Here is a 57,671-nt window from a genome sequence, read left to right on the forward strand (position 1 = left end):
TTAGTGATTGGACTGTTTACTTTCACAATAGGTGCTGTATTTCCACTCTGGTTGTGTGCAAGGACGTATTATCGAATCGATGAGCACCAAAACAAACTGCTGATCCAAAATGGCCCTTTTCACTGGCGTATTCCTTTAAGCAAAATCTCTTCTGTTAAAGAAACCAGCAACCCATTAGCAGGCCCTGCATTATCGTTAGATAGAGTGGAAATTCAATATGGAGATGGCCAGTATGTATTAGTTTCACCACGTGAAAAGTCAAAATTTATCGAAGCCGTAAAAGGCTATATCAAACCTCAACAACAAGCGTAAGTTACGAGTGAACATAATTTAACTTGAGCAAAAAACACACTATTGTAAGGTAAAAGCCATAATTTCTTTATCTTGATGATTATGGCTGTATCTCCCATTTCAACTGTTCAACAATTATTAGACGCAAATAAAGCCTTAGATTCTACGATAGATAATGAATTGGGGTTCTTCTTAGCTAGAGATCGTCTATATTCTCTTGAAGAACTATCAAGACTATCAAAACTGGTCCAACGTAGGATTGAATACTTTTTTCACGTCAATATTTCAGAAAATCCGCCACATAAATCGTTTCCCGACAACATCTTCGAGCAAGAAAACGTCATTTCAATTATTTCAAATGCATTAGAAATGGCAGAAAAAGGGGATGAACATCAAGTTGTCGAAGGTCGCTTTCTTCACACAGCTGAAATGCTACAAAGCTACCTTATTTGCTCAGCGATAAATGGGAACATTGACGCTATTTCTGAATTTTTTGCAAAGGTTTCTGAAGATAGTTACACCAGCATTATTCAAACTGTCAGGTTATTTACGGAAGAAGACGATGATGACTTTGTATACAATTATCACTATTTTCAGCAAATGACCTATATTGCCACCGAGTTTATGAAAGAATATCGGCAAAAAAATGAAGAAGTATTATCACTTATTGAGTGGATAAATTCACAAACTGTCCCTGAAAGTGTACCTGAAAACAGCTTAGGTGATTGCCCGATTACATACAGACCATTAAAGCCTACAGATATCGTTGAGTTGCAGTGTTGGGATAGTTGGGAGCCAGTTTCAAAAACAGGTCTTATTGAGTGGCTCACAAGTAAATCCGCACCACTCAACCCTAAGAACAACAGTAAACTACTCAAAGATCAAATACGGGCTTTTCCCCCTAGAGGGCTAACATGACTTTTTTATATTACCGCTTTTCTGGTAAACACTCGAACCAGCATCCCCATAACCATTAAGCACATTACAATGGCGGCACCACTGGGTAAATCCCATGTTGCTGAAAAGAGTAAACCTGCAAGATAGCCACCGATACCCACGCCGTAGGCGATCAGCAAAGCATGGCGGGTTTTGAGTTTATTCACAGCCAGCGCGGGTAAAATCAAGCTACTGAATACCAAGTAAACCCCAACTAACTCAACCGATAAGGTGATCACAACAGCAAACAATAGATAAAAGCTACTACCTGTAAGCAACTGAGGTTTCAACCAGAGCAACAACAAAATAGCTGCATAGACTAATGAGGGTAATAGCAACTGTGGCCAATCCACCCAAAGGATTTGTCCATCCATCAGCTGTTTGAGTAATTCCGCTCCATGAGGATTATTGGTCAATAAGAGAATGGCGAGTACTGCTGCCATCACATACAAACAGCCGATCATGGCTTCAAGTTCATCAGCAAAACGCTTCGCCAGCCAAGCAATAATCGCAGCACCCAACAGGGCAAATAGCAAAGGCAGCAACAAATTGGCATAAGGTAAGTGCTCAAATTCATGCACGGTTTTTGCCATTATTGCACCCAGTGCCGCTACCTGCGCAATCGCGAGATCAATAAAGATGATCCCTCGTTTAAGCACTTGCCGACCAAGCAAAACATGAGTAGATAATACCAAGATGCCAGCGGCAAGCGCTGGCAACAGAATGAGCAATAATGTGCTGTCCATTAGCGGATAGCTCCGATTAGATCAGCAATCACAGCATCGTAAAGCTGGAATAAATCTTTGGTTTCATTAGCGCCAACAGAAGCGGGCAGCTGTAAGAGTGGAATCTGGGTTTTATTGGACAACCACTTTCCCCCTTTGGTGTCTTGATAAGACGTTACCACAATCGCACTGATCGCTTCTTTCTTACTCATAGACAACAAGCTCGCTAAGTGAGACGAACTTGGCGGTAAACCCGGCTTTGGCTCTAAATCCCCCACTTGCTTTATACCCAACCAATTAAACAAATAACGGAACGTCGAGTGATAAGCGATGACTTGCTTGCCCTTCAAAGGTGCTGCTTTTTGTTCCCAGTTTTTAATTGCTTGAGTCCAACGTTGTTTAAACGCCTCAAAGTTTTGCTGATACTCTGCTTGATGTTTAGGATCAAGCTTGATCATGCGCTGATGTAAAGCGTCTGCAACTTGTAACAATCGATACGGATCAAATTGGATATGCGGATTACCCTGAGCATGGACATCTCCCATACTTCTATCAACACGTTGCAGTTTATCTAAGGTGTCGATGTGATCGGCTGCAAAAAATAGCCCTGTGTTGCTGTTGCGCACAGCGGAATTCGCTGCTTTCATTTGCAGCATCGGTAACCAACCCACTTCCAGTTCAGCACCAGCACACACCAACAAATCAGCACGTCTTAGCTTAGCAATCAAGCTAGGGCGTGCTTGGATCATATGCGGATCTTGCATCGCCGTGGTCGCAGAATATACCTTAACTTCAGGCGCTAATTCATGAATTAACGCCTTATACTCAGGCTCACAGGCAAAGACATTTAGCTTTGCCACTGCCGATTGAACGCTGCCAAAGCACAGCAGCGTCATCAATATAAGTTTAGAACTGGTGCGCACCATGAGCTCCTAATGCAACCACAAATTGCAATGTAATGCTGTTTTCATCAACAGGCTTTAATTCACCTGTACCGTCTTGATGAGAGTACTGTAAGCGAATCGTTGAGAAGTGACTAGTATGGTAAGACACTTGGAACTCAGATTCTTTCAGTTTCATTTCATCAGCATGATCTTCATGGGCTTCTTGGACTGTTACTTCACCATAACGTAAACCTGCTGACCAGTTTGGTGAGAATTGATATACACTGCTGACATACCAACCGTTATGAGACAAATCGTCGAGTTCGTCTTGGTGCTCTTCTGCATCAAACAAATCCGTCGCTTTAAAGTACTCACCCGTTACCGTTAGATGTTGATATTTGTAATTCCCTTTTGGTGCCCACTTATAAACGGCATCGACACCGTAAATGTGTTTACCAGTATACTTAGCGGCATGTGAATGACCGTGTGCATCTTCATGGCCGTGCTCACCTTCAGCCTCATGAGCATGCTCTTTTTCATCTTCATGATCGTGATCATGTTCTTCTTCATGATGCTCAAGTGCGGTAAGACCATTTTGGTTATTGATGTAGCTAAAGCCTAACTGCCAAGAGCTGCTGTCTCCGATATCATCACCAATTTTGGTATAAGCGGTATACACACCGGTTGATTTTGGTTTTACTTCGTCATTTTCTGCACGGAATTTCTTACCTTTGAAGGCTTCAACACCCATTGTCCAGTAGAGTTCCGTTGGCGCTAGGTAGTCCAAACGTAAACCATCATCAAAATAGTGATCACCCAATAGCGCACGATAAACCGCAGGGCGATCGGCAAAGGCATCAGTATGAGTATGTTGATTGTTTAAGTAACCGATATTTGAAAGGAAACGACCACCACGTAAACTGAAACCTGCTGGCAATGACATCGTCTGAATAAAGGCTTCTTCTACCTCAACTTCCATCTTGCCTTCATGGTCGTGTAAAACCGTAGTAAATTTTCCATAAAGTGAATCATCGATAAAGCCACTGATCGCCAGCTCAGAACCACCTAAGCTAAAGCCTTTTTCACGTTCAGATAACGCTTTATCAGCCGACTGATAGTTACCTGTCAGCACCGAACTGATATTGATATTTTTACCCAAACTATTTTGATTGGTTTGTGCAGCACTTGCCATTGAAACTGATGCTAACGCGATAAACAGTGCCGATTTTGAGAATTTCATACATAACTCCATGCTCAGCCAAAACTATAACAGGCTGATTTTTATAACTTTAATTTTTAAACAATGGACGACAACGCAACGAAATAAGGCTCGTAATGCATAGCGTGGGGTTGACAACATCATGCATAACGAAAGCAAGAAAACACATGGTCTCGTCTAGCGTTCGGGAAATCGTCGCCCATAACAAACACAATTGGTTAGAAAATCAGGAGTTATAAAGGCGGAGCACGTGCACTGAAAAATGAAACAAACTCAGTTGAATGAGGGTTAAAGGTTTGCTCAGTTTCAATGAACGTTTGAACTGAGATACCAATAGATGGAATCGAACTACTGATGGAATGTTGCAGCTGGTGATGGTGAAAACACAAAGTACAGTGTTCGGCAAATCCATCATTATCAGGATAGTTTTGAGCGTGAACGTGCGCTGAGCCGATCGCAGACAACAGCAGAAGTACGGCACTGAGCCATATTATCCACTTATGTTGATGCCTTTGATGGTTTGTCACGGTTCAATGCTTGAGTTAACTAAGATCTGCTGCCGAGTTTAAATGATACGTTGTAACAATTTCAATATTATTTTAATGAAAATTGTGTGACCAAGCGGTATTTGGAGCCAGTGTTATTCGGCATAGACTCATAAAGACCAAAGGTGTCTACCGCAAAATAAAACGTTAAATCATTTACTTGACTCAAAAAAACCTGACAAGCATTTGAATCTAGATTCGCAGCTCTTACCAGTGAAATATGCGGGACAAATTTCGTTTCAAATTGTAAATTTAGTGGCTTTAGGGCTGTTACGATTTGCTCTCTAAGCAGAGATAAATGAGAATTAGGGCTCGCTTTCGCCCATAAAATGGTTTGTCGTTTAAGCGAGAAATAGCCTCCACCAGTCACATTCAGGATAAATTTTGGCACTTGGATATCACCAAGTTTTTTACTGACCTCAGCTAATTCTGTGTCGGTTAGCTCACCTAAAAAAGCCAAAGTAATGTGGGCTTGTCTCAGTAGTGACCTATAACCCAAAGGTGCGAGCCGTTGCTGCCAAGGCTGCCAAATATTATCAGGACACATGATCCCAATGAATATTCGGCGATGCTTAACAGCATTCGTCATCAACGATACTTTTTCAGTTGATCAGACACGTCTTCAGGCTCAGGCGCTTCAATGGTTTGCAGTTGATCCATAAAATGACTAATCATCAATACCATTGCCATCATTCCAGCGAACATAAAACTCAGCGTCTCAAACCGTTCGACAAAATAACCAATGACAAGCAAGCCTGCGAACAGATAAAAACTCAGCATTTTTAGCCTAGCAATACGCACGCTTTTCCCTAACCACGCTTGGCAGTGATAACAACGAATGTGCGAGGCTAAGCCTTCACCACGCGTTTCCGCGATTTTGGCAATCGACATATTCTTATGACAATGTGAACACACTAATCCCATGCTATCGTCCTACTGTAACGGGTTTGGATTTGTTATGGCTTTTTGCTTTAAAGGGCTTTGACCCAGTTTGCTTGGTTTTCTTACCTTTACTCGACTTCGAATTAAACTGATCTTTGCTAAACCGCGTTAACGCCCGTTGCCCGCCTTTATTGTGATCCGATTGTCTTCTTCGCCCTTGCTGTGATTCGGACGGCACCAGATGAGTGACGCCATTACCAATTAAATCTTCACGCCCCATGTTGATCAATGCTTCGCGGATCAGCGGCCAACCTGCAGGATCGTGGTAGCGCAATAAGGCTTTGTGTAAACGGCGCTGGCGTCCTTTTTTCGGCACCATCACCTGTTCACTATCATGCTTCACATTTCTCAGTGAATTTAGCTCAGTATGATAAATGGTGGTGGCATTCGCCATCGGTGACGGATAAAAGTTTTGTACTTGATCTAACTTAAATTTTTGTGATTTTAGCCATAAAGCCAAGTTCAACATATCTTCATCGCGAGTACCCGGATGCGCTGAAATAAAGTAAGGGATCAAATACTGTTTTTTACCCGCTTCTTGCGAGTATTTATAAAACAGCTCTTTGAATTTATCGTAAGTGCCCATGCCCGGTTTCATCATCTTCGACAACGGGCCTTCTTCGGTATGTTCAGGGGCAATTTTTAGGTAACCGCCCACATGGTGTTGCACTAATTCTTTCACATAACGAGGATCTTCTGTCGCTAAGTCATAGCGAACCCCAGACGCAATCAACACCTTTTTGATACCCGGAACATTACGTGCTGCACGATATAAATCAATGGTGTGTTTATGATCGGTACCTAAGTGACCACAAATGGACGGATACACACACGACAATCGTCGGCAGGTGGTTTCGGCTTTTTCACTGGTACAACCCAAGCGATACATATTCGCCGTTGGTCCACCAAGATCGGAAATCACGCCAGTAAAACCCGGCACCTTGTCTTGAATGTCTTTAATTTCACGAATGATCGAGTCTTGAGAGCGACTTTGAATAATGCGCCCTTCATGCTCGGTGATAGAGCAGAATGAACAGCCGCCAAAACACCCTCTCATGATATTGATGGACGTTTTGATCATGTCATAAGCTGGGATTTTGGCCTTGCCATACACAGGATGCGGTACGCGCTGATACGGTAAATCAAACACCGCATCCATTTCATCAGTATTCAGTGGCCACGCTGGCGGATTAACCCATACTCCACGCTCACCATGCACTTGAAACAAGGCACGAGCACAGCCCGGGTTTTGCTCTTGATGCAAAATACGAGAAGCATGCGCATAGCGATATTTATCTTCAGACACGCTTTCAAAAGACGGCAGTAACACATAGGTTTTTTCCCACGGCTTAGGCCGTGGTGGCTGCACACTAATGGCTTTAGGTTTAGATGGATCAAACACCTTGGCATCAGACGGACCCGATAAATTTTGACAACCAACATCATCAGCGCCATACGGATTCGGGATAGGCTCAATTTTATGCAGCTGATCGATTTTGCGTGAATCCATGCCTTTCCATTCTGGTAAAGGCTGATTACGCATTACTGCTGTACCACGAATGTTTTGCATATCGGCTATGGTTTCGCCTTTGGCAAAACGATGTGCGACTTCAGCTAAGGGGCGTTCAGCATTTCCGTATATGAGAATGTCAGCCTTTGAGTCCATCAACACGCTGCGGCGCACTTTATCTTGCCAGTAATCATAGTGAGCAATCCGGCGCAAACTGGCTTCGATACCACCAATCACCACTGGGACACCTTTAAACGCTTCTTTACAGCGTTGGGTATATACGGTTACCGCACGATCAGGACGTTTTCCGCCTTCATCATTGGGAGTATAGGCATCATCAGTACGGATTTTTCTGTCGGCGGTGTAGCGATTGATCATCGAATCCATGTTGCCAGCCGTTACCCCAAAAAACAGGTTGGGTTTACCCAGCTTCATAAAATCGTTTTTGTTTGACCAATCCGGTTGAGAGATGATCCCCACTCTAAAGCCTTGCGCTTCGAGCATACGCCCGATCACCGCCATACCAAAGCTTGGGTGATCGACATAGGCATCGCCCGTCACAATAATGATGTCGCAGCTATCCCAGCCTAACTTATCCATTTCCTTTTTAGACATAGGCAAAAACGGCGCTGTACCATAGCATTCCGCCCAGTATTTTGGATAAGTAAATAATGTGGATTCGACTTGCATAACACCCCTAACGACAGAAAAGCCACAAACAAAAAAAGCCGCTTATTTTAGCAGCTTTTTAAAAGGTGTCCTAAAGATAGTTTGAAGTTCGATTAGCTTAGCGACTTTCTCTCAAACTCATTCACTACAAAATCAATAAAAGTGCGTAACCGTTGAGGTTGATAGTGACTTTTATGATAGATCAAATGCAATGGTACCGATGCAATATGCCAACCATCAAAGACAGGCACGAGTTCGCCATTTTCTAGTGCTTGCTGACAATACAAGGTAGGTAAACGCACAATACCTTGATGTTGAATTGCCGCTTGAAGTAAAGCGCGACCACTTTTACATCGAAGACGCCCTTCTACATTCACTTCTGCCGAAGATTGAGTAAGATCTGCCGATTCAAATCGCCACTGAGAGATTGAACCCGACAAGCAGGTGTGTTGTTGCAGCTCTTGAGGATGAAGAGGTTTCCCATGTTGTTTAAGATATTCAGGGCTGGCAAAGATATTGACTTCAATGTCACCAATTTTACGCCCTACAAATCCAGCATCATTAAGCTCGCCCATTCGAAATGCAACATCAAATTGGTCTTTTATTAAATCAATGCGATGACTGCTGAAATCTAACTCCACATCAATATCTTTAAACTTATTGAGAAAGCGAGTGACTAAATCCGCCACCAATTCTTCACCAATCAAGCCGCCGACACTATTCACATAGATACTGCCTCTTAGATCATTTGTACCATCCACAGCTTGCTGAACCGCTTGCTCCATAGTACTAAACGCTTGTTTGCAACTAGCATAAAATTGCTGACCTATAGCTGTTAAACGCTGACGACGTGTCGTTCGTTCAATTAACGCCACGCCCATTTGTGCCTCAAGTGAAGCAAGCTGGCGAGAAACATGAGAGCGTGACACCTGCATGCGTTCTGCAGCTTGAGTGAAGCTCCCCTCTTCTGCAATCAGTAGAAACGCTTTTATGTCTAGTACATTAATGTTTTCAAGCATCAATCACCCACTTGTTTGTTGCCATATAGCAACAGTCTTTTGATCTAAACGCTGTATATCAACAATGATTATCACTCTATCATGTGCTCAATACAAAAAATAACCAATTGAGGAAACAAGATGAAAAAACTTGCTGTGATCACAGGTGCGAGCTCAGGTATCGGCGAAGCCATCGCCAAACGTTTTAGCGAAGCCGGTCACCCTTTGTTATTAATTGCACGCCGTATTGAGCGTTTAGAAGCATTAAATCTGCCAAATACCATTTGTGCCAAAGTCGATGTGACAGATGCAGAGTCATTTAAAAAAGCAATCACCGAGGCCGAAGCCGTTTATGGTCCAACCGATTGCATCGTCAACAATGCTGGTATCATGCTGCTTGGACAAGTTGATGTTCAAGATCCTGCTGAATTTAAAGCCATGTACGATGTAAACGTCCTAGCTTTATTAACAGGTATGCAAGCCGTATTAGCGCCAATGAAAGCGCGAGGAGAAGGCACCATCATCAACATCAGCTCTACGGCTGGACGAAAAGGCTACGATGATCATGCCGCCTATTGTGGCACCAAATTCGCGGTGCATGCGATTTCTGAAAATGTGCGTAAAGAAGTGGCAAGCTCTAATGTGCGAGTGATCACCATTGCTCCAGGCGCCGTTGAAACTGAGCTACTGAACCACACCACATCAAAAGAAATTGTTGACGGTTATCAAGAGTGGAAACAAAGCATTGGTGGTGCCATTGCCTCTGACGATGTAGCTCGCGCTGTAACTTACGCTTACCAGCAGCCGCAAAATGTCTGTATTCGTGAAATTGTGATTGCAGCGACTCGTCAAGAGCCTTAAAAAGCGCTAAGACTTTACACTGCATACAATCAATGTATTTCGTCATACCGACTAAGGTACTGCTAGATTTCAGCTCATTGAATTTTGCTAAGAGAGGGTAAGCAATAAGCTGAATGTCCTAGACATGAATGCCGAGGCCAAGCGCCCATGGATGGGCTTGCAGCGTTTCAGTGTTTGCTTATTCTCTCTTTCTTACAAAGTGGAGATTACTTAGCCTTAGGTCGGAATGGCTTGATCACTTGCTCATCACATTCTAAAAATGGGCCTTCCATCAAGTCGATACAATAAGGAATAGCTGGGAATACCGCATCCAAACATTCACGAATGGACTTAGGCTTACCCGGTAAGTTCACAATAAGTGAGCTACCACGTAACCCTGCGGTTTGTCTTGATAGAATGGCTGTCGGCACAAATTTTAACGATTCAGCTCGCATTAGCTCACCAAATCCCGGCATCATACGATCGCACACGGCTTCTGTCGCTTCTGGTGTCACATCACGTTTAGCAGGCCCTGTTCCTCCTGTGGTTACCACTAAACAACAACCGTGTTCATCCACCATTTTTTTCAGTGTGGCTTCGATTTGATCTTGCTCATCTGGGATCACTTGATATACAGGCTGCCAGCTTGAAGTCAGATATTCTTTTAACGTATTAATAATGGCGTGGCCTGAGATATCTTCATATTCGCCTCGGCTGGCGCGATCACTTACAGTCACAATCCCAATTTTTGCAGCAGTCATGGTTTAATCCTAGTTATACATTAATGGCTCAAGCCTACCATAATATTGTCGACGATCCTTTGATGTTGATTACTCTCCTCGCACTTTGTATTCAGCAGACATATTGCGGTTTTTTTTGATTTCCGTATGCTAATTACATGAATATTTATATATTGTTTGGCTGTTGGTACGCCGTGATTAACATGCTTACTTTAGCGTTATACGGTTATGACAAGCACGCGGCCATTCATGGTAAATGGAGAATAGCAGAAAAATATTTGCATCTAGTGAGTGTCTTGGGTGGATGGCTAACTGCTCGATTTTGCCAACATGGATTTCGGCATAAATTCAATAAATTCAGTTTCATGTGGCGCTATTGGATGACAGTGCTACTGCACTTTGCCCTATTGTTTGGCTTGTATTACTGGAACACTTAATAAGACCATTATAATGATTGAACAAACTGAGCTACCGTTGGTGATCGCTGGCCCGATCTTACGAAAATGTGATTCTGATAACTTCACTTTATGGCTAGTTACTCGTGAGCCACTGATTAATCCTCAATTACAGTTAATCGTTAACGAGCAGGTTCAGTTATTTTCAGAGCCAGAGTTACAGCTCAACCATATTCCACTGGGCACTCATGCTCACCAATATTTGCTGCAGATACATCAGCCCAATATTTTACTCGCTGACACTCAGGTTCAATATCAGTTATTGGAAAAGCAAGGAGAGTCTGTTTTTGCTTCAATAGATAAGCTTGTATACCCAGAACATTCTTCCCCACATTTTGTACATAAGCCCAACATTAAGCAATTACTGCATGGTTCTTGCCGAAATCCTCATCACCCTAGTGGCGATGGATTGGTAAGGGCTGAACAACAATTAGCGGATTCTCTCAATACTGACAATCAACCATCATTGCTCATGCTCAGTGGCGATCAAGTTTACATCGACGATATTGCAGGCCCAATGTTATGGGCGATTGCTCAGGTGGTGGAAAAATTAGGATTAATAGAAGAAACCTTTCCGCAAGCGCCAATCGCTTCGAGCCGTGAGCTAAATTATGATGCCAATAATTTATATCAACGCCATAGCCAACTGCTGCCAGAGACTGAATATTTGACCGAACTTCACTTGTTTAAGTGGCGAAGTAAGCACGAAATTTTTACTTCACGCTTATCTCACAATCACTTAGTGAGCCTTGGTGAAATGATTGCTTATTACTTACTGATCTGGTCACCTGAATTATGGAAGTGTATCGAGGTACCGCAACAACTAGAGGGCTTATCACCAAAGCATCAAGCGCAATGGCAGAAAGAGTGGCAAGCACTACAAGCCTTTCAACAAGGATTAACGTCTGTTAGGCGTCTGCTTGCTCATATTCCAACTTATATGATTTTTGATGATCATGATGTCACCGATGATTGGAATCTCAGTGCTCGATGGGAGCAAGCGGCTTATGAACATCCCTTTTCCAAGCAAATTCTTGGCAATGCACTGGTCGCTTATGCGCTATTTCAAGGGTTAGGTAACGCTCCAGAAAAGCTGGCATCGATACAAAAGCAATTGAGTTCATTTTTTACTGAACCAACACCAGAAACACACCAAAGTGCCATCCAAACGGTATTACGCTTCGAAGGTTGGCACTATGAATTGGCAACGTCCCCAAAAGTGATCGTGCTCGACACTCGTACTCGTCGCTGGCGCAGCGAAAACAGTTTGGCGAAACCGTCAGGTTTGATGGATTGGGAAGCCTTAATGGAATTTCAAGAGTCTCTTATTGATCAAGAAAAAGTCATTATTGTTTCAGCGGCACCTATTTTTGGCGTCAAGCTGATTGAGGCCATTCAGCGTATGGCGACATTTTGTGGGTTATCTTTGTTGGTGGATGCCGAAAACTGGATGGCACATCGAGGTGCTGCCATGTGTTTACTCAATATGTTTGCCCACCGTCGAACGCCCAAAGAATTTGTGATTTTATCTGGCGATGTTCATTATTCATTTGCTTATGATGTTAAACATCGGTGTGACCATTTTGATGCACACATATACCAGATCTGCTCCAGTGGCATTAAAAATCAATTCCCAGAAAAGTTACTACCCGTGTTTGATAAACTCAACGGTTGGCTTTACGGGCATTATTCACCACTAAACTGGTTCACTAAACGTAAACGAATGTCGCTTCGAGGTCGACGCCCGAATGGCCACCGCAGCCGACGCTTAGTCAATAATAGTGGTATTGGGTTAGTCACTCTAAATGAAAATGGCGCACCCAATAAAATTGCGGTATTGCATAGTGATGACTCAATCACTGAGTTTAAGCCACCACGGGATACATACTGGGATTAGAGGCCGTTCCCAATTAGAGATTTTTTGATTTGTTACAGCCTAAAATTTGCAAAATCAAGGTACGAAGAATGAAGTTTAGTGGGCTAAACGCAGTAACGACAGCTTTGTATGTCGGTCAATGAAAGATGAGTAACGAAGAATTTGCAAATTTTAGGTGTAACCCGAAGGGCTGCGTTTCTTTTTTGTTTAAACTGCGTTGTCAAATGCTCGTGTAGAGTACTACACGTCACATTTTCCGCCTTGTTTAACCTAAAAATTAACAGCAGCAAATCAAAAATCTAATTGGGAGCGGCCTCTAGACTTTACCTCGCTTAATAATACGTTTCGCTTTTTTTCTCAATTTACTGTCATCGCTGGCAGCGCGAGCTTGTTTTGCAAGCTGAATAGCCGCCTTTTTATCGCCTGATAATAAGGTAAGCTGAGCTTCACGAAGTTTAGGCCATTGCTCATAATATTCGGTCACATACTTAGGAGCGCTTTGAAATAATTGCACCGCTTCAATGGCTTTAGGTAAGGCTAATTTCGATTCAATGCTATTCTTTGCAAGTTCATAATGCAGGATATACCACACCGCTTGTGTTTCTTCATCTTCGGGCTTTTTGATGCCTATCGATTCCATTAATAAAGCATGATTGTCTTTAAAGCGTTCTTGCTTAAAGTAATAGCGTGAACCCAACAATCTCAGTGTTAAATCTTGAGGATATTGTGTAAGTAAAGCTTGCAGTTTAGCTTGAGCCTTCTCATCTTCATCCATGCCTTTGTAGCTCTCAAAAATGGCTCTACCACCTTCAAGAAGGTGTGTTTTTTCAAGCTCTAAAGCCAGAGCTAATGCTTTTTCATTATCTCCACCAACAAAGCTTGGCGCACTGTTATAAAAACCAATCAATGATTCTTTGGTATCAAGTAAATGTGGAGCAAGCTCATGAGCTTTTTGATAGCTTTCTAAACAGTCAGAAGCATAACTTGCGGCGGTAAAAATGCTGGCATCCATGGCTTGATTGGCATAGACATTACCTTTTAACAACCACTCTTTTGCCCGTGCTTCTTTATTATCTTTTGGCAGTTTTTGCAGACGAGCATCAATCCAATCAATAGCAGTGTCAAACTCCTTGCTCCGATTAAAGGCAATGACTTTATAATTTGCGACGTCATAAGGTGCGTCGTCCTTAATGTCGTTTATCAACATTTCAATCTTTTTTTCCGCTAAGAGCTTTTTCGCTTGCGGCTCTGTTTCCACTGCATGAAGTTGAAAGCTGAGGAGTGCTAACACAATGAGTAAACTTTTGAACATTCTAAATCCCTTTAAATGAAACATAATGATAACAATAGAGTTAAACTAAACGATTAAGTTCAGCTCGTCATTAAAAAGCTAGAAAATACAATCAGTTTTGATAGGCTAAACTTACTATCAGTTTTACTTTTTTGAGTGAGCACAATGAGACGTCAAAATTACATTGATTATTGTTTTGCACAATTATTAGAATTATTCGAGCAGGCTAAATTTAATCGTACTGATCCAGAGCTCAAAGCCCGCATTGAAGGCTTATTTCAAGCAGGTAAAGTGCTCAATATCTATACCGACAAAGAAGCCTTAGAACTGATGGAGCAAGCTCACCATCATGTGTTTGGGGAAAGCATGGCCGAACGTAGCGAAAAGAAAACAGCGCTAAAACAAGCCATTGACCGTGGCGATGATGACTTTATTGATATTCCGGCCTACGAGCGTCGTAATCAATAACTCAAGCAATGGCCGGTTCTTCTTAAACGAAACTGGGCATCCCACACTTTAAACAAACATCATTTGATCAGCTTAGACAAGCTGAAAAGCTGTTACTTCAGCCACCAAGAATACTTCCTTTGAAACACATTCAAGATTTGTCATTAATCGCTTGATTTGCACCCATTTTAAAAAATCGCCATACTGGAATAAACGGGTTTCAACAAATGAGTGACACAATGACAAATATAAAAACACCAATTGAAATGCTCGATTTTTGGGCGGACTCCCAAGGCGATAAGGTATATTTAAAACAACCCATAAATGGTGAATATCAAGAATATTCTTGGCAACAAGTTCGCCAAATGGCACAGCAAGTTGCAGGCGGTTTGCGCCATTTAGGGTTTGTCCCGGGTGATAAAATTGCCGTTTTATCAAAAAATTGCGCCGAGTGGTTCATTACCGATTTTGCCTTAATGCTCGGCGGCTATATCAGTGTTCCCATTTACCCGACCGCCAATGCCGATACTATCAGTTATGTGCTTGAGCACAGTGATGCAAAAGCGGTATTTGTTGGTAAATTAGATTACTGGCAAGACCAAGAGCCTGCTATTGCTGGAGATATTATTCGGATTGCATTTCCGTATGACACCATGCCTGCTCAATACCAATGGCAAAATTTTCTTAATATTGGCGAGCCATTAACTAATCAGCCTTACCCTCAAATTGATGAGTTAATGACCATCATTTATACCTCAGGCTCAACAGGTAACCCTAAAGGGGCTATGCAAACCTTTGCCAGCTATGGCTGGACTTGTGGTTGTGCGGCAAACCACATTCAAATTACAGAAAAAGACAGGCTGATTTCATATTTACCACTGGCCCACATCACTGAACGTGTCGCCATTCTTGGTACTTCCGTTTACAACGGTGCTCAAGTTGGCTTTGTTGAAAGTCTTGATAGCTTTATTGATGATGTCAATCGTTGCCAACCTACGTTCTTTTTATCCGTGCCACGATTATGGAGTTTGTTCCAGAAAAATATCATCGAAAAAGCCGGGGGCGCTAAAAAGCTGAACACGCTATTGCGTATTCCAATTCTCAATAGCTTGATCAAAAGAAAAATCCGCAAAGGCTTAGGACTCAATCAGTGCCGTTTATTTGGCTCCGGTTCTGCGCCGTTGCCTAAAGCCATTATTCAATGGTTTACAGGCATTGGTATTGAAATTTGTGAAGCATGGGGAATGACTGAAAACTGCGCTTATTCGATCATTAATTATCCATTCAATCCTAATAAAATCGGCACCATTGGCGTGCCTGTCAATGGCTGTGACATTCGCATAGGTGACCAAAATGAACTTCTGGTTCGCAGCCCGGGATTAATGACCGGCTATTATAAGGATGAAACAACGTCCACTCAGGTATTCGAGGCCGATGGTTTCTTCCATACAGGGGATGTCGCTGAGGTAGATGCTGATGGCTACATTAAAATTACCGGACGCATCAAAGATAATTTTAAAACCGCTAAAGGCAAATATGTTGCTCCAGTGCCAATCGAGCGTAAATTAGCGCAAGACACTCATATTGAACTCTTATGTGTCATTGGAGCAGGTTTACCTCACCCTGTAGCCTTAGTGCAATTAGCGGAAGGCGCATCACTCATGCCGCGTAATGACATTCGCCATGCTCTTAAAACGACTTTGGATCAACTTAATCCAACACTGGAATCTCACGCCACCTTAGATGCTATCGTGATTGTGAGTGAACCATGGACGACTGAAAATGACGTATTGACCCCAACTCTGAAAATTAAACGACACATATTAGAGCAGCGTTTTACCAGTAGTGTTGATGGCGTACGCGGTGGTGTTGTGAAATGGGAAGATGAGTTGTAATAAAAAACTGCGAAAAAATGAGCAACAAAGCTTGCAAAAGAAAATGAGAATGATTATCATTAATTTGCGTTCCAAAACTCATTCTTAAAAACTTAAATAGTTTGATTGTAAGTTGGTTAGTTTCTCTGGATGGGTATGCAAGCACAACATTGCTCACACACTCTTAGGCCGAACTTTTAGTTCGGCCATTTTTTTGCTTCAAAATTGAGTTCTTCAAAAAATAAATTACAAAAAACTTGCGCACTCAAATGATAATGATTATTGTTTATATGCGTTCCAAATACTCTTTCTTGAACTACATATGCGTTTTATTGTTGGTGATTGTTCTGGGACGAGTATGCAAGCAATACATTGCTCACACTCTTATACCGGACTCTCAGTCCGGCCTTTTTTTTGATAAGCTAGTACCATTATTCACTTCATAAAATAACACTATGTCAGATCGCTCTGTTGAAGCTGTGATACTCGCCGGAGGGCAAGGTCGACGTATGCAGTACCAAGATAAAGGCTTAGTCACGTTTCAACATCAACCTTTGGTACAGCACGTCATTGATGCGATTCACCCACAAGTCAATCGCCTTATGATCATGGCTAATCGCAATATCGCATCATATCAAGCGTTTGGTTATCCCGTTTTTAGTGATGAATTGTCAGGATTTCAAGGGCCGTTGTCCGGATTATCGAGTGCATTACACCATTGCCAATCAGAATGGCTTCTAATGATCCCCTGCGATACACCTCATCTCCCGAGTGATCTATTGGAAAAAATGCAGCTTGCGTTAGCTCAAGACAATACTGATATTGTCGTGGCCTGTGACAGTCATAAAGAACATGCGGTGATCATGTTACTCAAACGTCAGTTAAAGACTGATCTGGATGATTATCTTGCCTCCGGAGAGCGTCGAGTCATGGCATGGTATCGCCGTCATCAATACCAAACCGTTGAATTCGATGCCAAACACTTTATCAACTGCAACCACATTGATGAGCTGTCGTGATACACTCATCAAAGCGTTATACTCGTGATACTTGAAGATGCAACTTTCAGGGCTTACTTAGCGTTGCATTATTCGAGGCGTGAAAGTGCAGAACTAGCGGGCTAATTTAAGCTTTAACAACAACGAAGAATCAACGCTAAAAAGCCCACAAAGTGCGAGTTTATAGAATGAGAACATAATGGCGTTAACCCGAAAACAATGGAATAACATTATTATTTTTGCCAGTGCTGCGATGATTGGCACCCTTACTGTTTTGCACAACAAAACAGTAAAAGTACCAGATGATGCTATCCCACTGTTTGATCAACAAGCGGCCATAAAACAAATCAGTGTTGATGGTTACACTTTAACCAGAAACAAAAATATCTGGCAATGCCAACCTGAACTTGAGCAATGTCAACTATGGCAACAAGCTTGGCATCAACTTAAGGTAAGCCCAATCGCTGCGCCTAAGCTCACTAATGATCGCTTTCAATCACTACAGCTCACCATAGAGCAATCACCGCAACCTATGACTTGGCGTTATTATCCTGATGATGGTTTTTTGCAATCAGCCTCAGGTAACTGGTATCAAATTCCACCTAGTTTGCAGCACAATTTATTGCCATCCTTATTGAATCAAAAATAGAGCTTCCCTATGCCTGAATTACCTGAAGTTGAAGTTACCCGCCAAGGGATCAGCCCTCATATAATCAAACAGGACGTTGCTAGCCTTATTATTCGTAACCACAACTTACGCTGGCCGATCCCCGCTGTAGCTCACAATATTGTAGGCCAAACCATCAACAGTATTCATCGTCGAGCTAAGTATTTGTTACTGGAAACCAATGCAGGGATCACCATCATTCATTTGGGAATGTCTGGCAGTTTACGGGTACTGGATGAAGATACCCCTGTAGAAAAACATGATCATGTAGATTTGGTGTTAGGCAATCATAAAGTGCTGAGGTTTAACGACCCTCGCCGCTTTGGCGCTTGGCTGTGGTATGAACTGCCCATAGAAACTCACCCATTATTGAATAAATTAGGCCCAGAACCATTAAGTGATGATTTTAATATTAAGCAATTTTCACAAGCGTTATCTGGTAAGAAAAAGGCAATTAAATTATGCCTAATGGACAATCATATCGTAGTGGGAGTCGGCAATATTTACGCAAATGAGGCGCTGTTTCAAGCGGGCATTCACCCGAAAACACCAGCTAATCAAGTAGACGAAAATAAGTTACCTACACTGGTAAAATCAGTAAAAACCATTTTGGCTAATGCCATTAAACAAGGTGGCACCACCTTAAAAGATTTTACCAATGCCGATGGAAAACCCGGATATTTTGCCCAAAAGCTACATGTATACGGTCGAGGTGGACAGCCTTGTCATGAGTGTGGCACTTTGCTTTGCGAGATAAAGCTAGGGCAACGCACCACTGTATTTTGTGAGCAATGCCAGCCTTTGTAGAATATTCAAGATCAGGTGATTTTATTATCAAGGCAATCACCTGTTTTCACATAAAACCTAAAGTTTTGCCGCGACCGCTTTTACCACCTCGACATGAGTAAACGCGCTAATATCACCACCATGACGAGCTACATCTTTAACTAAGGTAGAAGAAATAAAGGCGTTTTCTGATTTTGGCATCAAAAGTACGCTTTCTAAGTCTGGGCTCAGGGCACGATTCATATTAACCAAAGACAATTCATACTCAAAATCTACCGTCGTTCTTACGCCTCTTAGTAACACATTAGCCCCATGTTCTTTTGCAAAGTCCACCAATAAGCCACTAAAACCTACGGTTTCAACATTGCCAAACTGAGCGGTCACTTGTGTAACCAAAGCGACGCGCTCTTCAAGATCAAACATGGGCTGTTTAGACGAACTGTTCGCCACACCGATGATCACTTTATCGAATAATTGGCTGCCACGTTCAATCAGATCTAAGTGACCGTTGGTAATGGGGTCAAAAGTTCCTGGGTAAATAGCAATGTTCACTATGATTCCTTGATAACTAAATGGGTCTGACGCACATCTTCACCTGATGGTGATTGGAATGCTTTCAAATCGAATTCAGGCAGAATAGCAAAAATATGATCAAAAATATCGGATTGAATATCTTCATATGTGCCCCAATTAGTGTCATTGGTAAATACATAAATTTCAATCGGTAAACCTTGAGCACCTGGATCTAATTGGCGAACCAATAGTGTCATTCCCTTATGAATTTTCTCATGGTTTTCAAGATAGGCTTTAAGGTACGCTCTGAATGTGCCGACATTAGTCAAACGACGACCATTCACGCGTTTTTCAAGATCTAGTACCTGAGCATTGATCTGTGCCAACTCAGATTCGATTCTTGGAATGTACTCTTTTAAATGATTAATCCGCAACAGTTCGTTCTTATCATCTTCACTTAAAAATCGTACGCTAGATAGGTCAATATACACAGCTCGTTTGATACGACGGCCACCAGACTCTGACATTCCTTGCCAGTTCTTAAAGGCATCAGAAACTAACGCGTAGGCAGGGATCATCGAAAAAGTTTTATCCCAATTTTGAACTTTAACCGTAGTAAGCGACACTTCGATCACTTCACCGTCAGCCCCGTACTTATCCATTTGGATCCAATCACCCACACTGACCATTCGATTCGCTGCCAGCTGCACGCCTGCCACAAATCCAAGAATGGTATCCTTAAACACAATCGCTAATAAACCAGTGGCTACACCTAAACCGCTCAGGAAGAATAACGGTGATTCATCGATGATGGCCGCTATCGCTAACACAGCCCCCACGAGGAATAAAAACAATTTGGTTAATTGTACGAAGCTTTTAGAAGGAATACGGCGACTCACTGACGAACGTTCAAATAGTGTTTCCCCTACATCCAGTGTGGCATAAATCGCTCGAATGATAAGCACAACGGCTAAAGCACTCAATATGCGTTGTGTACCTGAGGCAATCTTTTGATGTTCGGATAAAATGTAGGTCATTTGCTCCGACAGCACTAAAATAGGCAGCACTATTGCCACTTTATCAAACACTTTATGCTCAACTAACAAGTCGTCCCACTGTACTTTTGTACGATGGATAAGTGCATGAATAAAGCGCAGAACCACGCTTTTGACCACTAAATAGACTAACCATACCAATAAAATGGCAATGGTTAACATCGTTATCGCTGTGATCACCTGAGCTAACGCTTCACTAAATCCATGGTGGAGCAACCAAGCATTGACATCGATGGGAAAATCTTTTTCCATTACGCATCCCTCTAATTGGATAACACCTTATCGATTATTGACTATTCATGGTCTTAATCATCAATCAGGTTTACGGAGAAAATATTATGTTATTAGGTCAACTTACTTTGCCTGATTTATTGGAGCACCTTAAAGGCTATCCTGACTACGATGCTGATTATCAGGTTGACGTTGACAGTCTAACCTCAGTTTTACATTTCAACAAAGAAATTACTATATCAGTGATCATAGGCACTTGGTGCCCAGACTGTCACCGAGAGGTACCACGATTGGCTAAAGTCATTGATGCCATCAAAGGAAAGAATATGACTGTGGAATATATTGGCGTCGATAAACAGAAAACGGATCCAGAGAACATCAGCGCCCAATACCAATTTGAGCGTATTCCTACCATTATCCTTCATCATGATCAGCAAGAGCTGGGGCGCATTATAGAAAAGCCACAACAATCGTTAGAAAAAGATTTGGTCGCGATTCTAACTCAATAACCATTAAATCATTGAGTACAACACACCCTCACGAAGCGCACCACCTGATAGGTGAACAGCATTGAGGTCAAGTAATTTAAACAGCGCTAGCAAAATTGCCACTCCGGCAACTAAAGTTGGCGCTCTTTCTTGCGACAGACCTTCAATATTACTGAGCTTATGGCATGACTCATTGAGAATTTCAGCTTTGATCTGCTCAAGAAATTCGGCAGTGATCTTTTGATGCTGAGATCTGTGCTTTAATAACTCTATCAAGGTTTGTACTGTCCCTGAAGCGCCTACAGCTTTGTGGCAATCGTAATTTTTTAATCGCACTAAACAGTCCGCCAACTGTATGTTGACTTGCTTTTCAACGGCTTCAAAATCACTATTGCGATAAGGGAAGTGAGAAAAGTATGGATGATGTAAGCTAACACAGCCTACCGGTTTGCTTACTTTAAATAGAATATTGTGAGTATCCCCGACCACAAATTCGGTACTGGCCCCACCAATATCAATCACCAATCGGCGGTCGTCGCCTTGTGTGGTATGCCACATGCCTTGATAGATATATTCAGCTTCTTCATCACCAGAAATGACATCTATTTGGGTAGGCAACACTTTGAAAGCTTGGTCAATAAACGCTTGCTGATTAGTCACTTGCCTCAAGGTTGCTGTGGCGATAATTTTAATATCTTGGTCGCCAAGTTGGTGTTGCTGTATTTGCTCTGCAAAATATTCAAGGCAAGCAATTCCTCGTTCAAAGGCATCTTGCTCCAGATGGCCATCACCATTAATTCCATCAGCCAAACGCACTTTTTGTTTGTATTTAGCTACAACTACGGGATGACCCGATTTCACCTCAGCCACCAACATATTAAAACTGTTGGAGCCTAAGGTGATGGCGCAGATCTGTCGACTCATTTAACTGCTTCTACGATGTCTTGGATTACGACTTGGGCGAGCGTTGCGATTTTGACTTCCTGAATTTCTCTGTCCTGAACGTTCTCTTGGTGAACGTGGCGCATGACGACGATGAATCGGCGAAGGCTTAGGAATATCATCTAACAAGGCTTCTCTGTCGTAACCCGTCACAGGAATAGAATGGCCAATATAGGTTTCAATCGCAGGCAAGTTCAGTGCATATTCTTCACAAGCAAAACTGGCTGATACGCCTTTTTTACCTGCACGGCCAGTACGACCAATACGATGCACATAGTCTTCACAGTCATCCGGTAAATCATAGTTATAGACATGAGATACGTCTGAGATATGTAAACCACGAGCAGCGACATCAGTAGCGACTAAAATATCTAACTGACCGTTAGTGAACTGATCAAGAATGCGCAAACGCTTCTTCTGCGGTACATCACCCGTTAATAAACCAACACGATGACCGTCGCCCTCAAGCCACGACCAAAGTTTTTCACATACATGCTTGGTATTGGCGAACACGATGGCTTTATCTGGCCAATCTTCTTCAATAAGAGACAACAATAATGGAATTTTGTCTTCAGCTGATGGGTAAAACAGCTCTTCTTTGATGTTCTTTGAGGTTTTTTCTTCTGGCGCGATTTCCACTTTCACAGGATCGTTCATATGGTCGTAAGCCAGCTCTTGTACTTTCATCGAAAGCGTCGCTGAAAACAGCATGTTCAGTCTATCTTTGGCATCTGGCATACGGCGGAACAAAAAGCGGATGTCTTTAATAAATCCTAAATCGAACATGCGATCCGCTTCATCCAATACCACGGCTTGAATAGCACTTAAGCTCACAACGCCTTGACGAACATAATCAATGATGCGTCCTGTGGTACCAACAAGAATATCGACACCTTTATCAAGCACCTTCATTTGGGTTTCGTAGCTCTCACCACCGTACACAATGCCCACTTTTAATTTAGTGTGCTTAGATAACAACTTGGCATCATTAGCAATTTGAATAGCCAATTCACGAGTCGGAGCCATGATAATGGCTCTTGGTTGATTAAGCTGACGTGTAGTTGAAGATGGCGTCGCTAATAAGTGGTTAAACGTCGCCACCAAAAACGCCATGGTTTTACCTGTTCCCGTTTGTGCTTGCCCAGCAATATCTTTGCTTTCTAGCAATACAGGCAATGATAACGCTTGAATAGGAGTACAGTATTCGAATCCTGTTTCATTTAATGCCGACAGCACGTTTGGCTGCAGAGGTAAATCGGCAAATCTCTGATTTGATAAATGTGTTTCGCTCATAGCGTCGGCATACCAGTTTTGGGTTGCAACAAAATATTTGATGATTTGTAATATCACCATCAATTGACAGGTCATATATAGATAACTATCGATGTATAGATAACTATCGATGCCCTTTGTAACAATGATACCTTGTTAACATGATAAAAAGCATTTGGAAATATCCCTATCTTAACAAAAAGTAGGCACTTTCTCAGCTTCTGCTAAAACAAGACTTTTTACTTTGAAAATAAGTGGGCTAATATCCTTATCATTTGTCATTACTCAAGCATCGAGTATGATTAATATATAGACGACTCAGTCTTGAATCTTTCAAACTGAATCCCAATATACAGGTTAAGCCATTAACAAACCAGAAATGGCAACCTAACTGGAGAAAATCATGAGCGAAAAAATTGTATACCTAAGCGATGACGCCTTTGAAGCGGACGTATTAAATTCTGACAAACCTGTTCTAGTAGATTTTTGGGCAGAGTGGTGTGGTCCTTGTAAAATGATCGCTCCAATCCTAGATGACATCGCTGAGGAATACGACGGTCAAGTGACAGTAGCTAAATTAAACGTAGACCAAAACAACATTTCTCCAGCGAAATATGGTGTTCGTGGTATTCCTACATTACTACTGTTTAAAAACGGTGAAGTAGCGGCGACTAAAGTAGGCGCAATCTCAAAAACTCAACTTAAAGAGTTTATTGACGCTCAGCTTTAATCCCTAATACTGGTCAAACTTAGTGCCCTGTCTAAATAATTTACACTAAGTTTGACTAAATTTCTGGACGTCTGATTAAGTTAGTGCTAATTTATTAAACATAAAATATTCTAAATATCCACCTTCTATACTTAAATCATAATCCTTAACCACAACGCCTGATAACCATTCAGCCGTTTGTTGCGTAACACAAGATCCCCAACATGAATTTATCAGAACTTAAAGAAATGCCCATATCGAAGCTGGTTGAACTGGCTGAGAGCATGAACCTTGAGAACATGGCGCGAGCGCGCAAGCAAGACATCATTTTCTCTATCTTAAAAGCCCATGCCAAAAGCGGTGAAGACATTTTCGGTGGCGGCGTTCTAGAAATTTTACAAGATGGCTTTGGCTTCCTGCGTAGTGCGGGTGGTTCTTACCTTGCAGGTCCCGATGATATTTATGTATCACCGAGCCAGATCCGCCGTTTTAACATGCGTACGGGTGATACACTTTCAGGTAAAATTCGTCCTCCAAAAGAAGGCGAACGCTACTTTGCACTGTTGAAAGTCAACGAAGTTAACTTCGACAGACCTGAAAATTCTCGCAACAAAATCTTGTTTGAAAACCTAACTCCGCTGCATGCTGAAGAACGTATCCGCATGGAACGTGGTAACGGTTCAACCGAAGACATTACCGCTCGTATTTTGGACTTATGTTCACCTATCGGTAAAGGTCAACGTGGTTTGATTGTGGCACCGCCGAAAGCGGGTAAAACACTACTTCTTCAAAACATCGCTCAGTCAATCACCTACAACAACCCAGAAGTGGTGTTGATGGTTCTTCTGATTGACGAACGTCCTGAAGAAGTCACCGAGATGAAGCGCCTAGTTAAAGGCGAAGTGATTGCATCGACCTTCGATGAACCTGCAAGCCGCCACGTTCAAGTCGCGGAAATGGTCATTGAAAAAGCCAAGCGTTTGGTTGAACACAAAAAAGACGTGGTCATTCTGCTTGACTCTATTACTCGTCTAGCTCGTGCATACAACACCGTCATTCCATCATCAGGTAAAGTACTGACTGGTGGTGTGGACGCTCACGCTCTGCACCGTCCTAAGCGTTTCTTTGGTGCCGCACGTAACATCGAACAAGGTGGCAGCTTAACCATTATCGCTACCGCGCTGGTTGATACTGGTTCTAAGATGGACGAAGTGATTTACGAAGAGTTTAAAGGTACCGGTAACCAAGAACTGCACCTTTCTCGTAAAGCCGCTGAAAAACGTGTATTCCCAGCGATTGATTTCAACCGCTCAGGTACTCGTCGTGAAGAAAAACTTACCACGGCAGAAGAACTGCAAAAAATGTGGATCTTACGTAAGATCCTCCATCCAATGGATGAAGTCACCGCAATGGAATTCCTCATCGACAAATTGGCGATGAGCAAGACCAACGATGAATTCTTCACCGCTATGAAACGCGCGAAGTCTTAATCGACCATTATCGGTCAAAAAAGCCAGTCATGATCTGACTGGCTTTTTGTTTTCTATCTATTTTATTTACGGAATATCATTATGGCTTGGATACAATTACGCTTTCATTCCGACAAAGAACACGCTGAAACACTCGGTGATTGGTTAATGGAGCAAGGCTCACTATCCATCACGTTAGAAGACGGTCAAGATCAACCCATTTTCGAACCTAAGCTTGGCGAAACGCCACTGTGGAACGACACCATAGTGATTGCCTTATTTGAAGCCGATTGGGATCTCAATCCTATCGTAGCTGAAATGCAAGCAATGCCTGAGTTTAACGGCAAGCTCAATTACAAAATCGAACAAATCGAAGATAAAGACTGGGTGCGCGAATGGATGGATAACTTCCACCCTATCCAATTTGGCAAGCGCCTTTGGATCTGCCCTAGCTGGCGCGACATTCCGGATCCAGAAGCCATCAACGTTATTCTCGATCCAGGTTTGGCCTTTGGTACAGGTACTCACCCAACCACGGCACTGTGTTTGGAATGGTTAGACGGTTTAGACATAGCGCAATCAGACGTTATCGACTTTGGTTGTGGCTCTGGCATTTTAGCCGTTGCAGCGCTTAAGCTTGGTGCAAAAGCGGTAACAGGTATCGATATCGACTATCAAGCCATCGAAGCTTCGAAAGCCAACGCTGAACGTAACGATTGCGCTGAGCAGTTATCTCTTTATTTACCTGAACAAACACCAGCCGATCTAAAAGCCGATGTGTTAGTGGCCAATATTCTTGCGGGCCCTTTGCGTGAGTTAGCGCCACAAATCGCCAATCATGTAAAAGCTGGCGGTAAGTTAGCCCTATCAGGTTTACTCAAAGAGCAAGCCATCGAACTTGCTGAGCATTACAGCCAATGGTTTGAGATGGATGAACCTGCCCATAAAGACGATTGGAGCCGCTTAACAGGGGTTCGCAAATAATTTATGGTTTTTGGGCATAAGTGAAATTCAGTCTATTCTCTTATGCCAACGCCTTCCTCTCACAATAAATATGCAGTTTAGGGTGTATTTTCACTTAAAATGTAAAAATCATGTTTCAGCAACTGTGTTACAGGTATCACATCAATACAATGTCAAGTAAAAAACTTGCATCTAGGTTATTTATTGACCTTTTCAAGCCGCGCAAAAAGGGCTAATATAGCGCCCCTTTGACGCACAAGGTGATAGTACGCATGAGAATTGGACCCTATCAACTGAAAAATCAGCTGATCGTGGCACCAATGGCTGGCGTCACCGATCAAGCCTTTCGCAACCTGTGTTTACGTCATGGTGCGGCACTTGCCGTATCAGAAATGCTGTCTTCAAATCCCAAAGTTTGGGGTTCTGAAAAAAGCAAAAATCGCATGGCGCACTCAGGGGAAGAAGGCATTCGATCTGTGCAGATTGCAGGAGCCGATCCAGAGTTAATGGCACAAGCCGCTCAGTTCAATGTAGAACAAGGCGCTCACATCATTGACATCAATATGGGTTGTCCTGCAAAAAAAGTGAATAAGAAGCTCGCTGGCTCAGCATTAATGCAAGATCCAGCTTTGGTAGAAAAAATCGTATCAGCGGTCGTTGATGCGGTTGACGTACCTGTGACGCTGAAGATTCGCACTGGATGGGACCCTGATCATAAAAACGGGGTTCACATCGCGCAAATAGCTGAAGCCTGTGGTATTGCATCCCTCGCGGTTCATGGTCGAACCCGACAATGCATGTACAAAGGCGAAGCGGAGTACGACACCATTGCTCACATAAAACAATCGGTATCCATTCCGGTAGTGGCAAATGGTGACATTACAACGCCTGAAAAGGCACGCTTTGTACTGGAAAAGACCGGTGCTGATGCCATTATGATTGGTCGAGGCGCACAAGGACGACCGTGGATATTTAGAGAAATAGAGCATTACTTGCAAACTGGGGAACATTTAGATCCCGTCAGTGACACTGAAAAGCGTCAAGTCATGCTTGAACATCTCACCAAGCTCTATGAGTTATATGGCGAGTATAAAGGCATACGCTTTGCTCGTAAGCACATAGGTTGGTATTTCGACCAAGATTCACAGCGGGAATTTCGAGCTCAATTTAACAAGCTTGAAGACGCTGAGCAGCAGTATTCCATGGTGGAATGCTATTTTAAAGATTAAGGGTTCATCCCTAGTATTGATTTAGATTAAGAGCAGAATACGAATGTTTGATCAGACAACTAACACAGAAGTTCACCCACTAACCGTAGGCAAAATCGAAACAGCGAGCGGCGCTATCAAGCCACAATTATTGCGCGATGCTGTAAAGCGCGCTGTATCTAACTTCTTTCAACAGTTAGACGGTCAGGATGCAGAAGAAGTATATGAAATGGTGTTATGTGAAGTAGAAGCGCCACTACTAGACATCATCATGCAACACACTCGCGGTAACCAAACTCGCGCAGCAAACATGCTAGGTATCAACCGTGGTACTCTTCGTAAGAAGCTTAAAAAGTACGGCATGAACTAAGAATTATTCAGTAACATACTGATGTTAAAAAGGCTTAACTGTAACAGGTTAAGCCTTTTTTGATGTTATGACCCCGATATTTACCCTCACACTGTTTCTAACCTTTCCTGAGTCAATAAACTCAAACTTCTAGGAGTTGCTGCACCTTAGCCACCAACTCTGCGTGATCGGCACTGATATCGTGTGACAATAACGGCAATTCAGCGTGCTTAGCCAATGGTGCGGGCAGTGGAATATCCATATCCAAAATATCATCGACACTGTCTTTGAATTTAGCAGGATGCGCGGTACATAAAAAGAGCCCAACCTCATCCGCTTGAAGTTGCTCTGACAGCACTTGATAAGCAATCGCACCATGCGGTTCACATAGATAATCTTTTTCCCATAGTTGCGTTAGGCTTTGCTTAACCTCTTCATCCGTTAAACGCCCATGCCCAATATCCGCTAACGACCAATCATACTTGTTGATCAGTGCTTCCACTCTCGGCCAGTTGTTGGGCTGGCTGACATCCATCGCATTCGATAAGGTGGCGACGGTGGCGTTTGGTGACCACAGCCCAGACTCTAAATATCTTGGCACAGTATCGTTTTCGTTAGTGGCGGCTATAAAGCGTTTAACGGGTAGCCCCATGGCTTTGGCGAGCAGACCTGCCGTCAGGTTACCAAAGTTGCCTGATGGCACTGAGATCACTGCTTGTTCGCGTTTCGATTTAGGTAATTGAGCCACGGCTTCAAAGTAATAGCAGGTTTGCGCTAGCAATCGGCTGATGTTAATTGAGTTAGCGCTGTTAAGGCCAAACTTGGCTCTAAGCTCAGGCTCATCAAATGACTGCTTCACTAATGCTTGGCAATCATCAAACGTACCATCAACAGCCAACGTGTGAATGTTGCCGCCAAGAGTACAAAACAACTTTTCTTGCAGAACACTGATCTTGCCTTTGGGATAGAGGATCACCACATTGATGTTTTCTAGCCCATAAAACGCATGAGCCACGGCCGCGCCCGTATCACCTGAAGTCGCAGTTAAAATCGTGATTTTTTCATCACCACGAATAGACGCTAAACATTGCGCCATAAATCGGCCACCAAAATCTTTAAACGCCAGTGTTGGACCATGAAACAACTCTAAGGCAGAGATATTTTCAGTGACCTTAACCAGCGGCGCCGTAAATTGAAATGCCTGCTCAACCAAATCATTAACCTGCTGTTTAGAAAATTCATCACCAACCAAGGCAGATAAAATTTCAGTACTACGCTGATTAAAGTCCATATCCAGTAAGGCATCAATATCATCAAAATGCGATAATGACTGTGGGAAAAATAAACCTTGTTCACGGCCAAGTCCTTGGCGTACCGCTTGGGTAAAGCTCACCTGCTCTTGAGGGTCTTTTAAATTATAAAGCATCATAATTGCTGTCCCGTTTGACGTGCCCCTTGAGGATCTAAGCGGCAGATATGGCAAAAGCCGTGCTCGTTCTGTATGTAGTGTTGTTCAAGCCAATGTTGAATCCGCTGGGCATCTTGTAAGTTTGAGGCAATGGCAAATAACGTTGGCCCTGAGCCTGAAATACCAGCAGCGATCGCCCCTGCATCCATCGCACCTTGACGAGCTTGACGAAAACCATTGATGATACGAGCTCGATACGGTTCGGCCACTACATCTTCAATACAATCAGCCGCCAATTTAGATTGCTGGCTGTAACAAGCATGAATAAAACTGGCGAGGTTTCGCCCGTGCGCGATCACATCTTGTTTGCGATATTGTGCAGGTAAAATGGCGCGAGCCTTAGCCGTTGAAACTTCGATACCTGGATAGGCCATCACCCAATGCCAATCATCAAAGCAGGGAATGCTTTGACTGATGATGCCACTGCGCTCAGGCATCAGTTGCAGGCCACCCAGAAAGCAGGGAGCCACATTATCATAGTGTACAGAACCTGAAATCCTGCCTTCCATTTCGCCCATGAGCACCAATAATTCACTCTCAGATAACGGTTTTCGATGAAAATCATTCAGTGCCACCAGCGCAGCAACGATAGAGCAAGCCGATGAACCTAAACCAGAGCCTATCGGCATGTTTTTCTCAAGGGTTATCGATAATGTTTTAACCTTCTGGCCTTTACCTTCAAGCGCCTGAACAAAACGGAGATAACAGTGATAAACAATATTATCGTCAGCATTTGACGGCAACTTATCAACAAATCGTCCAACAGCGTCAAAGCGAAAAGTATCAGCAGCCGTGACTTGAACGCGATCTCCCAGCAGCGAGCCGTCAGTCGGTGTTACCGCAGCCCCTAACACATCAAAACCAACACTGACATTACCAATAGAGGCTGGCGCATAGACCACTACTGAATCCATGTTCATTTCATCCATCGTCATACTTCTCGCTTCCATGGCAAACATCTTAAAATATCAGCAAACACCCCTGCGGCTGTTACTGCACCGCCTGCACCATAACCTCTTAAAACTAAAGGAATGGGCTGGTAATAGCGGGTATAAAAAGCCAATGCATTTTCGCCATCTTTGATTTTATGCATAGGATCGTCGGCATCTACAGCAGTGACTTTCACTTCACATTGGCCCTGATTAATTTGCCCAATGTACCTAAGTACTTTGCCCTCAGCTGCTGCTTTGGATTGCAGCTGATTGAAGTAGCTATCGGCTTCTGGTAATCGAGCGATGAATTCATCTACAGAGCCTGAATCATCAAAATCAGGGGGTAACAATGGCTGGACTTTCACTTGATCAAGTTCCAGCTCTAGGCCGCATTCTCTTGCCAAAATCAGCAGCTTTCTTGCCACATCCATACCGGATAAGTCATCACGAGGATCTGGCTCCGTAAAGCCTTTATCTTTGGCATGTAAAGTTGCTTGTGACAGACTCATGCCGTCATCCAGCATGCCACAAATATAAGAAAGCGAACCTGATAATATGCCTGAAAATTGGTTGAGATTGTCACCTGCAAATAACAAGTTTTGCAAATTCTCAATGACGGGTAAGCCCGCACCCACATTGGTGTCGTATAAGAATTTACGACGGTTTTTATTCGCGCTTAAACGAAGTTGACGATAGTAGGCTTGGCTATCAGTATTGGCCTTTTTATTGGCGGTAACCACGTGAAAGCCCGCCTCTAAAAAATCCACATAAAGACGAGAAATGGCTTCTGAAGCCGTACAATCCACAATCACAGGGTTAATACGATGACGTTGTTGAATGAGGTTCGAAAGTGCTGACAATGAAAACGACGTTTGACTTAATGCCAGTTGATCTTGCCAGCAACTGAGATCAACACCGTCAGCATTCAGCAACATCTTGTCACTGCTTGCAATACCAATCACACGAATGACCGTTCCTTGCTGAGTCAATACCGACTGCTGACGCTCGATTTGTTGCAGCAACTCGCCACCCACACCTCCACGGCCCAACACAAATACATCTAGAAATTGCTGACTGTTAAATAGATTTTGATGACAGGCGCGGATTGCTTCTTTAGCTTTACCTTGAGCAATCACAGCGGATATTGAGCGTTCTGACGAACCTTGAGCGATAGCCACAATATTGATATTAGCTTCAGCCAATGAATTAAACATGCGTGCGGCTATGCCTTTAGCCGTGCGCATACCATCGCCAATAACAGAAACAATGGCTAAATTAGACTGATAGTCAATGGCTTCTAGTAAGTGATTTGCCAGTTCCAATTCAAACTCTTGATGTAGCAGTTGATTAGCAGAATTCACATCATCACTAGAGATACAAAAACTGATGCTGTATTCCGATGAAGATTGGGTGATCAGTACAATGGATATGCCACCACGAGAAAGAGTGGAAAACACACGGGACGCCATACCCACCATGCCTTTCATTCCCGGGCCTGACACATTCACCATGGTCAGGTTATCTAAACTGGAAATCCCTTTTATCGCCTGTTCATCACCACTTGCAGGGCCAACCAATGTACCTTCTCCTTGTGGGTTAAACGTATTTTTTATCAAACAAGGAATATGATACTGAGCAATTGGCGCAATGGTCTTAGGATGCAATACTGAAGCACCAAAATACGACAATTCCATCGCTTCAGCATACGATAAGCGCTTCAACAATTGCGCATCCACCACCACACGCGGGTCACAATTGTAGACACCATTGACATCAGTCCAGATCTCACAACATTCAGCGTCGACGCAAGCCGCCAACACTGCAGCAGAATAATCCGAACCATTACGTCCCAGTACCACGGTTTCACCTTGTGCATTCGCCGCAGTAAAGCCGGGTAATAATGAAATAGCACTCGAGTCTAATGGTAATTTCGCCATCTTAAGTTTAGAGGCTTCAATATCCACCCTAGCCTCACAGTAACAACCTTCAGCCAATAAATACTGACTGGGTTCGAGAATACTTGCTGCAACCTGACCGCTTTCCAATAAGGCTTGCATGATGGTGACTGAGAGCGCTTCACCTTGACTGACAATTTTGGCATAAATGTTATTAGGACATTGCCCCAATAAAACGATGCCTTGATGCAAACGTGTCAATTGCTCAAGTCTGCCCTCAAGCTGTTGCTTAAGTCCATCCAAATCAAGGTTGGCTCGCTTTTGCGCTAACCCATCGAGCAAATGACTAAAAATGATATTCACATCTGCTAAATGTTCAGCACCGTGTTGCACAGAATCGATGGCCTCAGTTAACGCAACAAGATGGTTTGTGACTTGGGCTGGTGCCGATAACACAACAGCCACAGCACTTTGCTGAAAGGTATTTTGAATGATTGATCCGACTCGGTAAAAGCAATCAGGATCAGCCAAAGATGAGCCACCAAATTTAAGTATACGCATTGTTGTTTCCTACCGTCTGTCTATTCCTTTGGGGTGGTCCTTTATACTCGTGATGCCTGAAAATGCAGGGTTTCAGCGAGAATTTAAAAACACAGATATAAAAAAACCCGTACCTTGTATGGTGACGGGTTTCGATGTTTGATCCTGTGTTATGCAGCCAAACCTAACCCGTCCCGCTTGTTGTACGGGTGGTAATAATCATGGTTGTGGTCATGGCGTTATGTTTCACAGTGCTCAAACTCTTATTTTGTTCGTTAAGGCATTCAATACGCGGGCTTTTTCACCGCTTTTTTATTAGTACGCATTTACGTTTATAAAGTCAACCACGAAATGCATCTTTATTCAATTTGTTAGCAAATTTATTACAAAAGTAAATCAATTCTTATCTGTAATAAGTAGGGTTCAAATAAACAAGGGATATATTCGTGATGCCTGTGTTACCATCTTTTTATCGATTAATTTAATAAGTTTTTCTGCATGTCTCGCTTGCTATTATCCCTATTGATAGGACTTTCATTCACTGCTCTTGCTTCACCGCTTTCTTCTTTACCTGAAGCCGTAACCAATAACGCTGTGGCTCAGATTTCCGATGGCAAAAACAACTACTTACTGAGTTTTATGGGGTTAAGTAAAGGCAAAGGGTATCAAGACGTTCACGCCAAAGCGTGGGGACTCAAACTTGATGGAAAATCCAAATGGCAATCGCTCCCTGATGTACCGCATATTGAGGCATTAGCGGGACGCCTTGCCGCAACCGCTGTCGGAATTAAAGATAAAGCGTATATTTTCGGCGGTTACACCGTAGGCAAAGATCATAGCGAAATCAGCACTCGTGATAATTACCAGTTTGACATAAATACTCGTCGCTATACCCGCATTGCTGATATGCCTGTCGCTGTGGATGACACTTCAGGGTTCAGCTATCAAGACCGTTATATCTATTTATTCAGCGGCTGGCATCAAACCGCTAACGTCAATTTAGTACAAGTCTATGATACCAAGACCGATTCTTGGGCTCAGGCCACCCCTCTGCCTATTCCAGCAACTTTTGGGCAAGCAGTGGGTATGGCAAATGGAAAATTAGTATTGTGTGATGGCGTGAAAATTAAAACATTTTCTAACCAAAAGCGCACATTTGCCCCATCTCCTGAATGTGTTTATGGGCAAATTGACGCGAAGGATCACTTAACCATTCACTGGCAGAGTCTGCCTCATTTCAAACTCCCCCATTACCCGCAATCAACGGCCTTGTATCGCATGGCAGCAACGGGCGTGCAACAAGCAGGTAAACAAGGGCAAATTGTCTTTATTGGCGGCAGTAACAATCCCTATAACTACAACGGCATCGGTTATAACGGTAAACCAAGCAAGCCTTCACAATGGATGCTGCGTTTTGATTTGGCCAAGCACCAATGGCTTGAGCCTATCAGGCTAAAACAGCCAAGCATGGATCACCGAGGGTTATTGCTTTACAAGCAAAGCCTCATCCGTATCGGTGGCATGACAGCCGATCAGCAAGTGACCAATCAAGTCGTTATCGACCCGATCCATTAACTTAGGTATAAATCAGTTGAGCTGTGTCAAAACCACAAGGAAAACGTATGAAACTGGAAATGATCTGCACGGGTGAAGAAGTATTATCCGGTCAAATTATTGATACTAACGCCGCTTGGGTTGCTAATGTGCTAATGGATCAGGGCATAGAAATGCAACACCGCATCACGGTAGGAGATCGACTAGGCGATTTAGCCTCCGCTTTTATTGAACGTAGTCATCATGCCGATGTCATTATCGTTAATGGCGGTTTAGGTCCAACAAGCGATGATTTGTCGGCTGAGGCGATGGCTCAAGCAAAAGACGAAACACTCGTTGAAAATACGGAGTGGCGACAACGATTAGAAGCGTGGTTTAGTAAATATAATCGCCCTATGCCTGCCAATAATTTAAAGCAAGCCATGCTGCCAGAAAGTGCCATTATGGTGGATAACCCAGTCGGTACAGCTTGCGGATTTAGAGTAAAACTTAATCGTGCATGGTTGTTTTTCACACCAGGCGTTCCATCTGAACTAAAAGTCATGGTCAAAGATCAGTTGCTGCCGTTTATTAAACAGGAGTTTGGTAATTCTGAACCCACCAAAGTCACCAAAATGCTCACGATTGGTGCCGGAGAATCTTGGCTTGCTGAGCAAATTCAGGGAATTAATTTGCCCGAAGGGATCAGTTTAGGTTATCGCTCATCTGCACCTTATATTGAGATTAAGGTGTTTGCTCGAGGGAACACCGCCATAAGTGCACTCGACAAAACCTGCGAGCAGATTAAAGTTTGTTTAACTGATTTAATTGTAACTACCAATATTCCTAGCCTACCTCAAGCCATACATCAGCAATTAATTCAACAACAAAAGACCTTAGCATTAGCTGAATCTTGCACTGGAGGAATGATTGCAGAGCAGTTGGTAGCGCTCTCTGGTAGTTCACAATATTTGCAGCATGCCGTAGTGAGTTACAGTAACGAATCTAAACAAGCACTACTGAATGTCAATGCATCTACCATAGAGCAATTCGGCGCTGTATCTTGCCAAACGGCTGAAGAAATGGCGATAGGCGCTCGTCAAATATTAGACTCTGATTTTGCCCTCGCCACCAGCGGTATTGCAGGTCCATCAGGTGGCAGCGAAGACAAACCTATCGGCACGGTTGCTATCGCACTAGCCCATAAAAATGGTGTCTACAGCCAATTATTGCAGTTTCCTAAGCGATCTCGCACCATTATCCGCCAACTAGCCAGTGCTGTGGCTTACGATATGTTGCGCAGAAAACTGAACGATAAAACCGTTATTGTTAACTATCCTTCATACATAAAGAGAAACTAATCTTAATCGCTAAAGTCGAAATCTATACTTGAGTTACGCTTTAAATGTGATGGAACAGTATTATGTCAGTGATTTCGACACTTCCCAGTAATGCCCCCATTAGCTACTTACTGACTCCTCAGCAAGTAGCTGGCTATGTCTCTGGCAGTACTGACAGCCAAAAAAGAACTAAACTTGGGCCTGCTGGTTCTACATGGGATTACATTGTAAACGATGACACAAAGAAACAGTTACTTTTACAATTTCATACCAATTTTCATCAGCAACTCGAAGCATATTACCTTGCCTTGGCAGGTGATACAGAGATACAAACGGTTCAAGAAACCCCAAAATCCGCTTTGGTTTTTCGTCAGCCTCGAAAACTGGTTCGCTCTAATTCCTGTAAAGCACTCAACAAAAAAACACTACCAGCTGCATCTATCTCGCGCAGTAAATCTTTGCGTCAACTTATGCCTGGTGAATATCCCACCATAACAGTACCGGCACTGACATCGGCACCTAAAAGTAGCTCTAATCAATCATCATTCTATGAAGACAGTGATTTTGTAACTAATACAAAAAAGATGATACTCGATGCACGAGAAGAATTAACATTCTCAAAGGTGTTAGAAGATTACTCACAACCTTCAAAATCATTACCATCAGCACATCATCAACTGCTTGTTCGATTTAATATTGTTCTAGAAAACTTACCTGAATCTGAGCGCCTTGCCCACCAACTTGAATTAGAGGAAACGGAAGTTAAAGGTGATATTTATGGCAAATTAAAATTTATTCGTGACGGAAAGGCTTACTATCAGGTTTCAGTCCTAAAGTACAAAACATTAGATTCAGTCAAAACACCTACACTATCTCCTGAATATTGCGAGTCCGCCGTTGCTGTTGCTGAACGAAAATTAACGATAGCCATGGATCATCTACCAATCTTGGCGGCTAAAGCTTATGTTGAAGACAGACGGCAACAAGTTGAAAACCACTTCATACAAGTTGATAGCGCCTACGGACAACTTGACTCCCCGTTTAACCAAAAAATCGACGAATATAGATTTATCAACAACGGCTCAGGCTGGGTATTGCAGGCAACGCTCAAATGCAAGCAAGAAGTTACACTTCGCATTACTGAAGATGAAGTAAAGTGGATGGGAACACAACTTTCAAGCCCAACATTCAGAGCATCGTTATATTACTTATGCAGTGAGTATGTTGTGACCACGAACAATACCCGTTATTCTCAACTATACAAGCCAGCGATAGAGCAACTGGGTCAAGCATTAGAACTGAACCCTAATCGAGCAAAGCTTCCAATCACATTAAAACCTTATTTTCAAAAACTAGATAAGGTTATGCTTGGAGATGTTGCTTTAATGGAATTCATTGGCAGGCCTAATTTTACAGCATTTAAAAGATAGGCCGCCAAATGTAGTTTTTCCATTACCCTGTATTTCGCATCCCAGCAGCAACCCCTGCAATGGTCAACATCAAAGCCAATTCCAGCTCTTTATCCATTTCTGACGTTTTACGTGTACGAGCGAGTAATTCCACTTGTAACGCGTGTAAAGGATCCAAATAAGGGTTACGCAGATTAATCGACTCTCGGCTCCACGGTGTACTGGCCATAAGCACCTCAGATTCGTTCAAGTTCAACAAAGTGGCTTTACCTGAATGTAATTTGTCACTTAAACGATGTCCAAAACCATGCAATTGCTTGGGTACCAAGCATCGCTCATAATATTTGGCAATGTTGGTTTCTGACTTAGCATAGACCATTTCTAGCATTGACATTCGAGATGAAAAATACGGCCACTCTTTGACCATGATGCGCAGAGTATCAATATAACCTTGCTTGACCGCTTCTTTGATCGCATCTCCAGCTCCTAACCAAGCGGGTAAATTCAAGCGGTTTTGCGACCACGCGAATGACCAAGGGATGGCGCGCAAGCTCTCAATGCCACCATCTTTTCGACGTTTAGCTGGACGACTGCCTAACGGCAATTTACCTAGCTCGACTTCTGGCGTGGCATAACGGAAATATTCGACGAACTGAGGATCATGTCGCACCACATTACGATAAGCGTGCAAGGAGGTTTCCGACATTAAGTGCATCACCTTTCGCCATTCTGCTTTTGGCTCAGGAGGAGGCAATATCGAGGCTTCCATTACCGCTGAAGCGTACAGAGCTAAACTTTTACAGGCCAATTTAGGTAAACCAAACTTAAAGCGGATCATTTCCCCTTGTTCAGTCACTCGAATCCGGCCATCAACCGAACCAGGAGGCTGAGATAAAATCGCTTGGTGAGCTGGGCCACCACCTCGTCCAATAGTGCCACCACGACCATGGAACAAGGTAAGCTTAATATCCCATTGCTTACATACTTTCACTAATTGTTCTTGTGCTTCGTATTGCGCCCATGAAGCCGCGATCACACCGGCATCTTTTGATGAATCGGAATAACCAATCATCACTTCTTGTGAACCTTTTATGTGCTCACGGTACCAATCCACGGTTAACAGTTGATTGATGCTGTCAGAGGCGTGATTCAAGTCATCTAACGTTTCAAATAACGGCACCACTGGCATAGTCCATTGGCAGCCTGCTTCTTTGAGTAATAGAATCACCGCCAATACATCTGATGGTTCTCTCGCCATAGAAATGACGTAAGAGCCTAAGGCTTGTTGTGACTGGTGAGCGACAACACGTGTGGTATCTAATACTTCTTGTACGTTAGCTGATGGTTTCCAATGCTGAGGAATAAGCGGGCGCTTATTTTGCAGTTCTGATAATAAAAACTTCTGCTTCTGGATTTCACTCCAACTGTTGTAATCACCTAACTCTAAATAAGCCAGCAATTCTTGAAATACTTCAGCATGACGTCCAGAGTCTTGTCGAATATCCAGCTTGAGTAAATGTACCCCAAAACAGGACAAACGGCGTAAGGTATCAAGCAGCTTGCCATTGGCAATCAAGGTCATGCCCTTTTCGACTAAACTGTCATACATCATGGTTAATGGTGCAGTTAGATCTCTGGTATGCCAGATCAATTTTTTGACTGGTAACTCTGCTTCTTCGTCTTCTAATTTGAGCTCTAACGCCTTGATAGTACGTTTAAGGCGTTTACGTAGTTGCCTTAGCAGCACACGATAAGGTGTTCGGTCGGCACCTACGGCCTCTATCAGTCTGTCACTGGCATCATCCATGGACAACTCTGATACCAACTCATCTATGTCTTCAAGATACAATAATGCCGCTCTTTGACGGTTACGGTATAAGACTTCTTGAGTTACTTCAGCGGTTACAAATGGGTTGCCATCGCGGTCGCCTCCCATCCACGATGAGAACTTCAATGGCATTACTGTCTTCGGTAATTGGCGATTAAAATGTTTTTGAAATTGCCCTTCTAATTGACGCATGAAATCGGGTACGGCTTGCCACAATGACACTTCCAGAGTGGACAATCCCCAAGTGGCTTCATCTACAGGCGTTGGGCGTTGCTGGCGGATTTCATTAGTGTGCCATATTTGGCTCACTAACTCTCGCAAACGTTGGCTGTACTTTTGGCGTTCATCGTAATCTATACGCTCACTATCTAAAACAGATAAACAATGAATCACAGAGTTATATTTCTTAATCAGCGTACGGCGAGAAATTTCAGTAGGGTGAGCGGTGAGAACAATATCAATCGACGTTTCATTAAGGCAATTCAATACCTTTTCTTCTGCATTGGGTTGAGACTTTAATCGCTCGAATAAGTCATCAATCGGCTGAGGCGCACAAACTTTTTCATCACAATCATGACTAATAGTATGAAATTGTTCCGCAATATTTGCCAGATTTAAGAACTGGTTAAAGGCTTTAACAAAGGGCACTAATTCTTCGTCGGGAAGTTCAGCCAATATGGTCAGCATCTTGCTTCGAGCCGTTTCATCTCCATTACGAGAATCTTTCGCCAACACTCGAATTTGCTCAACTTTTTCCAGAAAACCTGCTCCAAGATCATTGGACATTGTCTCGCCTAAAATCTGTCCAAGCAGGTTTACATTCGCACGCAATGGCGCGTAACTATCGACGGATAACTCTCCCATACTGACACCTTTATTATTAAGACATGTCAGTTACCATATCCTATCCGCAGACAGAATCGAAGTGTTTTTCAAGTTGAATCTTGGAGCTGAGGTTATCTGTGACAGGCGACTCAATACCCATTAATTGATAGTCGTTATTGATCAACATACACAGCATACCTTTAAACTGGTTCATGGTTTTTACTTTGAGTACACCGTAACCTTTAGTTTGTACCCACTGCTCTTGAGCGTCCAGCAACTGCTGTGCAACGCCTAGGTTACGATAGTCTTTGGCGACACCACCCAACCAACTGTAGAATTGCTCATTAGATAAGGCGTAGCCAATTTTATACCCTGCAGGCTCTCCCTCTACATAAGCAATAGACACTAAATAAGCTTTATCTTGCAAACGCTGCTGAATTTTTTCAGCGGTAACGCCATTATCGAGTTCTGAAATTTGTCGGCTGATCTCAAGAATATCTTCAAGTTGCTCTGGCGTTAGTTGCTCTGATTGAGTGTAAGTGGTCTGGTACATAAGCTCTCAATGTTAACTGGTCAGTCCACTTAGAATAGCAAATTTTCTAACGAATACAAAAGTCGATAATTTCAACATGTTTCACAATATTTAATAAATTCAAACGGATTGATTAAAAACAGTTATCGATTATTATCTGCTGCATTTATATTCGTATTTTGTATATTTAATTCATTATTTTATAAGATAAAATGGTAATATGCATTGCTTTCAAGGAACGTAATTGCAATCGGTACTGCCGTAGGATGTTTTCATGCCAGCCCCTCTTTCTTCAACTAAATTGCTAAAACTCCCCATTCGTAAGCTGCGACAAGGCATGTTTATCGAGCGGTTTGAAGACAGTAATAGCAAACTTAACATTACGAATTCTGGGCAAATTCGACATTCAAGTATGTTGGAGAAATTAAAGAAGCATAAGATCAAATATGCATGGGTAAACGTCGAACGATCAGCCCCTGATTGCGGCTTGCACCCAACTCAAGATGACACTGACTCTAAGCCTGAGGAAAAGCCAAATGAGCCTGCATTAACCTCACGAAATGCCAAGCAACGGCAGTTGCTTCGAGCTCAGCAACAAACTGAAACTAAGACATTATTAAGTGAAGCCAAGGGACTGGTTCGCAAGGTGTTATCAGAAACCTTTGAAGGCAAAGCCATAGAGCTTACAGAGTTTGAGCACATGGCTGATAAAATGATCCATTCAGCCCTTACCGATATGGATGCATTTAAGTGTGTTGCCGCACTTCGAACCAAAGACGCATACTTGCTAGAACATTCGATAAATGTTGCTTTTCTGTTAGTCACCTTTGGCAACTATATGAAGCTTCCTACTGAGACGATTAAAGAAATGGCTGTTGGCGGGCTACTGCATGATATCGGAAAGATTCATGTGGATGATGCGATATTGAACAAGCCTGGGAAGTTAAGCCCTGAAGAGTACGACATCATCAAACAGCATCAATTTCATGCCATCGACATCGTAGAAAATATTCCTGACTTTTCCCTGATCAGTAAAGATGTGTGCTTAATGCACCATGAAAAATTAGACGGTAAAGGCTACCCTAAAGGGCTCAGTGGCGACCAACTCCCTTTACATGGGCGCATGAGTTGCATTGCTGATATTTACGATGCCCTTACCGCTACCCGTTGCTACAAAGAAGCCATGAGCCCTGCTTCTGCGTTCAAAATATTATTATCGTTAACGCCATTTCATCTCGATAAAAACTTGGTGTATGAATTTATACGATGTATTGGTGTATACCCTACAGGCTCACTAGTAGAACTATCGGATGGTCGAGTAGGCATTGTATGGGACTCGCTAGACAGAGATGTACTTCACCCTGTAGTTAAATGCTTTTATTCCACCAAGCTCAACCGCTATGTCGAAATTGAATATGTGGACTTGTTGGAGCAAGATGTGCTCAACATTGAGCGTGGTGTTTCACCACGTTCGTTAAACGTAGATCCAAATCCGTTTTATTGATCTTTCATCAATACAGGCTCTTTGCTATTACCCCATTTGACGGGGTAATAAGATGGTCACTTTTAAACCGTGCGGTTCAATATTTTCCGCTTTTATTTCTCCTTGGTGAGCCGCAATGGCAGCTTGGCTGATCGCCAAGCCTAAACCACAGCCTCCAGAGTTACGATCTCGGGCACTATCGGGACGATAAAACGGCTGAAAAATATTTTCTAACTCCGACGGCTCAATGCCTGAGCCATCATCTTCTATCGTCAGCTGCACTCCGGATTTATATCGCAGGGCACGAATACGGATCGTCGTTTCAGCATAACGCAGCGCATTACGTAAAATGTTCTCTACTGCTCGGCAAAGTAAATTGGCCACCACTTCAACTTTGATCGCACCATCAATATCTACTACTACTTGTTTTTGTTCTTGCTCAGCCTCAAACTCAACATCAGAAATCATCTGCGCTAAACATTGATTCAATGAAAGAGACTGCTTTTGCTGCATAGACTGATTGCTGACTCGAGACAAGGTCAATAGCTCTTGAATTAACGCTTCGAGTTGTTCCGCTTCATAGCCGATACGCTCAGTTTCTTTGGTCTGTTGTCCTTTTTTTCTTGCCACAGCTAATGCCAACTGCAATCGAGTTAACGGGGTTCGTAATTCATGAGAAATATCCCCAATTAAACGCTGTTGTTGATTGACCATTTGTTCAATGGCATTGGCCATGCTGTTGAAAGCACGCGCTAACTGCCCGATTTCATCACTGCGCTTTAAGGTTGAATCATCTACCCTACTGCTCAGCTCTCCTTGTGCCAATTTATCCGCACTACGTTTTAATTGCTTTAACGGACGGCCCAAGTGCCAAGCCAATACACTACAGAGTAGGCCAGATAGTAAAATAGCTAATAATAACGTCAGTAATTTGTACTCTGTAAACCAAAAAAACCAAGGTCGTGGATGTCGGTTTTCTAGGCTGCCATAAAGTGAATACGTTCTGTTTTGAACTTCAATTTGATAGGGGCCAAAAAAGACGCGCTCTCGAAATTGATGACGGATTGGCTTTTGTGCATCTTCTGCCATCAGCATAAAACGCCGCAAATCACGAGAAAAATGTCGTCGATTCAGTAAGCGTCCATCCTCATTAGCAATAAACAACACAAATCGTGGATTAAAGCGCTTGAGTTTGGATAAGCGCTTGATATTTTCAGGTTTCAATAAATCGGGATGTTTTTGCAGCTTTTTGCCCGCTTTCACCAACATTTTTTGCAGATTATTGGGTAACGGTGCTTGATCGTGCTTTTGCTGAATCAATGGCAATAATGCCACCGCTCCCAATGTTAAGGAGCTACACAGCCAGAAACCAACTAATAACTTAATGAAGATACGATTTGCCATGCTCTCCTTGACTCCTAAGCGACCCAAATATATCCCTTACCACGCACCGTTTTAATTCTTGGACGCCCATCTTCTCGCTCAGGCAGTTTTTTCCGTAAATTAGATAAATGCATGTCCAAACTGCGATCAAATGGCATTAAACGCTTACCGAGCACTTGCAGGCTTAAGGTTTCTTTGCTGATCATTTCACCACAATGTTCGATTAACGCTTGCAACAGGGCAAACTCACAATCCGTTAACAGCAAAATTTGTTGCTGACAATGGGCTTCTTGCCTAGATACATCGATACGAATATCGTCATGATGTTGCTCTACCGCATGGGTATGATGTTCAATACGACGCAGTATGGCTCGAACTCGCGCCACCAGTTCTCGGTCGTTAAATGGCTTGGGGAGATAGTCATCTGCGCCCATCTCTAACCCTACTACTCGGTCGATTTCATCGCCTCTTGCCGTTAACATTAATACTGGCGTTTGTTTTTGCTCCCTGAGTTGACGTAATACTTCAAACCCGTTGAGCTTAGGCAACATGACATCCAATAAAATCAAATCAAAATCATCAGCGAGAGCATAACTCAAGCCTTGAGCACCATCATGTGCCAAAGTGAGTTCAAAACCTTCCAACTCAAGCAGTTGCCCTAATAACTCTGCCAAACCATGATCATCATCTACCAATAATAGTCGTGCCATTCATTTACTCGCTTTACCGTACTGTTGCTGATAATAGCAATATTTGTGCGCTTTCCTTACCCATCTTTACTTAGCTTTACGTTTCACATATTCAAACTTACATTGCAATCTCTACACTTGCTAGCAACCCAGTTCATTTCCCTCTGCAAAAGGAACGTTATTATGACCATCTCTACGACTAAAAAATTATTGGCTGCTGCAATGTTAACTTGCTCTGCGCTCGCACCTATTGCCGTCTATGCAAAACCTGATGCTGGAACAAAATGCATGCAACAAGTGCAAAAACGCGGCCACCATAAATTAATGAAATTTTTCCGTAAGCTTGATTTAACCGCTGATCAAAAACAGCAAATCAAAGATATTTACAAAGCGTATAGACAAGAGCAAAAGTCACTTAGACCGACCAAAGAAGACCGACAAGCTTATGCTGATCAAGTAAAAGCACTGGTTCAGGCTGCAGATTTCGATGCTCAAGCCGCAGCCAACTTAGTTGATCAACGCAGTCAACTTCGCCAGCAACAAGCCGTAACAGCCATGAAATTACGTCATGACTTGTATCAAGTGCTGACTCCTGAACAACAAGCCAAAGCAGAGCAACTTAGAGCTGCTAAAAAAGCTCGTTCAATTCAATAAACATTGTTTAGATCTCAATTCTCCTTTTAGTGCCTGATTTTTCAGGCACGCCCTCTTCTTCCCAGCTTTATCCTTGACTATAATGTTAACATCTTGATTCTTGGTCAATATGCAATGGATCACCAAACCAATTACGTCTTTTGGGTTAAACTTGCCAGTCGCGCCTCGGTGCTGGTCGCAATAACTCTGATTGTAGCTAAACTTTTTGCTTGGCTTTATTCTGGTTCAGCCAGCATGTTGGCATCACTAGCCGATTCCACCTCGGATCTCGCGGCCTCTTTGGTTAACTTTTTTGCCCTACGTATCGCCATTACTCCTGCAGATGATGATCACCGTTTTGGTCATGGTAAAGCAGAATCTTTAGCTGCTCTGGCTCAATCAGCATTTATTACGGGAACGGCACTGGTATTGATTTTTTATGGTGGCGAACGTCTGTTAGAACAAGCACCTGTGGAGCGGACAAATTTGGGCATTGGTGTCAGTGCATTTGCCATTGTATTAACTTTTGGATTAGTGTTCTTGCAACGCATCGCTCATGCAAAAACGAAAAGCCGTGTCATTGCGGCTGATGCACTTCATTACAAGAGTGATTTATTGCTAAATCTTTCGGTATTAGTCGCTTTGGTGCTATCTCAGTATGGATGGTGGTGGAGTGATGGCCTGTTTGCTATTTTAATCGCACTCTATCTTGGTTGGCAAAGCTTACAATTAGGTAAGGAAGCCATTAATGAACTGATGGATAAAGAACTGAGCCCAGAAGTACAGCAACAAATTTATGATATCACTATGGCACACCCGCAAACCAAAGGGGTTCATGACATTCGCACTCGTCAATCTGGTCGAATGGTGTTTGTGCAACTGCATTTAGATCTGGACGCTGATTTACCTCTATATCAGGCTCATGACATTGCCGATACCATCGAACATAAAATTGAGCTGTTGTTTGATCATGCTGAAGTGATTATTCATCAAGATCCGGTGAATACTGACGGCAAACATAGGTGATCACTAAGCTGACTAAACCGCCTTCCAACGAGCCTAGAGCACGATACCAAGATATATTCGTCGACACTGTAGACTCATCAAATGGTACCGCTAATAAAATGATAGCGATCACCCCGGCTTGAAGTAAAAGATACTTAAATTGGTGCCAATATTCAGCAATCCAAGCAAACACTAATAACCACAACAACATTGCCCAAATTAGTAATGAATGTGGTAAAAACACTAAACTGAACAGTGCAGTCAAGGTACCTACTAAGACACCAGAAATTCTCTGATGCAGCTTGTCATGTCCATGAGAACTCGTTGCTTGTGTAGATATAATGATCGCTGCAATTAAAGCTTGAGCACTATATTGTTGCCAACCTAAAACATAGTTCCCACCCAAGATCACTGCAATGGTTACACTCAAGGCCAACGCATTAACAAAAGCTGTAGGATTCCATACAAGCCATCTGTTTTTTTTCCACTGCAATTTTGACCACTCAAACTTGTTCAAATGTATTGACTCTTGGCTACTTTGCATCATCCTAAAGATGGTCTTCATTACTACAGCAACACCCGCACCTAAAATCACCTCCCACATCCAATGCTTACTGTAGCTATATGCAATCGTATCTGAAGACACGATTTCAGTTGCCATAACAACGCTCAACACACCACAAGTGAATAACATTGCATAAGGCCAACGGTCGAGTTGATGTAAATAGGCAAAAATAAAGATACTGATCCCATACACCGTAAGCTGTAGCCACAACCAACCCTGTGCAAAAATTACGACTACTGCTACGATCATAACGCCCGCTATCGTACCTAACACTCGCTGCAGCGATTTACTGTGTAGCTCCCCACCATAGGCTTTCATCAACACATAACAGCTTACAATGCTGAGATAAGGTAACTTAACCTGTAACCACAAACTCAACAGTGCGGTTATTGCGACTGCAGTGGTAATTTGCAATGCTGGAATAAATTTATTCACATGAGTATATTTTGTGATTAGCCATAAGATTAACTATACACAATCCACTGATCTTGATGCTAAATACCAGCTTTGCTGATATGGTAAATTAGAGCGTGTTGATCTTTCGAGATTGTTTTTAACCCTGAAAGATCAACACGCTCTAGTAACCTCATAGCTAATGGAGTTTTAATGATAGAAATTGGTGTGTTACCGAATATTCGTGCTGCTCAAGCTTTAGCTGACTATCTAAAGGGTCAAGGAATTGCTTGCCAATTAGAGCCTGCTGCGGAAGGCATTATTATTTCTATCATTAATGATCAGGATGTCAAAACAGCTGAAGAGATCTTAGATCATTTCCTTAGCCATCCCAATGATCCTCGTTATTTGCAAGCCTCATGGGATCATGGGGATAGCCGTAACCGTATAGATTACGGCAGTTCTGCCCAAGGCATTATTCGTGAATTTTTGCGCGATAGTGGCCCGCTTACTCTCATCATTTTTGGTCTTTGTATCGTCATTTTTGCTCTAATGAACATGGGCTATGCCAATCAAGTATTCGGTCAGCTTTCCTATTTTGGCGCCATTGGCAGCTTTGGTAATGATGCCAGCGAGTGGTGGCGATTTTTTACTCCCAGCCTTTTACATTTTTCACTAATGCACATCAGTTTTAATTTACTTTGGTGGTGGTACTTTGGTGGAAAAATTGAGAAACGAGTGGGCTTAGTGACTTTATTAACTTTGTTGATAGTCGCTGGCACCTTACCAAACTTGCTCCAAGCGCATTTTTCTGGCCCAAATTTTGGTGGCTTATCCGGAGTCGTCTACGCCTTGATCGGATATGTGTGGGTGATGCAACAACGCTGCCCTCAAAAAGGCTTGGCCATGCCTCCCGCACTGATGGTGATGTCAGTATTGTGGATGATATTAGGATTTGCTGGGCTGCTGCCAACGGCAACAGCCAATAGCGCTCATCTTGGTGGTTTACTGATAGGCTTGGCTCAAGGTGTCATTGACAGCAAACGTTATCAATAACAAATCACTACCAATACATTCCAATACAACAAACGAGTTGGTTTATGCCAACTCAATCACTTTAGCCACCAACTTATGAATACCGCTATATGCTTCGGATATTGAGGTTGCCAACATATAAGCTGGGGTCGTGACCACTTTATTACTTTCATCAACAACAATATTATGAACGTCGGCTTGCTGATGCACACCGCCCATTTGGGTAAACGCAGCAGCGGTATCGACATCTGTACCTATGGTTGCAGTGGCTCCTTGTCCAAACAAAGCGGGGATCATCACAGGGGCTATACACATAAATCCAATAGGTTTATTAGCTTTTTTAAAAGCCTTCACAGCAGCAATGACTTCTTGATTTATTTGGCAATCAACTCCTTGAACAGCAAAATCACACAAATTTTTTGCTGCCCCAAAACCTCCTGGAATGATCAGAGCATCAAATTCATTGTCGTCCACCACCGACAATGGCTTGATGTCTCCACGAGCAATACGCGCCGACTCCACCAAAACATTCCGAGACTCGCCCTCTGCGACTTCCCCCGTAGCATGATTGACCACATGCATTTGCTCTATCTCAGGAGCAAAACATTGGTACTGACCTCCTTGCTGCTCGATTGATAACAATGTCAGTACTGATTCATGAATTTCAGCACCATCAAACACCCCACACCCACTTAGAATTACGGCTATCTTTTTCATGATTAGAATCTACCTAATAAATTAATGTTAAAAAATGGTTACTTTTTGATTGATCTGTGCAAAAAAACTGCTAACTTAGATAGTGTTAAGCGCACTTAGGGATAAGATACATCAACACGGATCAATCTGCATGTCAGAATTAAATCCACAAATAACGATGATTTTTCAATCGGTTACCCGCCCCACGAAGTTAAGAGCCAAAACCTTTAAAAACAATAGGTTAGCAAGCCACCCTATTTAGGATCAACGATCGCACCACAGGATCATCTTGCATAACTCACAGACTTATCCACAGGCTGTGATTAATTGTCGTGGCTGATTTTTGCTGGTTGTGGCATGCTATCAACTAACTTCATTCATCCATTAATGTTTCGTCAATTATGTCAATAATCAAAGAAAATCCGCTTGTACTTGTAGACGGCTCTTCATACTTATATCGCGCTTACTATGCCCCCCCTCACCTCACCAATTCAAAGGGCGAGGCAACAGGGGCTGTATATGGCGTAGTGAACATGTTACGCAGTTTATTAAAGCAGTATTCTCCTAGTCATATTGCAGTGGTTTTTGATGCTAAAGGCAAAACATTTCGCAATGACATGTACCCTGACTATAAAGCCCATCGTCCCCCGATGCCGGACGATCTTCGCAGCCAGATCGAGCCATTACATCGCATCATAAAAGCATTAGGGTTACCGTTAATTTCAATTCCTGGTGTAGAAGCCGATGATGTGATTGGCACCATTGCTGTACAAGCGAGTAAAGAAGGCCGTAATGTGCTGATCAGCACTGGCGATAAGGACATGGCGCAACTGGTAGATGACAATGTGACTCTTATTAATACCATGACGGATACCATCATGGGACCTGAAGGAGTCACCACCAAATTTGGCGTTGGCCCAGAACTGATCATCGATCTTTTGGCGTTAATGGGCGATAAAGCCGATAACATTCCCGGTCTACCCGGAGTAGGCGAAAAAACCGCTTTAGCCATGCTTACAGGTGTGGGAGGTGTAGATAAGCTTTTAGCTGAGCCAGATAGCGTAATTGAAGTAGGTTTCCGTGGTTCGAAAACCATGCCCAAAAAGATCCGTGAAAATGCAGATGATTTGAAACTTTCTTATGAGCTTGCCACCATTAAAACCGATGTTGAATTGGAACAACCTTGGCAACAGCTGGATCATAAAGAAGCTGACAAAGACGAATTAATTAAATGCTATGGTGAAATGGAGTTTAAACGTTGGTTAGCCGAGTTATTAGACTCCAGTAGCAATGTTGCCAGCGCAACTGAAGCTCAAGACGAGGATACAAAGCCAGAGGCCATTGACGCTGAATATGAGACCATTCTGACGGAAAAGCAGTTGTCTCAGTGGTTGGACACATTAACTCAAGCCAAACTGATTTGTATTGATACCGAAACCACTAGCCTTAACTATATGGACGCGCAGCTAGTTGGGCTGTCTTTCTCTGTTGAGGCAGGCAAAGCCGCTTATTTACCTTTGGCACATGACTATTTAGATGCTCCTATCCAGTTAGATAAGACAGAAACACTAGCCAAGTTAAAGCCTATTCTAGAAAATCCATCCATCGCCAAGGTTGGACAAAATCTCAAATACGATATTGCGATTCTGGCGAATGAAAACATCACTCTACAAGGTGTAGAATTTGACACTATGCTGGAATCCTATGTATTCAATTCAGTGGCCTCTCGTCACGATATGGATGGCATGGCACTAAAGTATCTGGGTCACAAAGCCATTAGTTTCGAAGAAGTGGCAGGTAAAGGCGCGAAACAACTTACCTTTAATCAAATCGATATAGACACAGCCGCACCTTATGCAGCCGAAGATGCTGATATCACCCTACGACTGCATCAGCACCTATGGTCACGCCTAGAAAAAGTACCTAGTTTAGCCAAAGTGCTCACTGATATTGAAATGCCAGTATTATCGGTTCTTTCAAAGATGGAACGTAAGGGTGTATTGATTGATAGCATGTTGCTAGCTCAACACAGCCAAGAATTGGCACAGACCATCGCTGAATTGGAACAGAAAGCTTATGACATTGCCGGTGAGAAGTTTAATCTAGGATCGCCTAAACAACTTGGCGTTATCTTCTTTGAAAAACTCAACTATCCGATCATCAAAAAAACACCAAAAGGCGCGCCATCTACCGCAGAGGAAGTATTAGTAGAACTGGCCTTAGATTATCCATTACCAAAGCTGATATTAGAGCACCGCAGCCTATCCAAGCTTAAAAGCACTTATACCGACAAATTGCCTCTGATGGTCAATGGACAAACTGGGCGTGTACACACCAGTTATCATCAAGCTAATGCCGCCACTGGGCGTTTATCTTCTAGTGATCCCAACTTACAAAATATTCCTATCCGCAGCGAAGAGGGTCGTCGTATCCGCCAAGCGTTTATTGCACCTGAAGGCAAAAAAATACTGGCCGCTGATTACTCTCAAATTGAGCTTAGGATCATGGCGCACCTGTCTCAAGATAAAGGTTTACTAACGGCATTTGCAGAAGGTAAAGATATTCACCGTGCCACTGCCGCAGAAGTCTTTAATGTGGATTTTACTGAAGTGACTACTGAGCAGCGTCGCCGAGCTAAAGCCGTTAACTTTGGCTTAATTTATGGAATGTCAGCTTTTGGTCTTGCCAAACAATTGGATATTCCTCGTGCTGAAGCTCAATCTTATATTGATGCTTATTTTGCTCGCTATCCCGGTGTTCAGAAATACATGGAAGACACCCGTGCCGTTGCTTCTGAACAAGGCTATGTTGAAACCTTATTTGGACGTCGCTTATATTTGCCTGAAATCAATGCCCGAAATGGTATGCGTCGTCAAGCCGCTGAACGGGCTGCCATTAATGCACCTATGCAAGGCACCGCAGCAGACATCATTAAAAAAGCCATGATCATTGTTGATAATTGGATTGAAAAAGAAACTCATGGCGAAGTCACTATGTTGATGCAGGTTCACGATGAATTGGTGTTTGAGGTTAATAAAGCTGACGCAGAACGAGTACAAAGTAAAATTTGTGAGCTCATGGCCGAAGCTGCTGATTTAGATGTACCGTTACTCGCTGAAGCTGGTCTTGGTGAAAACTGGCAGCAAGCCCACTAACTGGTATTATTCAATGGCGATCAAGCACTTGTTGGTCGTCATTTAGCCTAAATTAACCTCAGCACTGTAGATAGAAATATTATGTTTTAATGGTAAATCATAATGTTATTGATGTCGTTATACAGAGCTGAGATTAAATTAAGATCCACTTCACATAATTTAATCAAAAAACAGAAAACTGTTTTCCAATTTAAAACAAATTGCGTAATATGATTTCCGTAGGGTACAGAGGTTAAGATGTTCTATCTTTCAGACCTTTATTTCACTTTATAGTGACAGCCAAATTATGGCGCCTCAGCAGTTTTTTGCTGAGGCTTTTTTCTTTCTACAACTATCTAATTTCCTTGCCAATATGTTTTTTTATCTCTATTCGATGTGATGGATTGCAGCTGGTTGCTTGCAGAGTACAACCATTGTTAGAGCAACAAAAAAGCAGCCACTAGGGCTGCTTTACTAAAAATGTGCGACTTTAGCCGCTAATTAACCTGCACTGATTTGTGCATTCATAACACTGTCATGACCTTGATCAGCCATCACTTCTAAATCTTTATCAATAAAGAATAATGCCTTGCCGTCTTCGCCCACTAAACGAATTTTATCCACAATCGACTTAAATAGCTTTTCTTCTTCATGCTGCTCAGCTACATACCACTGTAAGAAGTTAAAAGTAGAATAATCGTGATTAGTGAAAGCATGATGCGCTAATTCATTGATCTTACCAGTGATCATTTGTTCATGCTCATAGGTGTGTTCAAATAAAGATAATAACGAACCAAATTCAGATTGTGGTGCTTCAATGGCACCAAGTAACGGCATTCCACCTGTTTCACTCACATAAGTGAATAAGCGGCGCATGTGTTCCATCTCTTCTTCTGCATGAGCACGCATGAATTTTGCCGCACCATCAAAGCCTTTATCTTCACACCAAGCGCTCATTTGTAGATACAAATTCGAAGAAAAAAACTCTAAGTTGATTTGATCATTCAACTGTTTAACCATCACGTCCGTTAACATTCATATACCTCAATTGAGTCGGAGACTTCATAATAAACTAATTGTGAGCCATTGTGGATAAAAAAGCAACCAAAGAAAAACCTATAACATACTGTTAAATAAGAATAATTTTTATTTGTAACCCCATCTTGTTGCAGATCAAATCTATACAGAGTTAATTTTTCTACACTTGCACTCATCCCTATGCTAATGGCAGCATTACACTAATCGCCAGACATTCTAAGAGAATTTTATGTCCACACCATCTGATCCTTGTGCCAAACCTGAACTCATCCACCCAAATGATGCACTGCCAATGTTACTGGAGCAGGTTACCTCTGTGACTGACACCATTAGGTTACCGTTAGAAGATGCGCTCGATCATGTACTTGCAGAAGATGTCATTTCCAATATCGATTTACCCCCTTTTGATAACTCCGCCATGGACGGGTATGCATTTCGATTTGAAGCTCTTGACCCACAAGCCAGCAGCACGACTTTTCAGATAGTTGGAGAAGCCTTTGCAGGTCACCCTTTTACAGGTGAAATCCCAACGGGTGCTTGTGTTCGTATTATGACTGGAGCTCAAGTTCCTGCAGCTTTAGATACCGTGCAGATGCAAGAGCAAACAGAAGTTCAGGGCGATACCATTATCATCAGTCACCCAAACAAAACGGGCGCCAATGTACGCTTAAAAGGTGAAGAAGTCAGTGTTGGTCAAACGGTTTTACAAGCCGGCACGTTAATACGAGCCGCCGAACTTGGAGTGCTTGCCACGTTAGGCCAAGCCACCGTCACTGTTTTTCGTAAATTAAAAGTCGCCTTTTTCTCTACAGGTGATGAGCTAAAACCTGTGGGAACTGAATTAAAATCAGGGCAAATTTACGATTCTAATCGTTATTCTATACGAGGGCTTTTGAATAAAACAGGCGTTGAATGGATTGATTTAGGCATTATTAAAGATTGCCCACAGGCCATTAAACAAGCCTTTTTGAATGCTGCCGAACAAGCGGATTTGGTCTTAACGTCTGGCGGAGTATCGGTCGGTGATGCCGATTACGTAAAACAAGTTCTACAAGATGTGGGCGAAATTACTTTCTGGCGCTTAGCCATGAAACCAGGTAAGCCATTTGCCATGGGAAAACTCCCAAATGCAATGTTTTGTGGGTTGCCGGGGAATCCTGTTGCCTCCATGGTGACATACTATCAATTAGTGCTACCACTCATCACTAAAATGCAAGGTCGTGGCAAGTTAGAAAGACATTTCGTAAAAGCGAAGTTAACCCATAATATTCGCCGTAAACCGGGTCGAGTGGAATATCAACGTGCCGTTGTCTCTCGCAACCTACAGGGGGAATTAGAAGTCTCCACCACAGGTGCTCAAGGCTCAGGTATGCTCACGTCGATGTCTCTGGCAAATAGCTTTTTAATTGTGCCAAGAGAGCAAGGTGAGATGACTGCTGGCAGCCAAGTCACAGTTGAACTGTTTAATCACGTTTTATCTTAAGGAGGCGTGATGAACGACACTGTGGTGGATCTGCTCTCTGATCAAGAAATGCTGCGCTACAGCCGCCAAATTTCCATAAAGCCTATGGATATTGACGGTCAAGAAAAGCTCAAGCAAGCCAGAGTATTAGTGTTTGGAGTCGGCGGTTTAGGTTGTGCAGCCAGCCAGTATCTAGCCGTTGCTGGTATTGGCCACCTAACGATAGTAGATTTTGATAATGTAGAGTTATCCAATCTTCAGCGCCAAGTATTACACCACGATGCCGATATTGGCCGAGCTAAGGTTGATTCAGGTGCCGAAAGCCTAAGACGGCTTAATCCACATATTGAAATTGAAGCCCTCAATCAATCTTTAGATGAAGCGGACATTTCAAGCTTAGTCGCTAAGTTTGATGTGGTGGTTGACTGCACCGATAATCTCAGCACGCGCCAGCAATTAAACCAAGCCTGTTTTCAACACAAAACACCTTTGGTGTCTGGCGCAGCTATTCGCATGGAGGGCTTGTTAACCGTATTCGATTATCGGCCTGAAAGCCCATGCTATCAGTGTTTTTCACGCTTGTTTGGCGAGCAGCAACTCTCTTGTGTCGAGTCAGGCATTCTAGCACCTGTGATAGGGGTAATAGGCAGCTTGCAAGCGCTAGAAACCATCAAGTTAATCACGCAAATGGGTGAACCTTTGATTGGTCGCATTTTGATGTTTGATGCGATGACATTGGAGTGCCGAGAAATGAAACTCAAACCAAATGAGCATTGCTCTGTGTGCCGTTAATCCCCAAATACGGCTTTTTTCTCTAAAAAGCCGTATTTTTTACTGCGGCATCCAATGGTTTTGAATATGAACAACGCTTCCGGTTAATAAGAACTCCACCGCCATTGAAGCAATGATTAACCCCATCAATCGATTGATAACACTCGTAACATTGTCGCTTAACAGCTTTCCGAAATGATTGGTTAACCAAAACATCAACATGATGATCAAGGTGTTAGTTAAAATTACTCCTACCATCAATAACTCATGTAATAAAGATGGATGCATGTGTGTGTAAATCACGACTGTGCTAATAGAACCAGGCCCAATCAACATCGGCATTGCCAAAGGGACAACCGCGATTGCCATAGGGCTTGAGGCCTGTCCATCATCTACGGTTTTAGTATTGCTTCCTTTATCACTGGCAAGCTGCAGTGCACTTAAAAATAATATTGCACCACCAGCAACCTTAAAAGCCTCAATAGAAATCGAGAAAAAGTTAAGAATGCTTTCACCCAAAAAAGTAAACATGGTCAAAATAGAAAAAAACAGCAACGCCGTGACTCCAATGGTTTTTAATTTATCACTTTGACTGTAATTTCTTGTTAACCCCAAGTAGACGGCCGATGCCGCGACGGGAATAGTGATTGCGAATAGAGCTACCGTGAGCTTGATATATTCATTGATTTCTATCATCGAACAAAATCCCTTATTTAAACCTTTTTACCCATCTTTTTTTATTAGTTGGGCACATGCCCAATGGAAACTAGCCTTATTAGCTTAGTACAGTTGCAAGAGGTTTCGAGTTACGTAAATCATTTTAATAATTGAATAAAATTTAATCCAAAAAGATCAATATGCCCTAGTTCCTACGTACATAAGACAAAGCACTTAAAGATAAATAGTCATGAAGATTTTAATCATTGGTGGTAGTGGCGGTATTGGTCAGGCACTTATTAAAGAAGCACTGCAACGATTTGAAGGTGCAACCATTTACGCCACTTATCATAAAAATAAACCTCAATGGAGTTTGCCCTATTTGACTTGGCTACCTCTTGATGCCACAAACGAAAACCAAATATTTAAGTTATCTCAAAAAATTACTGATTTAGATTTACTGATTAATTCGATTGGTTTTTTGCATTCCCCCGGCCAATTGCCTGAAAAAAGCGTGCAACAATTTGATGTCGATTTTTTCCAGCAAAACCTAAGCCTTAATACCTTACCGACTTTACTACTTGCGAAGCATTTTCAGTCATCATTAAACAACGCTGGCAAACAGAGTCACTTTGCAGTCTTCTCTGCGCGAATTGGCAGCATTAGTGATAATAGATTAGGAGGTTGGGTAAGCTATCGCAGCAGTAAAGCTGCGTTAAATATGGCGATTAAAACCATTAGTATTGAATGGCAACGAACCATGAAACATTGTTGTTTATTCGCCTTTCATCCTGGGACTACCGATACCGAGCTTTCCACACCTTTTCAGCACCATATGAAGCCACAACAATTACAAACGCCCAAGCAAACGGCTCAGCACTTTTTTGATGTATGCGAAAAACTGACTCAGACCGAGAGTGGAAGTTTTATGGACTATAAAGGTCAACCGATAACCTGGTAAAACAAAAGCTCCTGCTTTTGCAGGAGCTTTATACTCGTGATACTTATTTATAAAGGATCACATATTCGGATAGTTCGGACCACCGCCGCCTTCTGGCGTCACCCATGTAATGTTCTGACTTGGGTCTTTAATATCACAAGTCTTACAATGAATGCAGTTTTGACCATTGATAACAAAGGTCTTTTCACCAGCCTCTTCCACGACTTCATACACGCCAGCAGGACAATAACGCTGCGCAGGTTCATTGTATTTTTCAAGATTCACTGAAATCGGAATGTTCACGTCAGTCAATTTCAAGTGACACGGCTGATCTTCTTCATGGTAAGTGTTAGACAAATACACTGACGACAGCTTATCAAAAGTGAGCTTGCCATCTGGCTTCGGATAATCAATAACTTTATAAGCCGATTTTTCAGCCATTTGCGCGTAGTCAGGTGTCTCATCACGCAGAGTGACAGGAAACTTCCCACCAAACCAGTTTTGATCTATATAGTTAAATGCGCCACCCAGTAATGTGCCAAACTTATGCAGCGCAGGGCCGAAGTTGCGAGAACTATATAACTCTTGATACAACCAGCTTTGTTCAAATTTAGTTTGGAAGCAATCTAAATCTTTACCTCCGTCAACACCAGCCATTAAGGCTTCTGCAATGGTTTCAGCGGCAATCATGCCACTCTTCATCGCGGTATGAGTACCCTTAATTTTTGAAAAATTAAGGGTGCCCGCATCACAACCAATCAACAGACCTCCAGGGAAACTCATCTTCGGCAATGAGTTTAGGCCACCCTTGGCAATAGCTCTAGCGCCGTATGTCACACGTTCACCGCCTTGCAATTCTTTGGCAATCACAGGGTGCATTTTATAACGTTGGAATTCATCGAAAGGACTTAAATGTGGATTTTGATAATTAAGATCAATAATTAACCCGACCACCACTTGGTTGTCTTCGGCGTGGTACAAGAAGCCACCACCTGATGCGCCCTCTGTTAGCGGCCAGCCACCCGTGTGTACAACTTTGCCTGCTTGGTGTTGTTCGGCAGGAATAGTCCAAATTTCTTTAAAACCGATACCATAATGTTGTGGTGTTCTGCCGTTATCAAGGTTGAATTTTTGGATTAATTCTTTACCAAGATGGCCACGACAGCCTTCAGAAAATACCGTGTATTTAGCGTGCAGTTCCATACCCGGCATATAGCTGTCTTTTGGCTCACCGTTTTCGCCCACGCCCATATCACCGATTAAAATTCCTTTAACGCTGCCATCTTCATGGTACAAGGATTCACTGGCCGCAAACCCTGGGAAAATTTCTACTCCAAGGCTTTCCGCTTGCTCAGCTAACCAACGGCACAGGTTACCGACACTAATAATGTAATTACCTTCGTTATGCATGGTTTTAGGCACAAAGGCATTAGGCATTAAACGACTATTTTGGTCAGAATTAAGTAAGTAAATTTCGTCGTGAGTCACTGTGGTTTTCAGTGGTGCACCCTTTTCACGCCAATCACTGAAGAGTTCATCAAGCACCTTCGGCTCAAATACGGCGCCAGATAAAATATGTGCACCAACTTCTGA

The 57,671-nt window shown here is 42.7% G+C and carries 52 protein-coding genes and 1 pseudogene (2 of these 53 cut by a window edge); 27 read left to right on the top strand and 26 right to left on the bottom strand.

From position 1 onward, the window contains the following. Nucleotides 1-312, top strand: the 3' portion of a protein-coding gene (locus AC1EU0_RS16705; RefSeq protein WP_480303704.1) for a PH domain-containing protein. Its footprint begins 132 nt before the window's first position; only the last 312 of its 444 coding nucleotides appear in the window; the start codon falls outside the window, past its left edge; it ends in the stop codon at nucleotides 310-312. An 81-nt stretch (nucleotides 313-393) separates the two neighbouring features. Next, nucleotides 394-1,209 carry a hypothetical protein gene (locus AC1EU0_RS16710; RefSeq protein WP_480303705.1) on the top strand — a complete coding sequence of 272 codons (816 nt, stop codon included), beginning with the start codon at nucleotides 394-396 and terminating at the stop codon, nucleotides 1,207-1,209. Nucleotides 1,210-1,214: 5 nt separating this feature from the next. Here AC1EU0_RS16710 and AC1EU0_RS16715 read toward each other — a convergent pair whose 3' ends face one another. The 8 genes and pseudogenes from AC1EU0_RS16715 to AC1EU0_RS16750 all read right to left on the bottom strand — a co-directional run bounded on the left by AC1EU0_RS16715 (nucleotide 1,215) and on the right by AC1EU0_RS16750 (nucleotide 8,740). After that, entirely contained in the window at nucleotides 1,215-1,973 is a 759-nt protein-coding gene (locus AC1EU0_RS16715; protein WP_480303706.1) for a metal ABC transporter permease, read from the bottom strand. Continuing rightward, entirely contained in the window at nucleotides 1,973-2,848 is an 876-nt protein-coding gene (locus tag AC1EU0_RS16720) for a metal ABC transporter solute-binding protein, Zn/Mn family (RefSeq protein WP_480303791.1), read from the bottom strand. The genes AC1EU0_RS16715 and AC1EU0_RS16720 overlap by 1 nt, the downstream gene beginning before the upstream one ends. A gap of 10 nt (nucleotides 2,849-2,858) precedes the next feature. Next, complete coding sequence (locus AC1EU0_RS16725) at nucleotides 2,859-4,076, bottom strand: hypothetical protein (protein WP_480303707.1); 1,218 nt, start codon at nucleotides 4,074-4,076, stop codon at nucleotides 2,859-2,861. 212 nt (nucleotides 4,077-4,288) lie between these two features. After that, nucleotides 4,289-4,582, bottom strand: coding sequence for an ABC-type zinc uptake system zinc chaperone (locus AC1EU0_RS16730; RefSeq protein WP_480303708.1), 294 nt, complete (start codon nucleotides 4,580-4,582; stop codon nucleotides 4,289-4,291). A gap of 67 nt (nucleotides 4,583-4,649) precedes the next feature. Then, nucleotides 4,650-5,189 (bottom strand): RNA 2',3'-cyclic phosphodiesterase, encoded by a 540-nt coding sequence (gene thpR, locus AC1EU0_RS16735; RefSeq protein WP_480303709.1) that lies wholly within the window; start codon nucleotides 5,187-5,189, stop codon nucleotides 4,650-4,652. After that, a complete protein-coding gene (locus tag AC1EU0_RS16740; RefSeq protein ID WP_480303710.1) occupies nucleotides 5,189-5,524 on the bottom strand; it encodes a hypothetical protein in 336 nt (111 codons plus the stop codon). Before AC1EU0_RS16740 ends, thpR begins: the two co-directional genes overlap by 1 nt. A 37-nt stretch (nucleotides 5,525-5,561) precedes the next feature. Then, nucleotides 5,562-7,742, bottom strand: a pseudogene (locus AC1EU0_RS16745) (YgiQ family radical SAM protein); the annotation flags it as partial. 92 nt (nucleotides 7,743-7,834) lie between these two features. Further along, on the bottom strand, nucleotides 7,835-8,740 hold the full coding sequence (locus tag AC1EU0_RS16750; RefSeq protein WP_480303711.1) for a LysR family transcriptional regulator: 906 nt from the start codon (nucleotides 8,738-8,740) through the stop codon (nucleotides 7,835-7,837). A 120-nt stretch (nucleotides 8,741-8,860) separates the two neighbouring features. On the opposite strand from AC1EU0_RS16750, the gene AC1EU0_RS16755 reads away from it, so the two are divergent. After that, nucleotides 8,861-9,580, top strand: a complete 720-nt coding sequence (locus AC1EU0_RS16755; protein ID WP_480303712.1) for an SDR family oxidoreductase — start codon at nucleotides 8,861-8,863, stop codon at nucleotides 9,578-9,580. A 206-nt stretch (nucleotides 9,581-9,786) separates the two neighbouring features. Here the strand turns inward: AC1EU0_RS16755 and mog are convergent, their stop codons facing one another. Continuing rightward, on the bottom strand, nucleotides 9,787-10,320 hold the full coding sequence (gene mog, locus AC1EU0_RS16760) for a molybdopterin adenylyltransferase (protein WP_480303713.1): 534 nt from the start codon (nucleotides 10,318-10,320) through the stop codon (nucleotides 9,787-9,789). Between the two features lie 137 nt (nucleotides 10,321-10,457). On the opposite strand from mog, the gene AC1EU0_RS16765 reads away from it, so the two are divergent. Together AC1EU0_RS16765 and AC1EU0_RS16770 are read left to right on the top strand one after the other, a co-directional pair. Next, nucleotides 10,458-10,736, top strand: a complete 279-nt coding sequence (locus tag AC1EU0_RS16765; RefSeq protein ID WP_480303714.1) for a DUF1294 domain-containing protein — start codon at nucleotides 10,458-10,460, stop codon at nucleotides 10,734-10,736. A 13-nt stretch (nucleotides 10,737-10,749) separates the two neighbouring features. Further along, a complete protein-coding gene (locus AC1EU0_RS16770) occupies nucleotides 10,750-12,651 on the top strand; it encodes an alkaline phosphatase D family protein (protein WP_480303715.1) in 1,902 nt (633 codons plus the stop codon). Between the two features lie 295 nt (nucleotides 12,652-12,946). Here AC1EU0_RS16770 and AC1EU0_RS16775 read toward each other — a convergent pair whose 3' ends face one another. Further along, complete coding sequence (locus AC1EU0_RS16775; RefSeq protein WP_480303716.1) at nucleotides 12,947-13,942, bottom strand: hypothetical protein; 996 nt, start codon at nucleotides 13,940-13,942, stop codon at nucleotides 12,947-12,949. Between the two features lie 144 nt (nucleotides 13,943-14,086). Here AC1EU0_RS16775 and AC1EU0_RS16780 point away from each other — a divergent pair, with 144 nt between their 5' ends. The 5 genes from AC1EU0_RS16780 (at nucleotide 14,087) to mutM (ending at nucleotide 18,714) form a co-directional block, all read left to right on the top strand. Next, nucleotides 14,087-14,389 carry a hypothetical protein gene (locus tag AC1EU0_RS16780; RefSeq protein WP_480303717.1) on the top strand — a complete coding sequence of 101 codons (303 nt, stop codon included), beginning with the start codon at nucleotides 14,087-14,089 and terminating at the stop codon, nucleotides 14,387-14,389. Nucleotides 14,390-14,607: 218 nt separating this feature from the next. Further along, complete coding sequence (locus tag AC1EU0_RS16785) at nucleotides 14,608-16,263, top strand: AMP-binding protein (protein ID WP_480303718.1); 1,656 nt, start codon at nucleotides 14,608-14,610, stop codon at nucleotides 16,261-16,263. Between the two features lie 434 nt (nucleotides 16,264-16,697). Continuing rightward, nucleotides 16,698-17,261 (top strand): molybdenum cofactor guanylyltransferase MobA, encoded by a 564-nt coding sequence (gene mobA / locus AC1EU0_RS16790; RefSeq protein ID WP_480303719.1) that lies wholly within the window; start codon nucleotides 16,698-16,700, stop codon nucleotides 17,259-17,261. 178 nt (nucleotides 17,262-17,439) lie between these two features. Further along, a complete protein-coding gene (locus AC1EU0_RS16795) occupies nucleotides 17,440-17,889 on the top strand; it encodes a hypothetical protein (RefSeq protein WP_480303720.1) in 450 nt (149 codons plus the stop codon). A 9-nt stretch (nucleotides 17,890-17,898) separates the two neighbouring features. Continuing rightward, nucleotides 17,899-18,714 (top strand): bifunctional DNA-formamidopyrimidine glycosylase/DNA-(apurinic or apyrimidinic site) lyase, encoded by an 816-nt coding sequence (gene mutM / locus AC1EU0_RS16800; protein ID WP_480303721.1) that lies wholly within the window; start codon nucleotides 17,899-17,901, stop codon nucleotides 18,712-18,714. 57 nt (nucleotides 18,715-18,771) lie between these two features. Here mutM and coaD read toward each other — a convergent pair whose 3' ends face one another. Continuing rightward, the gene (gene coaD, locus AC1EU0_RS16805; RefSeq protein WP_480303722.1) at nucleotides 18,772-19,245 is read right to left on the bottom strand and encodes a pantetheine-phosphate adenylyltransferase; all 474 of its coding nucleotides are present in this window, start codon (nucleotides 19,243-19,245) and stop codon (nucleotides 18,772-18,774) included. Next, nucleotides 19,245-20,513, bottom strand: a complete 1,269-nt coding sequence (locus AC1EU0_RS16810; RefSeq protein ID WP_480303723.1) for a mechanosensitive ion channel family protein — start codon at nucleotides 20,511-20,513, stop codon at nucleotides 19,245-19,247. Before AC1EU0_RS16810 ends, coaD begins: the two co-directional genes overlap by 1 nt. A gap of 86 nt (nucleotides 20,514-20,599) precedes the next feature. Between AC1EU0_RS16810 and AC1EU0_RS16815 the strand changes: the two genes are divergently transcribed. After that, entirely contained in the window at nucleotides 20,600-21,001 is a 402-nt protein-coding gene (locus AC1EU0_RS16815; protein WP_480303724.1) for a thioredoxin family protein, read from the top strand. Between the two features lie 3 nt (nucleotides 21,002-21,004). On the opposite strand, the gene AC1EU0_RS16820 is transcribed toward AC1EU0_RS16815, so the two are convergent. Then, nucleotides 21,005-21,904: a Ppx/GppA phosphatase family protein gene (locus AC1EU0_RS16820; RefSeq protein ID WP_480303725.1), complete on the bottom strand. Its 900-nt coding sequence runs from the start codon at nucleotides 21,902-21,904 to the stop codon at nucleotides 21,005-21,007. Beyond that, complete coding sequence (rhlB, locus tag AC1EU0_RS16825) at nucleotides 21,905-23,215, bottom strand: ATP-dependent RNA helicase RhlB (protein ID WP_480303792.1); 1,311 nt, start codon at nucleotides 23,213-23,215, stop codon at nucleotides 21,905-21,907. It abuts the gene before it with no gap. A 382-nt stretch (nucleotides 23,216-23,597) separates the two neighbouring features. Between rhlB and trxA the strand changes: the two genes are divergently transcribed. From trxA to fis, 5 genes are all read left to right on the top strand, one after another. Next, on the top strand, nucleotides 23,598-23,924 hold the full coding sequence (trxA, locus tag AC1EU0_RS16830; protein WP_480303726.1) for a thioredoxin TrxA: 327 nt from the start codon (nucleotides 23,598-23,600) through the stop codon (nucleotides 23,922-23,924). Nucleotides 23,925-24,127: 203 nt separating this feature from the next. Further along, the gene (gene rho / locus AC1EU0_RS16835; protein ID WP_480303727.1) at nucleotides 24,128-25,393 is read left to right on the top strand and encodes a transcription termination factor Rho; all 1,266 of its coding nucleotides are present in this window, start codon (nucleotides 24,128-24,130) and stop codon (nucleotides 25,391-25,393) included. Nucleotides 25,394-25,474: 81 nt separating this feature from the next. Continuing rightward, complete coding sequence (gene prmA / locus AC1EU0_RS16840; RefSeq protein WP_480303728.1) at nucleotides 25,475-26,356, top strand: 50S ribosomal protein L11 methyltransferase; 882 nt, start codon at nucleotides 25,475-25,477, stop codon at nucleotides 26,354-26,356. A gap of 251 nt (nucleotides 26,357-26,607) precedes the next feature. After that, entirely contained in the window at nucleotides 26,608-27,564 is a 957-nt protein-coding gene (gene dusB, locus AC1EU0_RS16845) for a tRNA dihydrouridine synthase DusB (protein ID WP_480303729.1), read from the top strand. Between the two features lie 43 nt (nucleotides 27,565-27,607). Then, on the top strand, nucleotides 27,608-27,913 hold the full coding sequence (fis, locus tag AC1EU0_RS16850; RefSeq protein WP_121839688.1) for a DNA-binding transcriptional regulator Fis: 306 nt from the start codon (nucleotides 27,608-27,610) through the stop codon (nucleotides 27,911-27,913). Nucleotides 27,914-28,034: 121 nt separating this feature from the next. On the opposite strand, the gene thrC is transcribed toward fis, so the two are convergent. The 3 genes from thrC to thrA are packed head-to-tail and all read right to left on the bottom strand — an operon-like array spanning nucleotide 28,035 to nucleotide 32,748. Next, on the bottom strand, nucleotides 28,035-29,321 hold the full coding sequence (gene thrC, locus AC1EU0_RS16855; RefSeq protein ID WP_480303730.1) for a threonine synthase: 1,287 nt from the start codon (nucleotides 29,319-29,321) through the stop codon (nucleotides 28,035-28,037). Continuing rightward, nucleotides 29,318-30,310, bottom strand: coding sequence for a homoserine kinase (gene thrB, locus AC1EU0_RS16860; protein ID WP_480303731.1), 993 nt, complete (start codon nucleotides 30,308-30,310; stop codon nucleotides 29,318-29,320). The genes thrC and thrB overlap by 4 nt, the downstream gene beginning before the upstream one ends. Further along, the gene (gene thrA, locus AC1EU0_RS16865) at nucleotides 30,292-32,748 is read right to left on the bottom strand and encodes a bifunctional aspartate kinase/homoserine dehydrogenase I (protein ID WP_480303732.1); all 2,457 of its coding nucleotides are present in this window, start codon (nucleotides 32,746-32,748) and stop codon (nucleotides 30,292-30,294) included. Before thrA ends, thrB begins: the two co-directional genes overlap by 19 nt. Before the next feature lie 477 nt (nucleotides 32,749-33,225). Between thrA and AC1EU0_RS16870 the strand changes: the two genes are divergently transcribed. From AC1EU0_RS16870 to AC1EU0_RS16880, 3 genes are all read left to right on the top strand, one after another. Next, nucleotides 33,226-34,302 carry a Kelch repeat-containing protein gene (locus tag AC1EU0_RS16870; protein WP_480303733.1) on the top strand — a complete coding sequence of 359 codons (1,077 nt, stop codon included), beginning with the start codon at nucleotides 33,226-33,228 and terminating at the stop codon, nucleotides 34,300-34,302. 47 nt (nucleotides 34,303-34,349) lie between these two features. Next, a complete protein-coding gene (locus AC1EU0_RS16875; RefSeq protein WP_480303734.1) occupies nucleotides 34,350-35,621 on the top strand; it encodes a CinA family nicotinamide mononucleotide deamidase-related protein in 1,272 nt (423 codons plus the stop codon). Between the two features lie 62 nt (nucleotides 35,622-35,683). Beyond that, nucleotides 35,684-37,030: a hypothetical protein gene (locus tag AC1EU0_RS16880; protein ID WP_480303735.1), complete on the top strand. Its 1,347-nt coding sequence runs from the start codon at nucleotides 35,684-35,686 to the stop codon at nucleotides 37,028-37,030. A 22-nt stretch (nucleotides 37,031-37,052) separates the two neighbouring features. Here the strand turns inward: AC1EU0_RS16880 and ppc are convergent, their stop codons facing one another. Together ppc and AC1EU0_RS16890 are read right to left on the bottom strand one after the other, a co-directional pair. Beyond that, a complete protein-coding gene (ppc, locus tag AC1EU0_RS16885) occupies nucleotides 37,053-39,701 on the bottom strand; it encodes a phosphoenolpyruvate carboxylase (protein WP_480303736.1) in 2,649 nt (882 codons plus the stop codon). A 40-nt stretch (nucleotides 39,702-39,741) separates the two neighbouring features. Beyond that, the gene (locus tag AC1EU0_RS16890; protein WP_480303737.1) at nucleotides 39,742-40,215 is read right to left on the bottom strand and encodes a GNAT family N-acetyltransferase; all 474 of its coding nucleotides are present in this window, start codon (nucleotides 40,213-40,215) and stop codon (nucleotides 39,742-39,744) included. 253 nt (nucleotides 40,216-40,468) lie between these two features. On the opposite strand from AC1EU0_RS16890, the gene AC1EU0_RS16895 reads away from it, so the two are divergent. Continuing rightward, nucleotides 40,469-41,698 carry a cyclic di-GMP phosphodiesterase gene (locus AC1EU0_RS16895; protein ID WP_480303738.1) on the top strand — a complete coding sequence of 410 codons (1,230 nt, stop codon included), beginning with the start codon at nucleotides 40,469-40,471 and terminating at the stop codon, nucleotides 41,696-41,698. Nucleotides 41,699-41,725: 27 nt separating this feature from the next. Here AC1EU0_RS16895 and AC1EU0_RS16900 read toward each other — a convergent pair whose 3' ends face one another. Together AC1EU0_RS16900 and AC1EU0_RS16905 are read right to left on the bottom strand one after the other, a co-directional pair. Further along, nucleotides 41,726-43,081: an ATP-binding protein gene (locus tag AC1EU0_RS16900; protein WP_480303739.1), complete on the bottom strand. Its 1,356-nt coding sequence runs from the start codon at nucleotides 43,079-43,081 to the stop codon at nucleotides 41,726-41,728. A gap of 14 nt (nucleotides 43,082-43,095) precedes the next feature. After that, complete coding sequence (locus tag AC1EU0_RS16905; RefSeq protein WP_480303740.1) at nucleotides 43,096-43,770, bottom strand: response regulator; 675 nt, start codon at nucleotides 43,768-43,770, stop codon at nucleotides 43,096-43,098. A 162-nt stretch (nucleotides 43,771-43,932) separates the two neighbouring features. Between AC1EU0_RS16905 and AC1EU0_RS16910 the strand changes: the two genes are divergently transcribed. Beyond that, nucleotides 43,933-44,403, top strand: a complete 471-nt coding sequence (locus AC1EU0_RS16910) for a Spy/CpxP family protein refolding chaperone (RefSeq protein ID WP_480303741.1) — start codon at nucleotides 43,933-43,935, stop codon at nucleotides 44,401-44,403. Nucleotides 44,404-44,517: 114 nt separating this feature from the next. Beyond that, nucleotides 44,518-45,408 (top strand): cation efflux pump FieF, encoded by an 891-nt coding sequence (fieF, locus tag AC1EU0_RS16915; RefSeq protein ID WP_480303742.1) that lies wholly within the window; start codon nucleotides 44,518-44,520, stop codon nucleotides 45,406-45,408. Here the strand turns inward: fieF and AC1EU0_RS16920 are convergent. Beyond that, a complete protein-coding gene (locus AC1EU0_RS16920) occupies nucleotides 45,365-46,387 on the bottom strand; it encodes an FUSC family protein (RefSeq protein WP_480303743.1) in 1,023 nt (340 codons plus the stop codon). The two genes, fieF and AC1EU0_RS16920, sit on opposite strands and share 44 nt — an antisense overlap. Nucleotides 46,388-46,558: 171 nt before the next feature. Here AC1EU0_RS16920 and glpG point away from each other — a divergent pair, with 171 nt between their 5' ends. Next, entirely contained in the window at nucleotides 46,559-47,401 is an 843-nt protein-coding gene (gene glpG / locus AC1EU0_RS16925; protein WP_480303744.1) for a rhomboid family intramembrane serine protease GlpG, read from the top strand. 42 nt (nucleotides 47,402-47,443) lie between these two features. Here glpG and elbB read toward each other — a convergent pair whose 3' ends face one another. Beyond that, nucleotides 47,444-48,097, bottom strand: coding sequence for an isoprenoid biosynthesis glyoxalase ElbB (gene elbB, locus AC1EU0_RS16930; RefSeq protein ID WP_480303745.1), 654 nt, complete (start codon nucleotides 48,095-48,097; stop codon nucleotides 47,444-47,446). Nucleotides 48,098-48,477: 380 nt separating this feature from the next. Between elbB and polA the strand changes: the two genes are divergently transcribed. Beyond that, a complete protein-coding gene (gene polA / locus AC1EU0_RS16935; RefSeq protein WP_480303746.1) occupies nucleotides 48,478-51,231 on the top strand; it encodes a DNA polymerase I in 2,754 nt (917 codons plus the stop codon). 480 nt (nucleotides 51,232-51,711) lie between these two features. On the opposite strand, the gene ftnA is transcribed toward polA, so the two are convergent. Then, on the bottom strand, nucleotides 51,712-52,245 hold the full coding sequence (gene ftnA, locus AC1EU0_RS16940) for a non-heme ferritin (protein WP_480303747.1): 534 nt from the start codon (nucleotides 52,243-52,245) through the stop codon (nucleotides 51,712-51,714). Between the two features lie 232 nt (nucleotides 52,246-52,477). Between ftnA and moeA the strand changes: the two genes are divergently transcribed. Further along, nucleotides 52,478-53,731, top strand: a complete 1,254-nt coding sequence (moeA, locus tag AC1EU0_RS16945; RefSeq protein WP_480303748.1) for a molybdopterin molybdotransferase MoeA — start codon at nucleotides 52,478-52,480, stop codon at nucleotides 53,729-53,731. A gap of 9 nt (nucleotides 53,732-53,740) precedes the next feature. Beyond that, nucleotides 53,741-54,502, top strand: coding sequence for a molybdopterin-synthase adenylyltransferase MoeB (gene moeB / locus AC1EU0_RS16950; RefSeq protein ID WP_480303749.1), 762 nt, complete (start codon nucleotides 53,741-53,743; stop codon nucleotides 54,500-54,502). 39 nt (nucleotides 54,503-54,541) lie between these two features. Here the strand turns inward: moeB and AC1EU0_RS16955 are convergent, their stop codons facing one another. After that, nucleotides 54,542-55,177 carry a MarC family protein gene (locus AC1EU0_RS16955; RefSeq protein ID WP_480303750.1) on the bottom strand — a complete coding sequence of 212 codons (636 nt, stop codon included), beginning with the start codon at nucleotides 55,175-55,177 and terminating at the stop codon, nucleotides 54,542-54,544. Nucleotides 55,178-55,388: 211 nt separating this feature from the next. Here AC1EU0_RS16955 and AC1EU0_RS16960 point away from each other — a divergent pair, with 211 nt between their 5' ends. Continuing rightward, complete coding sequence (locus tag AC1EU0_RS16960; protein WP_480303751.1) at nucleotides 55,389-56,099, top strand: SDR family NAD(P)-dependent oxidoreductase; 711 nt, start codon at nucleotides 55,389-55,391, stop codon at nucleotides 56,097-56,099. Between the two features lie 57 nt (nucleotides 56,100-56,156). On the opposite strand, the gene AC1EU0_RS16965 is transcribed toward AC1EU0_RS16960, so the two are convergent. After that, nucleotides 56,157-57,671, bottom strand: partial view of an electron transfer flavoprotein-ubiquinone oxidoreductase gene (locus AC1EU0_RS16965; protein ID WP_480303793.1) — the 3' portion only. The gene runs 135 nt beyond the window's last position; 1,515 of the gene's 1,650 nt are visible here — the last part of the coding sequence; its start codon lies beyond the right edge, outside the window; the stop codon is at nucleotides 56,157-56,159.

It is taken from the genome of Parashewanella sp. 2210YD4-3 (assembly GCF_056591735.1).

Bases quoted from the DNA above. Each gene is read 5' to 3' on its own strand.
- AC1EU0_RS16710 (WP_480303705.1), top strand. From the start codon at position 394: ATGGCTGTATCTCCCATTTCAACTGTTCAACAATTATTAGACGCAAAT.
- AC1EU0_RS16715 (WP_480303706.1), bottom strand. From the start codon at position 1,973: ATGGACAGCACATTATTGCTCATTCTGTTGCCAGCGCTTGCCGCTGGC.
- AC1EU0_RS16720 (WP_480303791.1), bottom strand. From the start codon at position 2,848: ATGACGCTGCTGTGCTTTGGCAGCGTTCAATCGGCAGTGGCAAAGCTA.
- AC1EU0_RS16725 (WP_480303707.1), bottom strand. From the start codon at position 4,076: ATGAAATTCTCAAAATCGGCACTGTTTATCGCGTTAGCATCAGTTTCA.
- thpR (WP_480303709.1), bottom strand. From the start codon at position 5,189: ATGACGAATGCTGTTAAGCATCGCCGAATATTCATTGGGATCATGTGT.
- AC1EU0_RS16740 (WP_480303710.1), bottom strand. From the start codon at position 5,524: ATGGGATTAGTGTGTTCACATTGTCATAAGAATATGTCGATTGCCAAA.
- AC1EU0_RS16750 (WP_480303711.1), bottom strand. From the start codon at position 8,740: ATGCTTGAAAACATTAATGTACTAGACATAAAAGCGTTTCTACTGATT.
- AC1EU0_RS16755 (WP_480303712.1), top strand. From the start codon at position 8,861: ATGAAAAAACTTGCTGTGATCACAGGTGCGAGCTCAGGTATCGGCGAA.
- mog (WP_480303713.1), bottom strand. From the start codon at position 10,320: ATGACTGCTGCAAAAATTGGGATTGTGACTGTAAGTGATCGCGCCAGC.
- AC1EU0_RS16765 (WP_480303714.1), top strand. From the start codon at position 10,458: ATGAATATTTATATATTGTTTGGCTGTTGGTACGCCGTGATTAACATG.
- AC1EU0_RS16770 (WP_480303715.1), top strand. From the start codon at position 10,750: ATGATTGAACAAACTGAGCTACCGTTGGTGATCGCTGGCCCGATCTTA.
- AC1EU0_RS16775 (WP_480303716.1), bottom strand. From the start codon at position 13,942: ATGTTCAAAAGTTTACTCATTGTGTTAGCACTCCTCAGCTTTCAACTT.
- AC1EU0_RS16780 (WP_480303717.1), top strand. From the start codon at position 14,087: ATGAGACGTCAAAATTACATTGATTATTGTTTTGCACAATTATTAGAA.
- AC1EU0_RS16785 (WP_480303718.1), top strand. From the start codon at position 14,608: ATGACAAATATAAAAACACCAATTGAAATGCTCGATTTTTGGGCGGAC.
- mobA (WP_480303719.1), top strand. From the start codon at position 16,698: ATGTCAGATCGCTCTGTTGAAGCTGTGATACTCGCCGGAGGGCAAGGT.
- AC1EU0_RS16795 (WP_480303720.1), top strand. From the start codon at position 17,440: ATGGCGTTAACCCGAAAACAATGGAATAACATTATTATTTTTGCCAGT.
- mutM (WP_480303721.1), top strand. From the start codon at position 17,899: ATGCCTGAATTACCTGAAGTTGAAGTTACCCGCCAAGGGATCAGCCCT.
- AC1EU0_RS16810 (WP_480303723.1), bottom strand. From the start codon at position 20,513: ATGGAAAAAGATTTTCCCATCGATGTCAATGCTTGGTTGCTCCACCAT.
- AC1EU0_RS16815 (WP_480303724.1), top strand. From the start codon at position 20,600: ATGTTATTAGGTCAACTTACTTTGCCTGATTTATTGGAGCACCTTAAA.
- AC1EU0_RS16820 (WP_480303725.1), bottom strand. From the start codon at position 21,904: ATGAGTCGACAGATCTGCGCCATCACCTTAGGCTCCAACAGTTTTAAT.
- rhlB (WP_480303792.1), bottom strand. From the start codon at position 23,215: ATGAGCGAAACACATTTATCAAATCAGAGATTTGCCGATTTACCTCTG.
- trxA (WP_480303726.1), top strand. From the start codon at position 23,598: ATGAGCGAAAAAATTGTATACCTAAGCGATGACGCCTTTGAAGCGGAC.
- rho (WP_480303727.1), top strand. From the start codon at position 24,128: ATGAATTTATCAGAACTTAAAGAAATGCCCATATCGAAGCTGGTTGAA.
- prmA (WP_480303728.1), top strand. From the start codon at position 25,475: ATGGCTTGGATACAATTACGCTTTCATTCCGACAAAGAACACGCTGAA.
- dusB (WP_480303729.1), top strand. From the start codon at position 26,608: ATGAGAATTGGACCCTATCAACTGAAAAATCAGCTGATCGTGGCACCA.
- fis (WP_121839688.1), top strand. From the start codon at position 27,608: ATGTTTGATCAGACAACTAACACAGAAGTTCACCCACTAACCGTAGGC.
- thrC (WP_480303730.1), bottom strand. From the start codon at position 29,321: ATGATGCTTTATAATTTAAAAGACCCTCAAGAGCAGGTGAGCTTTACC.
- thrB (WP_480303731.1), bottom strand. From the start codon at position 30,310: ATGGAAGCGAGAAGTATGACGATGGATGAAATGAACATGGATTCAGTA.
- thrA (WP_480303732.1), bottom strand. From the start codon at position 32,748: ATGCGTATACTTAAATTTGGTGGCTCATCTTTGGCTGATCCTGATTGC.
- AC1EU0_RS16870 (WP_480303733.1), top strand. From the start codon at position 33,226: ATGTCTCGCTTGCTATTATCCCTATTGATAGGACTTTCATTCACTGCT.
- AC1EU0_RS16875 (WP_480303734.1), top strand. From the start codon at position 34,350: ATGAAACTGGAAATGATCTGCACGGGTGAAGAAGTATTATCCGGTCAA.
- AC1EU0_RS16880 (WP_480303735.1), top strand. From the start codon at position 35,684: ATGTCAGTGATTTCGACACTTCCCAGTAATGCCCCCATTAGCTACTTA.
- ppc (WP_480303736.1), bottom strand. From the start codon at position 39,701: ATGGGAGAGTTATCCGTCGATAGTTACGCGCCATTGCGTGCGAATGTA.
- AC1EU0_RS16890 (WP_480303737.1), bottom strand. From the start codon at position 40,215: ATGTACCAGACCACTTACACTCAATCAGAGCAACTAACGCCAGAGCAA.
- AC1EU0_RS16895 (WP_480303738.1), top strand. From the start codon at position 40,469: ATGCCAGCCCCTCTTTCTTCAACTAAATTGCTAAAACTCCCCATTCGT.
- AC1EU0_RS16900 (WP_480303739.1), bottom strand. From the start codon at position 43,081: ATGGCAAATCGTATCTTCATTAAGTTATTAGTTGGTTTCTGGCTGTGT.
- AC1EU0_RS16905 (WP_480303740.1), bottom strand. From the start codon at position 43,770: ATGGCACGACTATTATTGGTAGATGATGATCATGGTTTGGCAGAGTTA.
- AC1EU0_RS16910 (WP_480303741.1), top strand. From the start codon at position 43,933: ATGACCATCTCTACGACTAAAAAATTATTGGCTGCTGCAATGTTAACT.
- fieF (WP_480303742.1), top strand. From the start codon at position 44,518: ATGGATCACCAAACCAATTACGTCTTTTGGGTTAAACTTGCCAGTCGC.
- glpG (WP_480303744.1), top strand. From the start codon at position 46,559: ATGATAGAAATTGGTGTGTTACCGAATATTCGTGCTGCTCAAGCTTTA.
- elbB (WP_480303745.1), bottom strand. From the start codon at position 48,097: ATGAAAAAGATAGCCGTAATTCTAAGTGGGTGTGGGGTGTTTGATGGT.
- polA (WP_480303746.1), top strand. From the start codon at position 48,478: ATGTCAATAATCAAAGAAAATCCGCTTGTACTTGTAGACGGCTCTTCA.
- ftnA (WP_480303747.1), bottom strand. From the start codon at position 52,245: ATGTTAACGGACGTGATGGTTAAACAGTTGAATGATCAAATCAACTTA.
- moeA (WP_480303748.1), top strand. From the start codon at position 52,478: ATGTCCACACCATCTGATCCTTGTGCCAAACCTGAACTCATCCACCCA.
- moeB (WP_480303749.1), top strand. From the start codon at position 53,741: ATGAACGACACTGTGGTGGATCTGCTCTCTGATCAAGAAATGCTGCGC.
- AC1EU0_RS16955 (WP_480303750.1), bottom strand. From the start codon at position 55,177: ATGATAGAAATCAATGAATATATCAAGCTCACGGTAGCTCTATTCGCA.
- AC1EU0_RS16960 (WP_480303751.1), top strand. From the start codon at position 55,389: ATGAAGATTTTAATCATTGGTGGTAGTGGCGGTATTGGTCAGGCACTT.